This window comes from Curtobacterium sp. MCJR17_055, assembly GCF_003224335.1.
Lineage (GTDB): Bacteria > Actinomycetota > Actinomycetes > Actinomycetales > Microbacteriaceae > Curtobacterium.
In genome coordinates this window covers 227,990-283,401 of record NZ_QKLF01000002.1, presented here as the reverse complement: position 1 = coordinate 283,401, position 55,412 = coordinate 227,990, and the positions used below count along the sequence as shown (strand labels likewise).

Genomic DNA, 55,412 nt, shown 5'->3' with positions numbered 1-55,412 from the left:
TGGCGGTAGTCCATCGCCGGGTACGACTCGGCCCAGAACTGTGCGGCCTCACGCGTCTTCAGGGCGGCCTCGGCCGTCAGACCCACCGCGGCACCACGGCCGACGAACGTCACCTGCTCGGCGTCGAGCAGGTCGTCGATCGGCAGGGTGAGCGCGGTCTCGGCCTGGTCGGCGAGGCGCTCGACGTCGTCGCCGAGGGAGGCGCGGAGCAGCGCGAGCGCCGTGGTCGCGAAGCGGGTCTGCACCACGGAGCGCTCGTCGGCGAACGGCAGCGCGACGACGGCGTCCGCGTCCGCCGCAGCGGGGCTGTCCGGTACGGCCGTGATCAGCACGGTGCGCTGCTCCGGCAGGGCACGCAGCAGGTCGATGATCTCGGTGGTCGTACCCGAGCGCGAGATGGTGACGACGCGGTCGTACTGCCGGTCGACGGGGTACTCGGAGCCGGCGAACGCGTCGGTCTGGCCGAGGCCCGCTGATTCGCGGGCGACGGCGTAGCTCATCGCGATGAACCAGCTCGTGCCGCAGCCGATGACGGCGACGCGCTCACCCGGCTGGGGCAGGACGTCGATGAACGAGGGCAGCAGGGCCGCGGCGGAGCGCCAGGAGTCCGGCTGCGATGCCAGCTCGGCGCCCACGAAGGTGTCGGACATGGTGTCCTTCCGGTCGGACCGATCCGTGTGATCGGATACCGGCCAGCATGACGATCGATCGTGCTCGATGCAAGTGCAAAACGTCATTCCCGATCACGCGACGGGTGGAGACGCGCCCGTAGGATGACGCCATGACCCCGCAGCAGAGGCTCAACGCCCTCCTCGAGCTGGTGAGTGACCGTGGCAACGTCTCGATCACCGAGATCGGGGACGAGCTCGGGATCTCCGCCGCCACCGCCCGCCGCGACCTCGCCACGCTCGCCGACCAGCGCCTCGTCACCCGGACCCACGGGGGCGCCGCTGCCCTCGGCGCCGGGTACGAGCTCCCGCTGCAGTACAAGATCGCCCGCCAGGCCGAGGCGAAGACGGCGATCGCCCGGGCGACCGCGGCCCTCGTGGCCCCCGGCGACACGGTCGGGCTGAACGGCGGGACCACGACGACCGAGGTGGCGCGGGAACTGGGCAAGAGCGAGCGCTTCATCCGCGCCGACGGCGAGTACGGCATCACGATCGTCACCAACGCCCTGAACATCGGGTACGAGCTGTCGGTCCGCGCCAACGTCAAGATCGTCGTGACCGGTGGGGTCGCTCGTCGGCAGTCCTACGAGCTGATCGGGCCGCTGGTCCGGGACACGCTCGACGAGTTCGCGCTGGACGTGGTCGTGCTCGGCGTGGACGGGCTGACGGGGCAGTACGGCGCCACGACCATGCACGAGGGGGAGGCCGAGGTCAGCCGGCACTTCGCCTCGGTGGGTCGTCGGGTGATCGTGGTCGCCGACTCAACGAAGATCGAGCGGTCCACCTTCGCCCGCATCTGCCCGCTCGACCGCATCGACGTCCTGGTCACGGACCGTGGCGTCCCGGCGTCGTTCGCCACGGACCTGGCCGCCGCCGGCACGGAGCTCGTCGTCGCGGACTGACCCGCTGACCCGTCCCGCACCTCCGGACGGAGGGCGGGAACGTTACCGGCGTGTAAAACCCCCGCATCGCGCTTCCGTGAGCGATCCGTGAGCACATATTGTGCATTCATGATCGAGTTGGCATCATGGCCGTCACAATCACGCAAGGGAGCGAGATGAGCACCACGAGCACCCGCACACTCCGAGTCGGCGTGGTCGGCATCGGCCAGCGGTCGTACATCGCGGACCACGTGGCCGCCGCTGGGCTCGACGCCGACGGGGTCGACGCCCGGATCGTGGCCGCCGCCGACGTCACCGAAGCCGGCCGGCAGCGCGCTGCCGAGGCATGGCCGGACGCCACCGTCGTCGACGGACACCGCGCACTGATCGGGACCGACGGTGCCCCGAACGCCGTCGACGCCGCCATCGTCACCACCCCGGACTGGACCCACACCGAGATCGCGATCGACCTGCTCCGGGCCGGCATCGCCGTCTACCTCGAGAAGCCCCTCGCCATCACGGTCGAGGACGCCGACGCCGTCCTCGACACCGCCGCCGAGACCGGCACCCCGCTCTACGTCGGCCACAACTTCCGGCACGCGGCCGTGGTGCGCCTGATGCTCGACGTGATCGCACGCGGTGAGATCGGCGAGGTCAAGGCCGTCTGGGTCCGCCACTTCGTCGGCAACGGCGGCGACTACTACTTCAAGGACTGGCACGCCGACCGCAGCCGGGTGAACTCGCTCCTGCTGCAGAAGGCCAGCCACGACCTCGACGTCGTGCACGCGCTCGCCGGCGCCTACACCAGCCGGGTCGTCGGCATGGGGTCACTCTCCGTCTACGGGGACGTCACCGACCGCCGGGACCGCAGCGGCGAACTCATGACCGACTGGTTCTCGTTCGACAACTGGCCGCCCGCCGAGCAGACCGGCCTGAACCCCGTCGTCGACGTCGAGGACGTGTCGATGGTCATGATGACGCTCGACAACGGCGTCCAGGCCAGCTACGAGCAGTGCCACTTCACGCCCGACTACTGGCGGAACTACACGGTCATCGGCACACACGGGCGCCTCGAGAACATCGGCGACACCGGCGGCGGCGTGGTCAAGGTGTGGAACCACCGCCGGAACTGGGACGTGGCCGGGGACGTCGAGTACCCGATCGACGGCGTCGAGGACGGCCACGCCGACGCCGACCTGCTCACCGTCACCGAGTTCCTCCGTTCCCTGGCGTTCGGCGAGCCGACCACCCTGTCCCCGATCGCGGCGCGCGCCGCCGTCGCCGCCGGGGCACTCGCCACCCGCTCGCTCCGCAACGGCTCCGTCCCCATCGACGTGCCGCCCCTCCCCGACGCAACCCTCCGACACTTCGCGACCGCTCCCGACCGCGACGACGTCCCCGAAAGGACCACCCGATGACCGCTCCAACCGCCCGTCCGGGCCGCGGCCGCCGCCGCGCACTGCTCGGTCTCGCTGCCGCCGTCAGCGCCGTCGCGCTCCTCGCCGGATGCAGCAGCCAGTCCTCCGCCGGGTCCTCGGACTCCGGCTCCGGTGAGGTCGCGAAGGACACGAAGGCGAACCTGACGTACGCCGTCTGGGACCAGAACCAGGTGAAGGCCATCAAGGCGAACATCAAGGGGTTCAACGAGGAGTACCCCGACATCACGGTGAACGTCGACGTCACGCCGTACGCCAGCTACTTCACGAAGCTGCAGACGCAGGGCTCGAGCAACACGCTCCCCGACCTCTTCTGGATGAACGGCCCGAACTTCCAGCTGTACGCAGCGAACGGCAAGCTCGCCCCGATCACCGGCGAGGTCGAGTCCGGCGCGATCGACCCGGAGAACTACTCGCCAGCGCTCAACAAGCTCTACACGTACGACGGCACCCAGTACGGCGTCCCGAAGGACTTCGACACCATCGGCGTCTGGATGAACAAGGCCCTGTTCGAGAAGGCCGGCGTGGCCATGCCGTCGAAGGACTGGACCTGGGACGACTTCCAGGAGACCGGTGCCGAGCTCTCCGAGAAGCTGAAGTCGGACGGGGCGTACGGCGCCGCCGCGGGCATGGACGGCCAGACCACCTACTACGACACGATCTTCCAGGCCGGTGGCTCGGTCATCGACGGCGACGAGTCGGGGTACGACTCGAAGGCCACGCAGGAGGGCATCGGTTTCTGGACCGACCTGATCGCGTCCGGGGCCTCGCCCTCGATCAAGCAGCTGACCGACACCACGGCCGACCAGTGGTTCACCTCCGGCAAGGTCGCGATGTACCAGGGCGGCAGCTGGTTCCGCTCCGCGCTCATCGGATCCGACCTCGAGAAGGACGTCGTCGCCTACCCGCTGCCCAAGGGCAAGGAGCAGGCGACCGTCATCCACGGCGTCTCGAACGTCGTCGCGGAGGGCTCGAAGGAGAAGGCCGCCGCGCAGGCACTCCAGGCCTACCTGGCCAGCAAGCCCGCCCAGCAGCAGCAGGGCGACATGGGCGCCGTCATCCCCGCCTACACCGGCACGCAGGACGCCTTCACGAAGACCATGCCCGATGCCGACCTGCAGGTCTTCCTCGACGCGGTCGACTACGCCAAGCCGCTGCCGGTGTCGAAGAACACCGCCGCGTGGAACACCCTCGAGACGAACCTGCTGCCGAGTGCGTTCGACGGTTCCGAGCCCGTCGACCAGGTGACGAAGGAACTCGCCCAGCAGATGGACGCGGCACTCGCCGAGGAGTGACGACGAGCCGGTCGGTCGGGCCCCACGCCCGACCGGCCGGCACCCACACGTCCGCACCACCCGCAGCACCCAGCACCACCCGGACCACCCGATCCGACCGCCCTGGCCGAGGAGCGACCTGATGACGATCCACACCCAGCGACCCGATGCCGCGCAGGCGTCCCCGCCGCCCGAGACCCGCCCCGCCGACCCGTCGCGGCCGACGCGGGCCCCACGCAGCGACGGATTCTGGCCGTGGCTCTTCGTCCTGCCGCTGCTCATCGGCGTCGGCACCTTCTTCATCTGGCCGATCATCCAGACGTTCTACTACTCGTTCACGAGCTGGGGCGTGTTCGGCGGAGCGAGCTTCACCGGACTCGCGAACTACACGCGACTGCTGGCGGACCCGCAGCTCTACCAGTCGCTGGGCAACACGATCGTCTACACCGTGATCGTCCTGCTCGGCATCCCGATCGCGGTCTGGCTCGCGAGCCTGCTGAACACCCCCGGCCTGCGCTTCGCACAGTTCTACCGCGTGCTGTTCTTCCTGCCCTACGTCGCGATGCCGGCGGCGATCGCACTGGTCTGGCGCATCATGTTCAACGGCGACTTCGGCATCGTGAACTCGTTCCTCGGCCTGTTCGGCATCGACGGCCCGTACTGGATCTCGACCCCGGGCTTCGCGCTCGTCGCCGTCTCGCTGGTCGGGCTGTGGTCGTCGCTCGGGTTCTCGATGATCATCCTGGGAGCCGGGCTCAAGGACATCCCGCCCGAGCTGTACGAAGCGGCCGAGCTCGACGGCGCCAGCCGGTGGCGGCAGTTCCGCTCGGTCACGGTGCCGCTCCTCAGCCCGAGCATCTTCTTCGTGCTCATCGTCACGACCATCTCGAGCTTCCAGCTGTTCGACCTGCTCTACGCGATCCTCGGCCCGCTGAACCCGGTGGTCCCGGAGACGATGTCCCTCGTCTTCTACTTCTACAACTCCGGGTTCGTCGACGGCGACAAGGGCTTCGCGGCGGCGATCGCGATGGTCATCTTCCTGCTCATCGGCATCATCACGGTCGTCCAGTTCCGTGTCCAGAAGAAGTGGGTGCAGTCATGACCGGCATCATCGAAGCGCACGGCAGCAAGCTCTCGGCGGCCGCCTCGGCCGCCAGCCGGAGCCGGGTCCGTGGCCAGGCACGTCCCGGTCGCCGCGGCGGCAGCCACTGGTGGATCCACGTGGTGCTCGGGGTGGGTGGGTTCGTGATGGCGTTCCCGTTCCTCTGGCAGATCATCATGTCGCTGTCGACCAACGCGCAGGTGACCTCCCCGACGCCGGTGTTCTGGCCGGGTCAGCTGCAGTGGGACAACTTCGCGCAGGTGTTCGAGCGGCTGCCGTTCCTCAGCCAGCTCGGGACGTCGATCTGGGTGACGCTCATCCGGACCGTGGCGCAGATCGTCCTGTGCACGCTCGCCGGCTACGCCTTCGCGCGCATGCGGTTCCGGGGCCGTGGGCTGATCCTCGGGATCGTGCTGTCGATCCTGCTGGTGCCGTCGCAGGTCTACCTCATCTCGCAGTACCAGATCGTGCAGGGACTCGGCTGGCTCGACACCCTCGCCGGCATCGTCGCGCCGGGGCTGTTCAGCGCGTTCGGCACGTTCCTGATGCGGACCGCGTTCCTCAACATGCCCGCCGAGCTCGAGGAGGCTGCCCGGATGGACGGTGCGAACCCGTTCCAGACGTTCTGGCGCATCATGCTCCCCCTGGCGCGACCGTCCATGAGCGTGCTCGCGATCACCACCGTGCTCTGGTCGTGGAACGAACTGCTCTGGCCCCTCGTGGTGTCGACCCGTGCCGAGGCCATGCCCCTGGCCGCCGGGCTCGCGACGCTGTCGAGTGACCGGACCGTGAACTACCCGGTGCTGATGGCAGCGAGCCTGATGGCGATGGCGCCCGTGCTCATCATGTTCATCGTGCTGCAGCGCCGGGTGATCGACGGGCTCGCCTCCTCCGGTCTCAAGTGAGTCCGGCCGACGACGGACGGGAGGCCCGCCCCGACCCCGTCGCGCTCCTCACCGCCGCCGTCGGCTCGCCGGGGGAACCAGCGGGGCTGGCTCCGGCGCTCGAGGACGCCGTGGCCCACCTCGGCCCGGCGCGCCGGGAGGCCGCCCTCCTCGGAGCCCTCCGTGCGGTGCTGCCGGTCACCGAGCGGTGGCTCGTCACCCACGGCTGCAGCCCGGAGGACGCCGCGGCGAGCGTCGCCGACGTCGACCGCAAGGTCGGCCGCTACGGGCTCGACGGCACGGGTCTCGACTGGCTCGTCCAGGTGGCGACCGGCCGCGTGGTGGCCGTGGGGCGCCTCCAGTTCGAGCGGACCGCCCGGCTGCCGGACGGGACGCCGGCGTGGGGGGTGCACGTGCCGGAGACGGGACCGCTCGACCCGGACGGGTGCGACCGGTCGTTCGCGGCCGCGCCCACCGTGCTCCGGCGGCTCGACCCGGCGTCCACGGTCGACACGTTCGTCTGCTCGTCGTGGCTGCTCGACCCCGACGTCGCTGCCGTCCTCGGCCCGTCGTCGAACACCGCGCGCTTCGCAGCCCGGTTCGCGCTGCTGCCGGGACCGGCCGATCCGCACGGGGCGGGTGACGTCTCCGTGGCGAAGTTCGTCTTCGGCACCGACCTGGCGTCCGCGCGTCGGGCGGTGCCCTCGGGTCGGCTCCAGCGTGCGGTCCAGGAGCGGTGGGCCGCTGGCGGGCACTGGTCCGAGCGCGCCGGGACCGCTCCGGTCGGCGTACCGTCGCCCGCATGAGCGCACCCGACCGAGACCACCTGGACGACGGCGTCGACATGACCTTCGAGGAGCGTCGGCACGACACGTTCCGCCGGATGTCCGGGTCCGACGAGCACGACGAGGCACCCCGCGTGGAGGTCGAGGAGACCGAGTCCGGCGACGTCCGCATCGACGTCGCCGACAGCGCTGCGGTCCGCCCGGGCGACTGAGCGCACCGCCCGGTGCGGGGCGGACGGTGGTGCACGGCAGAATCGACCCGTGCACCTCGTCCTCGCCGCCGTCGACGGCCGCGTCACCGCGACGCCGCTGACGGACGCGGGGCAGCCGGACGGCGAGCCGACACGGGTGGCCGAGTCGGACCTCCCGGCCTTCGTCGCCGTGACCGACGCACCGGGCGTCCGTTGGGTCTGGTCCGACACCGCGCGTTGGTACCCCGCCGTGCTCGCCGCCGGCGGGCGGGTCGCCCGCTGTGTCGACCTGCGCCTGGGACACCGGGTCCTCCGGACCGCCCTGGCGAGCCGCGGGTCCGCCCTCGCGCAGGCGCCGGAGAGCGGCTGGGACGCACCGGCCGTCGTGGAGGCCCGGCCAGCGCCGGCCACGCAGGCGTCGCTCTTCGACGACGACCTGTTCGCGCTCGCCCCGGCCGACGACGACCTCGACCCGGTCGCGGAGTTGCGGGCGCAGCTCGACGCCGTGGCCGGTTCGACCGAGCCGGGCGCGCTCCGACTGCTGCTGGCGGCCGAGTCCGCCGGTGCGCTCGTCGCGGCCGAGGTCAAGCACGCCGGCCTGCCCTGGCGGACGGACGTGCACGAGCGCCTGCTCGCCGACGCCCTCGGACCACGGGTCCCGTACGGCGTCCGTCCCCGGAAGCTCGAGGACCTGGCCGAGGTCCTGCGCGAGCGGCTCGACGACCCCGGCCTCAACCCGGACTCACCCGCGGACGTCCTGCGGTCCCTGCGGCGGGCCGGGCTCGTCGTGGAGAGCACCCGGAAGTGGGAGCTGCAGCACCTGGAGCACCCGGCGATCGAACCGCTGCTCGAGTACAAGCGGCTGTACCGGCTGCTCACCGCGAACGGCTGGACCTGGCTCGACGAGTGGGTGCGGGACGGCCGGTTCCACCCCGAGTACGTCGTCGGCGGGGTCGTCACCGGACGGTGGGCCGCGAACGGCGGCGGCGCCCTGCAGCTGCCGAAGCAGGTTCGGGCCGCCGTGGTCGCCGACCCCGGGTGGAAGCTCGTCGTCGCGGACGCAGCGCAGCTCGAACCGCGGGTCCTCGCGGCGATGTCCGGCGACACCGCCATGGCGGCCGCCGGCGACGGGCAGGACCTGTACGACGGGGTCGTGGCGTCCGGTGCCGTGCAGACCCGGCAGCAGGCCAAGATGGCGATGCTCGGGGCGATGTACGGCGCCACCCAGGGCGAGGGCGGCCGGTTCGTCCCGCGGCTCGCCCGGGCTTTCCCGCGCGCGCTCGACCTGGTCGAGCAGGCGGCCCGGGCCGGGGAACGCGGCGAGCCCGTGACGACGCGGCTCGGCAGGACCTCCCCGGTCCCCGACCCGTCCTGGTTCGAGGCGAGGAACCGCGCCTACTCGGTGGAGGGGTCGCCGGGCATGCAGCGGGCCGTCGAGTCGCGAGCCCGGAGCTGGGGCAGGTTCACCCGGAACTTCGTGGTGCAGGGGACGGCGGCGGAGTGGGCGCTCTCCTGGATGGGCGGCCTCCGCACCCGGCTCGCCACCAGGACGTCCGGGCCCGTCACCGCCGGCGCACACATCGTGTTCTTCGTGCACGACGAGCTCGTCGTGCACGCTCCCGCCGCGGACGCCGAGTGGGTGGCCGAGCAGGTCCGCGCCGCCGCAGTCGACGCCGGGCGGATCATGTTCGGCGGGTTCCCGGTCACCTTCCCGCTGTCGGTGGCGGTCGTCGACGCCTACTCCGAGGCGAAGTAGCCGCACCGTCGGCCGGGCCTGCACAGCCACGGGAGTCCAGGCTGGTCGGATGGAACAGCACGACACCCCCTCCGGTCGGACCCCCGTGATCGGCGGCGCCGACCGCGAGCGCGCCGACCGGACCGTCGGCGACGTCGACCTCACCCGCTGGCGGACCCGCGCCGGCCGGTCGGTCGCGGACGGGTGGGCCGCCCTCGGTCGACGGTACGGCGCCCTCCCGTTGCTCGTGTTGACGCTGCTCGTCGGGATCGGCATCGCGACGACCGCGACCTGGGCCGCGTCCGAGGTCTACGACGCCGTGCGCGAGGCCGACGACGTCGCCGTGCTCGACCGCCCCGTGCTCGACTGGATGCTGACGCTCCGCTCGCCCGTGCTCGACCAGGGCGTCACGTGGTGGACCGACATCGCCGGGACCATCGGGATGCCGATCGTCGCCGTGCTCTTCCTGATCGGGTTCACGGTCCAGCGCCGCGCGTGGACGCCGCTCGTCCTGCTCGTCGCCGCCAGCGCCGGGTCGCTCGCGATGACCATCGCCGGCAAGGACCTGATCGGTCGCAGCCGTCCGCCCCTGTCCGACGCCGTCCCGCCGTACGAGCACTCGCCGTCGTTCCCGTCCGGGCACACCCTCAACTCCACCGTCATCGTCGGCACCATCGTGTACCTGCTGCTCCTCCGCCAGAGCCGCGTCGTGACCCGGGTCTGGACGATCGTCGCGGGCACGCTGTTCGTCCTGTCGGTCGGCGTCTCGCGGGTGTTCCTCGGGCACCACTGGACGACGGACGTCCTGGCGGCGTGGGCGCTCGGCCTCGCCTGGCTCGCGGTGGTGATCACCGCGCACCGGCTGTACCTGACGGCGCTGCACCGGGGCGCGGAGCCCACCCCGTCCTGACCCGGCTGCGCGTGCTCGCCAGCTGAGCCCGGTAGGTTCCCCTGCATGGAAGAACGGCTGATCGGTGGCAGGTACCGGGTGACCGGGACCCTCGGACACGGCGGGATGGCGTCGGTGTACCGCGCCGTCGACGAGCAGCTCGGACGCGAGGTCGCGGTCAAGCTCTTCCGGATCGGACCGGTCGACCACGGCGAGCGGGCTCGCGCGGAGGCCGAGATCCACGTGCTCGCCGGGCTCCGCAGCCCGAACCTCGTGACGCTGTTCGACGCGGCTCTCGACACCGCCGACGGCGACTCGTTCCTCGTCATGGAGCTCGTCCCGGGCAGTGACCTCGCCACGCGGTTGCGCGAGGGACCGCTCGACACCGTCACGACCGCCCGCGTCGGGGCGCAGGTCGCGGAGGGCCTCGCCGCCGTGCACGCGCAGGGCATCGTGCACCGGGACGTCAAGCCCGCGAACGTCCTGCTCGAGCAGGACGGCGAGCACGTCAAGCTCGCCGACTTCGGCATCGCGCTCCTCCGCGACGCCGCCCGGGTCACGGGCACCGGCACCGTGATCGGCACGGCCGCCTACCTGGCCCCGGAGCAGGTCCTCGGTCAGCCGGTGACCGGCGAGGCCGACGTGTACGCGCTCGGGCTCATGCTCCTCGAGGCCCTGACCGGCAAGCAGGCCTTCCCCGGCAGCGCCGTCGAGGCAGCCACCGCCCGACTCGCGCGGGCTCCCGAGATCGACCAACACCTGCCGACGGCGTGGCGGACGCTCCTGCACGTCATGACCGCGCAGCACCCGGAGGACCGTCCGTCCGCCGCGGAAGCGGCGGCGCGGCTCCGGGCACTCGGCCGCGACGACGTCGCGCCCGCCACCCAGCTCCTGCCGGGAGGCCCGGGGGCGCTCACGAAGGCGGCTGCCGCTGGCGGGGCGGTCGGGGCGGCCGCCGCGGCCGGAGCGGGAGCCGCGTCGGCGGACGCCGCGACCCGTGCGATGCCGGTGAGCGGAGCCTCCGATGCGGACACGGCGACCCGCCGCTTGCCGACGCAGTCCGCACGCAGCGCTGACGACGACGTCGCGACCACGGTGCTCGGGACGCCGGCCGGTGCCGGTGCCGGTGCCGCCGGCGGTGCGGGTGGACGGACGGGTACCGCTGCCGTCCCGGCCGGCCCGTCGGGGAGTGCGCCCGAGGAGCGCGAGCGGAAGCGCTGGGTGCTGCCGGTGATCGTCCTCGCCGTGCTCCTGGTCGCCGGGGTGCTGGTCGCAGCGCTCGCCCTCGGCCGGGACGACGGGACGCCGGCTCCCACCCAGTCCAGCGAGCCCGCCGAACAGCAGCCCACCGAGGACCAGTCGAGCGAGCCGGCCGAGCAGCAGCCGAGCGAGCCCGCGGAGCAGCAGCCGAGCGAGCCCGCGGAGCAGCAGCCGAGCGAGCCGGCCGAGCAGCAGCCGAGCGAGCCCGCGGAGGAACAGCCGAGCGAGCCAGCCGAGGAACTGCCCTCGTCGGTCCCGGTCCCGGAGCCCAGCGTCGAGACGAGTCTGCCGGTCGAGGAGCCCCTGGACACGGGCGTCGACACGACCTCGCAGGAGGTCCCCGCGAACCCGGGCAAGGGCACCGGGAACGGTGGACCGGGTGGTGGCCCCGGCGGCGGGCCCGGCAAGTCCGGCGACGCTCCCGGCCGGGGCTGACGCCCGACGGACAGTCCGGACGCGCTGTCCACCTGCGAGGAGCACACTCGACCCATGTCGATGAGTGCACCGTTCGATCCCATGCAGCAGGGCAGCGACGTCCCCGTGGACGGTTCCGACCAGGACGAACTCGAGGTCGAGGAAGCCCGCGGGGCCTCCGGCGGGCCCGAGTCCTCCGGGTCCGAGCCGTCGGGAGCCGACGTGTCCGGAGCCGAGGCGACCGGGAACCCCGGTGACTCCCCGGTCCGACACGACGACGAGGACGAGGCCGGCGGCGGGCCCGTCTTCCGCACGCCCGAACCCGGCGACCGCCTGCACCCCGAGGACCTCGGCTCCTAGCCAGCCGACGTTGCGGCGACTCCCGGGGACGCCGGGCATGCTCGTCGGATGTCGATGAGCAGCGCGTTCGACCCGTCGAAGGGTCGCGCCATCCCCGAAGACCAGGTCAGCGGCGACGGGCTCGAGCTCGACGAGGACCCGGCTGCGTTCGGGTTCCGGATCGAGGTCGTGTCCGGGGGGACGACCGACCCGACCGCGGCGCCGACGCTGCGGGACCACGACGAGGACCCCGACCCGACGCGCTGAGGCGACAGGTCGGGGCCCGGTGGGACGTGGCCCGGAGGTCGGGCGTCAGGCGTCAGGCGTCAGGCGTCAGGGGACGGTGTGGCCTGCCGCCGTCAGGACGCGGTACCACTCCTCGCGGCTGAGCTCGACGTCCGAGCCGGCGGCGGAGTCGCGGACGCGCTGCGGGTTCGTCGTCCCGAGCACCACCTGGAAGTGCGCGGGGTGCCGGGTGATCCACGCCACCGCGATCCCGGTCGGGGTGACGCCGTGCGCCGAGGCGATCTCCTCGAGCACGTCGTTGAGCTCGGCGTGGTGCTCGCGGTCGCCCAGGAAGACGCCGTCGAAGAAGCCCTTCTGGAACGGCGACCAGGCCTGCAGCGTGACGTCGTTCAGGCGGGCGTGGTTGAGGATGTCGTTGTCCCGGTCGATCGACTGGTCGAGGCCGGCCATGTTCGCGACGAGGCCCTGGGTGATGACGTTCGCGTGCGTGATGCTCAGCTGCACCTGGTTGAACGCGAGCGGCTGCCGCACGGACTTCTTCAGCAACTCGGTCTGTCCGGGGGTGTGGTTCGAGACGCCGAAGTGGTGCACCTTGCCGGCGGCGTGCAACTCGTCGAACGCCTTCGCGACCTCGTCGGGCTCGACCAGCGCGTCCGGGCGGTGCAGGAGCAGCACGTCGATGAAGTCGGTGCGCAGGGCGGTCAGCGACTCCTCGACCGAGGACATGATGTGCTCGTACGAGAAGTCGAAGTACGCGCCGTTCGCGGTCGGCCGGATGCCGACCTTGGTCTGCAGCTGGATCTCGCTGCGCTCGGCCGCGGACAGCGTGACCGCGCCACCGAAGCGCTCCTCGCAGCCGTGCCAGCCGCCGTACACGGCCGCGTGGTCGAACATCGTCACGCCCGCGTCGCGCGACGCGGCGTACAGCGACCGGATGTCCTGGTCGCTCATGTCGTTGATCCGCATCAGTCCGACGACGACGTCGGAAGCGGTGAGGTCCGTCTGTGGCAACTCCAGTGTCTTCACCGGACCGATCCTGCCAGCCGCCACCCGTGCGTGCGAGGCCCTGGCCGTACCCGCTTCGGCTACGCGAGCAGGACGGCGACCACCGCGGAGCGGTCGACACCCCAGCCGGCGGTGAGCGTCGCTCCGGCCGGGATCGGTCCTCCGAGCACCCGGAGGACCGCGACGGCGCCGTGCCCGGTCGTGATCGTGGTGGTCGTCCCCTCGGTGTGCACCGTGACCTCGGTCACCGTGGGGGACTCCGCGTCGGCACCGCTGCCCGACGCCCGTCCCTCCTTCTCGACGGTGCCGTCTCCGGAGGCCCGCTGCAGGTCCGCCTCGTGGCCGCCGGTCGCGATCGCACGGCGCAGCACGTCCGCGTACACGGGGTCGCCCACGGCGTCGTACACCCAGCGGTGCCCGAGGACGGAGTGCTCCATCTCGGTGACCAGGAAGGGGCCGGCGCCGGCGAGCGGAGCACCGCGGTAGGTCAGCGGCACGTGCAGCAGGGGCCCGTCCCCGGCGCGGACGAGGTAGGTCTCCACCCCGACCTCACCGTCGGGGTCGTCGAACCGGAACCGGCCGACCTGCTCGACCGCGGTACGGGTGCCGACCCCGCTCCAGGGCTGTCCGGGCAGCCAGGCGCTGATCGCGTCGAGTTTGCCGGGGGTGAGGGTCGCTTCGTGGATGACGGCCATGCCGGCAACCTACCGCCCTCCCCGTACCCTGGACCGGTGCGCGACGACCTCCTCCCCGTGCTCGCGTGTCCCGTGTGCACCGAGCCGCTCGCGCGCACCGGGAGCGGACAGGCCGGGTGCGCGGACGGACACCGGTACGACGAGGCGAAGCAGGGACACCTGACGCTCCTGCCCGCCAAGCGCCGGGCGCTGACCGCGGACACCCCGGAGATGGTGGACGCGCGTCTGCGGTTCCTCGGGCGCGGGCACTACGCGCCCGTGGAACGTGCGCTCGCCGCCGTCACCGTCAGCGCGACCGCTCCCGGCATCGTCCTCGACGTCGGCTCCGGCCCGGGCACCTACCTCGCGCACGTGCTCGACGCCGCGCGACCGGCGGAGGAGGACGGACCGGCAGGACCGGACGTGAGGCTCGGGGTCGCCCTGGACCTGTCGGCCGTCGCGATCCGACGTGCGGCGCGCGTCCACACGCGCGCCGGGGCCGTCGTCGGGGACGTGACCGAGCGCCTCCCGGTCGTCGACGACGCCGCGGCCGTCGTGCTGGACGTCTTCGCACCGCGGAACCAGCGGGAGTACGCCCGGGTGCTGCACCCCGCCGGGGTGTTGGCCGTCGTGACGCCACGGGCCGGGCACCTCGCGGAACTCGCCGAGGCGACGATCAGCGTCGACCCCGAGAAGGAGCGGCGCCTGCACGGGTCCCTCACGCCGGCGTTCGCGCTCCGGTCGAGCGAGGACCTGACGTGGACGATGGACCTGTCCGCCGAGGACGTGCACGACGTGGTGCACATGGGGCCGAGTCACCACCACGTCGCGGCCGACACGGTCTTCGCGCCGACGACCGTGACCGCCGCCGTGACCGTGAGCACCTGGGTGCCGGTCGGTTGACCGGGCCGGGCGCGCTCGTGGCACGCCCGGTCCAGGCGGGTCAGGACTGCTGCTGCGGCATGTCGAACGCCCACACGACCCCGAACTCGTCGCGGAGCTGCCCGGCCAGGGGCGACCACGCCGACGGGCCCAGCGGCTGCCGGACCTCGGCGCCCACGGCGAGCCCGTCCCACGCGGCGCGGAGCTCGGCCTCGTCCGTGGCGATCAGGTACACGTATGAGGCGTTCTGGCCCTGGTCGTAGGGCTGTCCCGGCCAGACGTCGAACGCCATGACCCGGGCGCCCCCGGGGAGCTCGACCTGACCGAAGACGACCCGGTCGGCCCACGCCGGGTCCTCCGATGCCCCCGTCTGCCCGTACGTGGCGACCGAGGCCTCGGTCCCGAAGGCGGCCGCGTAGAACGCCAGGGCCTCCTGGGCCCGGCCGTCGAAGTTGAGGTGCGGGGTGGTGGTGAACGTCATGTCGACTCCTCGTGCTGGTGGCGACCGCTCCGGCCGCGCTGCTGACGAGCCTCCCCGGTGATGCGGTCAGATCGTGTCCGCATCCTCCGGCAGACTCGCACCATGTCCGGACCGTCGTCTCGCATGCTCACCCTGCTGTCGCTGCTGCAGGTCCGGCGCGACTGGGCCGGTGACGTGCTGGCCGAGCGGCTCGACGTCAGCCCGAGGACCGTGCGCCGCGACGTCGACCGCCTGCGGGAGCTCGGCTACCGGATCACGTCGCTCCGTGGCCCGACCGGTGGCTACCGGTTGGCGGCGGGCTCGGAGTTGCCACCGCTCCTGTTCGACGACGACCAGGCGGTCGCCGTCGCCCTGGCACTCGCCGTCGCACCGGCGTCCGGCGCGGACATCGCCGACGCCGCAGCGCGGGCCCTCGCGACCGTGCGCCAGGTGATGCCGTCGCGGCTCCGCCACCGGATCGACGCGGTCGAGGTCGCGACCGCGCCGGAGAGCACCGTCGTGGACCCCGCGGTCCTGGTCGCCGTGAGCGAGGCCGTCCGCTCCGCCCACGTCCTCCGCTTCGCGTACACGTCCGCCTGGCGCGGCGTCGGTACGGACGACGGGCCGACGCGCCGCGTCGAGCCGCACGCCGTCGTCGCGCGGTCGGGTCGCTGGTACCTCCTCGCCTGGTCGCCCGATGCGGACGACTGGCGCACGTACCGCATCGACCGGATGCAGCCCCGGGCGCCGAGCGGTCTGGCGTTCACACCCCGGCCGGTGCCGGGCGGTGACCCGGCGGCGTTCGTCGCGGCCCGGTTCCGCGGGGCCGAGGGGACCGCTGATCCCCTCGGACGTGGCTGGCCGTGCACCGGCACCGCAGTCCTCCACGTCCCGGCGAGCCGAGTCGCACCGTACGTCGACGACGACGCCGTGCTCGAGGACCTCGACGACGGCACCTGTCGGCTGACGACGGGGTCGTGGTCGTGGCCGGCGCTCGCGGCCCGGTTCGCCGGGTTCACCGTGCCGTTCACGGTGGTCGGTCCGGAGCAGCTCCGAACGGCGACGACGACGCTCGCCGATCAGTTGCGCGCCTCTGTTAGTGGCGCGCATGCGTCGCACACGCATCCGTCAGGGAACCGTTAGGACGGACCGGGAGGCCCCACACCGGGCACAGCATCGGTACCGCACCACCACCGGTGCGGTCCACGGCACCTGCCGCGGGCACCTCGATCTCCAGGAGTCCCACGTGTTCGACGTCTTCGTCGTCGCCGGTGTCCTCGCCGTGTTCGGCGTCGTGACACTGATCGCCAGGGGGGTGGAGCGGCTGTGATCGGCATCACCATCGCCGCTGCCGTCCTCGGCATCGCCGCTGTCGTGTACCTCGTCTGGGCGCTCGTGCGCCCCGAGCGGTTCTGATGGGCACCGCGCAGACCTGGGCGGGCATCGCCCAGGTCGCCGTCCTCGTCCTGCTGCTCGTCCTCGTGCACCGTCCCGTCGGCGACTGGATGGCCCGCGTCTTCACGAGCCCCCGGCACGGCCGTGTCGAGCGACTCGTGTACCGCGTGATCGGCGTCGACCCCGACGCCGAGCAGTCCTGGCCCGCCTACCTCCGCGGCGTGCTGCTCTTCAGCGTCGTCGGGCTGTTGCTCGTCTACCTGCTCCAGCGCATCCAGGTGGTGTTGCCGGGCGACCTCGGCCTGCCCGCCGTGGGACCCGCACTCGCGTTCAACACGGCGGCCTCGTTCGTCGCGAACACGAACTGGCAGTCGTACTCGCCCGAGGTCACCGTCGGGTACTCCGTGCAGATGGCCGGGCTCGCGGTGCAGAACTTCCTGTCCGCCGCCGTCGGCCTGTCCGTCGCCGTCGCCCTCGTCCGCGGATTCGCCCGCCGCCGTCAGGGCACGATCGGCAACGTCTGGGTCGACGTCGTCCGTGGCACCGGCCGGCTGCTCCTGCCGCTGGCCTTCGTCTCCGCCCTCGTGCTCGTCGCGGGCGGTGTCATCCAGTCCTGGGGCCCCGGCACGGACGTCGCGACGCTCACCGGCGGGACGCAGCACGTCCCGGACGGGTTCGTCGCCTCGCAGGAGGCGATCAAGATGCTCGGCACGAACGGTGGCGGCTACTTCAACGCGAACTCGGCGCACCCGTTCGAGAACCCGCAGGCGTGGACCAACCTGTTCGAGGTGTTCCTCATGCTCGTCATCCCGTTCTCGCTTCCGCGCGCCTTCGGGAGGATGGTCGGCGACACCCGTCAGGGCACCGCGATCGTCACCGTGATGGGTGCGATCTTCCTGGTGTCGCTCTCGGCGATGTCGATCGCGGAGCTCGCCGGTGGCGGTGCCGCGACGCACGCCGCGGGTGCCGCGATGGAGGGCAAGGAGGTCCGCTTCGGCATCCTCGGCTCGACGCTCTTCGGGACGGCGACGACCTCGACGTCCACGGGCGCCGTGAACGCCATGCACGACAGCTTCACCCCGCTCGGCGGCATGATGGCGCTCGTCAACATGATGCTCGGCGAGGTCACCCCCGGCGGCGTCGGCTCGGGCTTGTACGGCATGCTCGTGCTCGCCGTGATCACGGTGTTCATCGGCGGGCTGCTCGTCGGCCGCACGCCGGAGTACCTCGGCAAGAAGATCCGCGCCAAGGAGATGACCTTCGCGGCGCTGTACATCCTGGTCACCCCGACCGTGGTGCTGCTCGGCACGGCGCTGTCGCTCGTCATCCCGGGCGTCCGGGAGCAGGTGCTCGGCACGAGCCTCTTCAACCCGGGCAACCACGGCCTGTCCGAACTGCTCTACGCGTTCACCAGCGCCGGCAACAACAACGGCTCGGCCTTCGGCGGTCTCACCGCGAACACGACGTGGATGAACTCCGCGCTCGGTGTCGCGATGCTGCTCGGCCGGTTCGTGCCGATGGTGTTCGTCCTGGCGCTCGCCGGGTCGCTCGCCGCGCAGGACAAGGTCCCCGCGACCGTCGGCACCCTGCCGACGCACCGGCCGCTGTTCATCGCGCTCCTCGGTGGCGTCGCCGTCATCGTCACCGCACTCACCTACTTCCCGGTGCTCGCACTGGGGCCGCTCGCAGAAGGACTGTCCTGATGACCACCCTGACTCCCGAGACGGAGCAGCACACGACCCCCGAACCGGGCCGACGCTCGTCCGCGTTCGGGCCCCGCCAACTGGCGGCGGGCCTCCCGGGCGCCTTCCGCAAGCTGGACCCCCGGCTCATGTGGAAGAACCCGGTCATGTTCCTCGTCGAGGTGGGCGCGGGCCTGACGACGGTCACCGCCGTCGTCGAGCCGTTCAGCCGGACGGGAGGCGCGGCCGACTCCGGCGCGCCCGTCCCGTCCTCCTTCACCCTCGTCATCGCCGTCTGGCTGTGGCTGACCGTCCTGTTCGCCAACCTGGCGGAGTCCGTCGCCGAGGGCCGGGGCAAGGCCCAGGCCGACACCCTGCGGAAGACCCGCTCGACGACCACCGCCCGGCGCATCGTCGGGTACTCCCCGGCCGACCCGGCCGCACTGTCGGCGTCCACCGAGGACGTGGCGTCGGTCGACCTGGCGAAGGGCGACCTCGTCGTCGTGGTCGCCGGGGAGGTCATCCCGGGCGACGGCGACGTCGTCGACGGCATCGCCTCGGTCGACGAGTCCGCCGTGACGGGCGAGTCCGCTCCGGTCATCCGCGAGTCCGGTGGCGACCGCAGCGCCGTCACGGGCGGCACCCGCGTGCTGTCCGACCGGATCGTGGTGCGCATCACGTCCACCCCGGGCGAGACCTTCATCGACCGGATGATCCGGCTCGTCGAGGGTGCCGCCCGCCAGAAGACGCCGAACGAGATCGCGCTCAACATCCTGCTCGCGTCGCTGTCGATCGTGTTCATCGTCGTCTGCCTCACGCTGCAGCCGATCGCCGGGCTCGTCGGCTCGACGGTCAGCATCACGGTGCTCATCGCCCTGCTCGTCTGCCTCATCCCGACCACCATCGGTGCGCTGCTCTCCGCGATCGGCATCGCCGGCATGGACCGGCTCGTGCAGCGCAACGTCCTCGCGATGTCGGGCCGCGCGGTCGAGGCAGCCGGTGACATCACCACGCTGCTCCTCGACAAGACCGGCACGATCACGTACGGCAACCGTCGGGCCTCCCGGTTCGTGCCGGTGCCCGGGGTGACCGAGGCCGACCTCACCGCCGCGGCCGCGCTGTCCAGCGCTGCCGACGGGACGCCCGAGGGCCGCTCGATCGTGGACCTGGCGCTGACCGCCGGGGCCGTGCAGGGCCTCCCGGCCGGTGCCGTCGAGGTGCCGTTCACCGCACAGACGCGCATGTCGGGCGTCGACCTGCCGGACGGCACCGAGGTCCGCAAGGGCGCCGCGGCAGCGGTGCTCGCGTGGGCGGACACGAGCGACCCCGCCGTCACGGCGTCGGTCGACGCCACCGTCGCCGAGGTCTCCGACCAGGGTGGGACGCCGCTCGTCGTCGCCCGGAAGGACCCGTCGGGCCGGGTCGCGCTGCTCGGTGTCGTGCACCTCAAGGACGTCGTCAAGGACGGCCTCGCCGAGCGCTTCACCGAACTGCGCAGCATGGGCATCCGCACCGTGATGATCACGGGCGACAACCCGCGCACCGCGAAGGCGATCGCCGCCGAGGCCGGCGTCGACGACTTCCTCGCCGAGGCCACGCCGGAGGACAAGCTCGCGCTCATCAAGCGGGAGCAGGAGGGCGGCAACCTCGTCGCGATGACCGGTGACGGCACGAACGACGCCCCGGCGCTGGCCCAGGCGGACGTCGGCGTCGCGATGAACACCGGGACGACCGCGGCGAAGGAGGCCGGCAACATGGTCGACCTCGACTCGGACCCGACCAAGCTCATCGACGTCGTCCGGATCGGCAAGCAGCTCCTCATCACCCGCGGTGCCCTCACCACGTTCTCCATCGCCAACGACATCGCGAAGTACTTCGCCATCATCCCGGCGATGTTCCAGGCGACGTTCCCGGGCCTCGGCGTCCTCAACGTCATGGGGCTGCACAGCCCCGCGTCGGCGATCCTGTCGGCGATCGTCTTCAACGCGCTCGTCATCGTCGCGCTCATCCCGCTGTCCCTGCGTGGCGTGAAGTACCGCGCAGCGTCGGCGTCGTCGATCCTCGGCCGCAACCTGCTCGTCTACGGGCTCGGCGGCGTGGTCGTCCCCTTCATCGGCATCAAGCTGATCGACCTCGTGGTCGGTCTCATCCCGGGGTTCTCGTCATGACTTCCACTCGTTCGTTCTCCCGCTCCGCCGGCGTGGCCGTCCGCCTCACCGTGCTCGCCACCGTCGTCCTCGGCGTCGCCTACCCGCTCGCGGTGTGGGGCGTCGGCCAGGCCGCCTTCTCAGACCAGGCGAACGGCTCGATGGTCACCGACTCGTCCGGCACGGTCGTCGGTTCCTCCCTCATCGGCCAGTCCTTCGCCGGCAAGGACGCGGACCGCTGGTTCCAGTCCCGTCCTTCCGCCGCGGGGGAGGAGGGGTACGACGCCGGTGCGTCGTCCGGGTCCAACCTGGGCCCGTCCAACCCCGACCTGACGAAGGCCGTCGAGGAGCGCCGAGCCGCGATCGCGGAGGCCGACGGCGTGCCCGCATCGCAGGTGCCCGCGGACGCCGTGACCGCGTCGGGCTCCGGCCTCGACCCGGACATCAGCCCGGCGTACGCGGACCAGCAGGTGTCCCGTGTCGCCGCCGCCCGCGGGCTGTCCGAGGCCCGGGTGCGTGTCCTGGTCGCCGAGCACACCGACGGCCGCCAGCTCGGCGTGCTCGGCGCCCCCGCGGTGAACGTGCTCGAGCTGAACCTGGCCCTGGCGCGCCAGCGCTGACCCCGGTGTGGACCGGACTCGTACAACCGGGACCCGTCCGAACCGCGTGTGACTGCGGTTCGAGCTGGACGACGACGTGCAGATCCGGTCCGCGCCGGGCACCGAGCAGGAGAGGATGAGCACGTGAAGCGAGGCAAGCTGCGGGTGCTGCTCGGCGCGGCCCCCGGCGTCGGCAAGACCTACACGATGCTCGAAGAGGGGCGTCGGATGGCCGACCACGGGCGGGACGTGGTCGTCGCCGTCGTCGAGACCCACGGCCGCGCCGCCACCGCCGCGCTCGTCGACGGGCTCGAGGTCGTCCCGCGCCGGACGGTCGAGCACCGCGGGGTCGCGCTCGACGACATGGACCTCGACGCCGTGCTCGCCCGTCGCCCCGAGGTCGCCCTCGTCGACGAGCTCGCCCACACGAACGCCCCGGGCAGCCCGCACGAGAAGCGCTGGCAGGACGTCGAGGCGCTCCGGGCCGCGGGCATCGACGTCATCTCGACGGTGAACGTGCAGCACATGCAGTCCCTCGGCGACGTTGTCCGCGAGATCACCGGCACCGTCCAGCGCGAGACCGTTCCCGACGCCGTCGTCCGCGCCGCCGACCAGATCGAGGTCGTCGACCTCTCCCCGCAGGCCCTGCGCGACCGCCTGTCCGACGGGCTCGTGTACCCGGCCGCCCGCGTCGACGCGGCACTGTCGAACTACTTCCGGCTGGGCAACCTCACCGCCCTCCGCGAGATCGCGCTGCTCTGGCTCGCCGACGAGGTCGACGACGCCCTCAAGCGGTACCGCGCCGAACACGGCATCGCGAACCGGTGGGAGACGCGGGAGCGCGTCCTCGTCGCCCTGACGGGAGGCCCGGAGGGCGAGACCCTGCTCGGTCGCGGCGCCCGCATCGCGGCCCGGTCCGCCGGCGGCGAGCTCGCGGCCGTGCACGTCACGACGAACGACGGCCTCCGCGAGCGGCACCCCGGCGCGCTCGGCACGCAGCGCGCCCTGCTCGAACAGCTCGGCGGCACCTACCACCAGGTCGTCGGCGACGACGTGCCGACGACCCTCGTCCGGTTCGCCCGCTCGATCGACGCGACGCAGATCGTGATGGGCATCAGCCGTCGCAGCCGACTCGCCGCCGCAGTCACCGGCCCGGGCATCGGCAGCACGGTCATCCGCGAGTCCGGCGACATCGACGTGCACGTCGTGACGCACGAGCGCGCCGGCGGCGGGTTCGCGCTGCCGAAGCTCGGCGGGAGCCTGTCCCGCAGCCGGGTGGTCGCCGCGTTCGTGCTCGCGCTGGTCGCCGGGCCGCTGTTGACCTGGCTGCTCAGCCTGACCGACGACCCCGACTCCATCACGGTCGACGTCCTGGCCTACCAGCTGCTCGTGCTCGTGGTGGCGCTCATCGGCGGCATGCTCCCTGCGGTGTTCGCCGCCGTGCTCTCCGGGTTGAGTCTCGACTTCTTCTTCGTGCAACCCCTGCACCAGGTCACCGTGCAACAGCCGTGGCACCTGGTCGCCCTCGTCATGTACGTCGTCAGCGCCGTGCTCGTCAGCTTCGTGGTCGACCGCTCCGCCCGACGCTCCCGCACCGCCCGCCGCGCGGCCGCCGAGTCCGGGCTCCTCGTCGGGATCGCCGGCAGCGTCCTCCGCGGCGACGACGCCCTCCAGGCCCTCGTCGACCGGACCCGCGAGGCGTTCGGCTTCGCCGGGGTCCGGGTCCGCCAGGGCGACGAGGTGCCGGCGACGTCGGGGACGTTCGGGGACGCACCGGACGCGACCACGAGCCTCCCGTCCGGCGCCGTCCTGGAGTTCGCCGGTGCGCCCGACGACCCCACCCAGCGCCGGCTGCTGCGGGTCGTCGAGCAGCAGCTCGACGCCGCCCTCGAGCACCGCGCGCTGACCCGCACCGCCGTCGACGCCGAGCGCATCACCGCGGTCGACCGGGTGCGGAGCGCGATCCTGGCGGCCGTCAGCCACGACGTGCGGCGGCCGATCGCCGCCGCGTCCGCCGCCGTGCAGTCCCTCCGGGCGCGGGACGTGCGGTTGCGCGAAGCCGACCGGGAGGCCCTGCTCGCCACCGCCGACGAGAGCCTCCGTCAACTGGCGGTGCTGTTGGGCGACCTGCTCGACGTCAGCCGTGTGCAGGCCGGGGTACTGGCCGCGTCCCCGGTCCCGACCTCGCTCGACACGGTCGTCGCCCCCGCGCTCGACGAACTCGAGCTCGGGCCGGAGGACGTCGACCTCGACCTGCCCGCCGAGCTCCCGCCGGTGCTCGCCGACCCCGTGCTGCTGCAGCGCGTCGTCGTGAACCTGCTCGCCAACGCCGTCCGCTACTCACCCGACGGCGAGCGCGTCCGGATCGCGGCGAGCGCCTTCGCCGGCGGGGTCGAACTCCGGGTCGCCGACCGCGGCCCGGGCATCCCCGAGGACCGGCGCGAGGACGTGTTCCAGCCGTTCCAGCGCCTCGGCGACACCGACAACGAGACCGGACTCGGACTCGGGCTGGCGCTCGCGCGCGGGTTCACCGAGGGCATGGGCGGCACGATCGAGGTCGACGACACCCCGGGCGGCGGGCTCACCGTCGTGGTGCGGCTGCCGATCGCCGGACACCTGGGAGTGGTGGGACGATGAAGGTGTTGATCGCGGACGACGACGTGCAGCTCGTGCGGGCGCTCGCCGTGACGCTCGGGGCCCGCGGGTACGAGGTCGTCACGGCCCGGGACGGTCGGGCGGCCATCGACGCCGTCATCACCGAGCGGCCGGACATCGTCATGCTCGACCTCGGCATGCCGCGGCTCGACGGCATCGGGGTGCTCGAGGGCATCCGCGGGTGGTCGCAGGTGCCCGTGCTCGTGCTGTCCGGGCGGACGGACTCGGGCGACAAGGTCGACGCGCTCGACGCCGGTGCCGACGACTACGTGACGAAGCCGTTCGAGATGGACGAGCTCCTCGCCAGGCTCCGGGCGCTCGGTCGGCGGCGTGCTCCCGCGGGCGGGGAGGCTGCCCCGACGATCCGGGTCGGCGACCTCGTGGTGGACCTCGTCGCGAAGCAGGTCACCGCGCCCGACGGTCCGGCGATCCGCCTCACCCCGACCGAGTGGCGGTTGCTCGAGGTCCTCGTGACGAACCCCGACCGACTGCTGACGCGGGAGATGCTCCTCACCGAGGTGTGGGGTCCGACGCACGGCACCGACTCCGGGTACCTGCGGCTGTACATGGCGCAGCTGCGGCGGAAGCTCGAGCCGGAGCCGTCCCACCCGCGGTACCTGGTGACGGAGTCGGGGATGGGCTACCGGTTCGCGCCGGCGGGCTGACCCCCGGTCTCGTCCTCCAACTCACCAGCCCAGGCGAGCGCGCGCTGCCGGAGCGCGGCGACCTCGGGCGGAGCGACCCCGTACTCGGCGAACCGGTCGTCCGCGACGCGCGTCACGAGGCGGAGTTGCCGTGCGAAGACGACGGGGTTGTACCCGGCGTCCCGCTCAGCGACGAGACGCAGGAGATCGGCGTCCGTCCACCGCCCGGAGGCCCGGATCGCGTCGACGTCGATGAAGTCGCGCACCTCGAGGCGGCCGTAGAGCGCGTCGAGCTTGGAGGCGACGGCGTCGTCCGCGGCCAGCACCGGTCCGATCGGGAGATCCGCCGGAGCCTGGCCGCGCCAGTCGTACCCGAAGTCCATCTCCAAACGGTCACCCTCCGCGGACGTCACCAGGAGCTGCGCGAACAGCTCGTCGTGCCGTCGGACGTCGACCCGGTAGCCGTGTCCGGAGAGGACGCCGACCGCGTCCTCGACTGCCGTACGGAACAACTCGCGGTCGTACCGATCAGTGAACAGGTCGATGTCGCGGGTCGACCGGTCGACCGGTCGACGAGACCGTGTTCGCGGATCGCGCCGGAGCCGGCGAGCACGAAGCCCTGTCCGCCGACCGTCCTCAGGACGAGCGCGGTGGCCTCCCGCTGGGCAGCGCGGAGGTCGGTCATGCCGTCAACTCCGGGAACCGCGCCTCCCACGCTGCGCGGACGCGGTTCGGCAGCAGGAGATCCGGCCATGTCCGGACGAGCAGCTCCCGATCGAGCAGGGCAGCCTGGGCTCTGGTGTCGCCTTCGCGGAGGACCGCTTGGTACGCCTTGGCGACGTCCGAGGTGGATGCCAGGTCGACCAGCGGTTCCGGGCCCCAGTAGACCTCCAGCGGGAGCACGAGCGGACCGGTTGCCGGACCGTGGAGGTCGTCGAGGGAGGCGACGACGTCGATCGGCTTGACGTCCTGGAACAGCACACGCGGGTTCATCGCGCCTCCCTCGGTCCGATCGTGCCAGAGCCGTCGGCAGGACGCCACCGCGCCGTCGGTAGGACGCCGCCGCCCGGATGTTCCCGCCTCAGCCGGCGTGCACGTGCGCCGCGAGCTCCGCCCGGGTCCGCGCCCCGAGCTTCCGGAGCAGGTTCGCCACGTGGTACTTCGCCGTGTTGACGGAGATGCCGAGGCCGTCCGCGATCTCACGGTTGCCGACCCCCGTCGCGACGAGCCGCAGGACCTCGGCCTCGCGGGGCGTCAGGTCGGCTTCGTCCGGGCTCGGCACCGATCCGGGGGCGGGGTCGAGTGGGATCGTGATGTCGAGCACGGACCCCCAGCCCGGCGTCGAGTCGACGTGCATCCGTCCGTCGAGGACCCCGACGCGCTCGGCGATCGGCCGCATCGCGTCGTCCTGCACGTCGTGCGTCCCGGCACCGTCGTCCCGTAACTGCATGAGCAGGTTGCGCCCGTCGCAGTCCCACTGGATGCGGACCCGGTTCGCGTTGCCCTCGTCGACGAGGGTGAGCACCGCGTTCCGGACGATCGCCCGGGCAGCGTGCGCGACGTCGCCGGGGAGCGCGCGGCCGGTCGCGGGCGGTTCGACGAACTGCACGTCGAGGTCACCGAACCGGACGAGCGGGCGGAGGTCGGCGCGCAGGCGCGAGAACGCCCCCGTCACCGGCTCGAGCAGGACCTCCCGCTGGCGATCGCTCGACGTCCGCAGGTCGACGAGGGCTGCGGACGCGACCTCGACCGCCTCCGCACGGGCCGCGGCGTCGCCGACGCGGGGGGAGCGCAGGACCGCGAGCACCGACTCGAGGGTGAGCGAGTGCCGGTCGGTCAGGTCCGCGACGACGCGGGCGTGCTCCGCGGCCTCCGCGCGGCTGGCGTGGGCGACGGCACCACCGGCGGGTGCGGGGAGCGCCGGCCGGGAGGCCCGACCCGGCCCCGCGACGGGCGTCACCTGGTCGTCGGGGGCGGTGCGCGCCTCCCGGCCGGTCTCCGGGTCCGTCTCGTCGTCCACGAGCCCGAACCTACCCGCCCTGCTCTGCGCGACGACCCGACCCACCCGTTCGGACGGGACGCCCGCCGTGTCGGGTAGCGGCGCACCACGCCCGTCAGGCGCAGGCTCGAGACATGTCCGATCAGACCCTCACCGCTGCGCTCGACCTCGTCAGCCACGAACTCGACGACCTCGTCGACGCGGTCGGGGAGAGCGACCCGGAGCCCGCTGCGCGCGCCCTCGACCTGCTCGACGGCGCCGAGCGTGTCTTCGTGCACGGTGCCGGACGGTCCGGGCTCGCGCTGCGCATGACCGCGATGCGCCTCATGCACCTCGGGCTCGACGTCCACGTCGTCGGCGAGGTGACGACCCCAGCGATCGAGTCGGGCGACGTCCTGCTCACCGCGAGCGGCTCGGGCACCACCGGCAGCATCGTGCAGGCCGCGCGGACCGCGGTGGACGTCGGCGCGCAGGTCGTCGCCGTGTCGACCACGGCCTCGTCGCCGCTCGCCGAGTTGGCCGAGGTCACCCTCGTCCTGCCGGCCGCGACGAAGACCGACCGCTCCGGCACCGCATCGGCGCAGTACGCGGGCAGCCTGTTCGAGCAGGGCGTCGTCCTGCTCGGCGACGCGCTGTTCCACGCGCTCTGGCAGCGCAGCGGACACTCCGCCGACGACCTCTGGCCGCGGCACGCCAACCTCGAATGACCCCCACGGAAGAAGGAAGCACCAGCATGCAGCTGCAGTTCGCCATCGACACCCTGTCCACCGAGACCGCGCTCGAGCTCGCCGCCCAGGCAGCCCCGCACGTCGACATCCTCGAGCTCGGCACCCCGCTCGTGAAGAGCGCCGGCGTCGCCGCGATCACCGCGATGAAGGAGGCGCACCCGGACAAGATCGTGTTCGCCGACCTCAAGACGATGGACGCCGGCGAGCTCGAGGCCGACATGGCGTTCCAGGCCGGGGCCGACCTCGTCACCGTGCTCGGCGTCGCCGGGGACAGCACGATCGTCGGTGCCGTCGCCGCGGCGGAGAAGCACGGCAAGGGCATCGTCGTCGACCTGATCGGTGTGCCTGACAAGGCCGCTCGTGCCCGCGAGGTGACCGCGCTCGGCGTCGAGTTCGTCGAGGTGCACGCCGGCCTCGACGAGCAGGCCGAGGAGGGCTTCACCTTCGACACGCTCCTCGACGAGGGCAAGGCCTCGGGTGTGCCGTTCTCGATCGCCGGTGGCGTGAAGGCGTCGTCCGTCGCGTCCGTCAAGGCCGCCGGCGCTCGCGTGGCCGTGGCCGGCAGCGCGATCTACAGCGCCTCGGACGTCGGCGCTGCCGCCGCCGAGATCCGCGCCGCGATCGACGCCGCGTAGTCCCCTCGCAACACGCCATGTGGGCGACACCGCACACCGGGATCCCGGTGCGCGGTGTCGCCCACGTCGCATTCCCCGAGACGCCGCTCCGCCTCGGAGACGCCGCTGGGCCGGCGAGACGGCGCGGTACCCGGCGGCGTCTCGAGGAGAACAGGGCGTCACGGGGACACGGGGGCGTCTCGAGCTGACCGGGGCAGGCCGCTACGTGCGGAGCGCGTCCGACCGCGCCGCGCGGTGCTCCTCGTCGGTGATGACCCCGCGCCGGTGCAGGTCGTCGAGTTCCGCCAACCGCTGCTCGAGGGTCGTCATCGGAGCGAGCGCCCGGGACCGCATCGCGGAGTGCGCCAGGTCCTCCTCGATCGTGAACGGGTTCTGGCCGCGCTTCGCCATCCGGGTGCTGCGGTACGCGGTGATGCCGATCGACACGAGGATGCCGATCACGACCAGCACCCCGACCACGGTGATGAGCGTCGAGGCCGTGGAGAAGGTCCGCGAGAAGTCGTCGACCGGCGAGGAGCCGTCACCGGTGGAGAACGCCGGGTCGAAGCCGGACGCGATGCTGGTCATGGAGAGCCCCCTCGTCGTGCCGAGAGTAGCGCCCGACAGGGACGACGAGCCGCACCCCGTCCGAGGGACCCCGGCGCGGCCCGGCTTCAGCGCCGGTTCAGGCCGCGCCGCCATGCTCGGACGATGCGCGTGCTGGTGGTCGACGACGAGGTGCGGCTCGCCGACGGCATCCGGAAGGGCCTGCAGGCCGAGGGGTTCGCCGTCGACGTCGCCCACGACGGGGTCGACGGGCTCTGGTACGCCCGCGAGAACCCGTACGACGCCATCGTCCTCGACCTCATGATGCCGGGCATGAGCGGCTGGAAGGTCTGCGAGACCCTCCGCGCCGAGCAGGACTGGACCCCGGTGCTCATGCTGACCGCGAAGGACGGCGAGTGGGACCAGGTCGACGCCCTCGACGCCGGCGCCGACGACTACGTGACGAAGCCGTTCTCGTTCCCGGTGCTCGTCGCACGCCTCCGTGCGCTCGTCCGGCGCGGATCCCGGGAACGTCCCACGGTCCTCCAGGCCGGCGACCTGCGGCTCGACCCGGCGGAGCGTCGTGTCTGGCGCGGCGAGACGTTGCTCGACCTGACGAGCCGGGAGTTCACCGTCCTCGAGTACCTCATGCGGCACCCCGGGCAGGTGCTGTCGAAGCGGGACGTCATCGCGAACGTCTGGGACGACGACTTCACGGGCGACCCGAACATCGTCGAGGTCTACGTCGGGCACCTCCGCCGCACGGTCGACCGGCCCTTCGGCCGGTCGGCGATCGAGACCGTCCGCGGGGCCGGGTACCGTCTCGCCGCCGACGGTGGCTGAGCGGTCGCGTCCCTCCCGTCGCCCTCGTTCCATCCGCGCGCGTGCGACGGGAGGCGCGGCCCTCGTCGTCCTCGTCGCCCTCGTCATCGGGGCGGTCGCGTTCGTCGGGGTCCTGCGGACCTCGCTGTCCGACGGCGTCCGGTCGTCGGCGGAGCAGACGCTCGACGGCCTCGCCACCCGGGTGGAGGCGGACGGAGCCGGTGCGGTGACGGCGGAGGACGACGACGTGCTCGCGCAGCTGCAGGGCGACGACGGCCGCGTGCTGGCGCGGGCGGAGGACAGCCCCGGCCGGCCGCTCGGCACCGCCGAGGAGTCCCGGTACCGGCACGACGGTGAACGGTGGCTGGTCGTCGCCGACGACGTCGACCTGCCGGACGGCACGGGCGGCGTCCTCGTCGTCGGCGCCCCGCTCGAGGACGCCGACGCCGCCGTGCAGACGGTGACCGTGCTGCTGGTCGTCGCCGTCCCGGTCGTCGTGGCGCTCATGTCGCTCGTGACCTGGATCGTCGTCGGCCGTGCGCTCCGTCCGGTCGACCGCATGCGCCGCGAGGTCGACGACGTCGAGGGGACGAACCTGCACGCCCGGGTCGACGAACCGGGCTCCGGGGACGAGGTCGACCGGCTCGCCGTGACCATGAACCGCATGCTCGGCCGGCTCGAGGCGTCCCAGCAGGCGCAGCGGCGGTTCGTCTCCGACGCCTCGCACGAACTCCGCTCCCCGCTCGCGACGATCCGCCAGCACGCCGAGGTCGCACGGGCGCACCCCCACGTCACCGACACCGCTGACCTGGCCGACGTCGTGCTCGACGAGGGAGCCCGTCTGCAGGAGCTCGTCGAGTCGCTGCTCCTGCTCACCCGCCTGGACGAACGCGGACGTGACCGGGACCGTGCCGTCGACCTCGACGACCTCGTGTTCGCGGAGGCGTCACGGCCGCGGGCGACCGTGCACGTCGACGTGTCCGGGGTCGCACCGGCCCGGGTCCGCGGCGACGACCGGCTGCTCGGACGGGTCGTGCGGAACCTCGTGGACAACGCCGTCCGGCACGCGGACCGGGCGGTGACCGTCGCGCTCGGGAGCGTCGCGGGCGATGCGGTGCTCACCGTGGACGACGACGGGCGCGGGATCCCCGAGGGCGACCGGACGCGCGTGTTCGAGCGGTTCGTGCGGCTCGACGAGGGCCGGGCGCGGGACGCCGGGGGCTCCGGGCTGGGACTCGCGATCGTCGACGCCGTGGTCCGCGGGCACGGCGGGTCCGTCGCGGTGTCGGCCGCTCCCGAGGGGGGAGCGCGGTTCACCGTGCGGCTGCCACTCCTGCGGGACTGAGTCGCGCCCGGTGCCCGGTCGCCAGATGGTGCGGCCGCCCCAGGCCGCTTCAGGTCTGCTTCAGTGCTCGCTCGGCAGGCTGACGCCATGCAGACCACGAAGAAGACCACCGCCCGCCGCATCGCCCTCGTCACCGCCCTCCCGCTCGTCGGAGCGCTGGCGCTCGCCGGGTGCGCCACCGACGACGACGACCGCGACGACGTCGCAGCCCCGGCGGCCTCCGCCCCGTCCGTCTCCGCCACCGAGGGCGCGACCGGCGACGACGACACGACCACCGACGCCGCCGCCGCGCCGGGGGAGGACGCCCTCGTCGCCGCGGCGGCCACGGCGCGCGAGGCCGTCGGCTCCGGGACCGTGACCTCGGTCGAGCAGGAGGCCGGCGGGACCTCGTGGGAGGTCATCATCGTCACCTCCGACGGTGCCGAGCAGGAGGTCCACGTCGACGCCGACGGTGAGCGCACCACCGCCGGTCCGACCGAGGAGACCGCCGATGCGGACGACGTCGCGGAGAACGAGCGGTTCGTCGGCGCCGCGGACCTGTCGGTCGCGCAGGCGGCGTCGACCCTGACGAAGACCGTCCGCGGCACGGTCACCGAGCTCGGCCTCGACGACCACGCCGGCACGGTGGTCTGGGAGGGCGACGTCCTCGACGGCTCCGGCACGACGCACAGCATCCGCATCGACGCCGGCAGCGGGAAGGTCGTCACGAACACCGTCGACACCGACGACTGACGCCCCGGGCACCCGGCGGTTCCCGCGCTGATCCGGCCCGGCAGCGGCAGCACGGGTGCCCTCGGTACGGTCGGGCCATGAGCACCGCTCCCCGCTCCGACCGCCGAGGTCCGACCCGGAGGCGACGGCTCCTCCGGATCGTCTCGTGGGTCCTCGCCGTCCTGCTCGTGCTCGTGCTGGTGTTCCTCGTCTGGGCGCACATCGTCCTGCAGGGCACCCGGTCGGCCGCCCTCACGGTCTGGCGGGACGACCGCGTCTCCGTGCGGGACGCGGGCGACGCCGTCGTGATGACCCCGACGGGCATCGCGGACGGCGTCGGGATCGTCTTCGTGCCCGGTGCGAAGGTCGACCCCTACGCCTACATGGCGACGTTCCGGCAGGTGGTCGCGGACGGCACGACGGTCGTCATCACGAAGCCGACGCTCAACCTCGCGTTCTTCGACCGGCGCCCGCTCGCCCGGTTCGAGGCACATGCGCCCGACGTCCGGACGTGGGCGGTCGGCGGGCACTCACTCGGGGGCGTGCGGGCGTGCCAGCTCGCGGAGGACCGGGACGTCGCCGGGCTCCTCCTGCTCGGCAGCTACTGCGCGGACGACCGCTCGGACAGCGACCTCGACGTGCTCAGCGTCTCCGGCTCGCGGGACGGCCTGTCGACGCCCGAGGACGTCGCTGCCGTCCGCGACCTGCTCCCGGCCAGCGCGACGATGACCGAGGTCGCCGGCGCGGACCACGCCGCCTTCGGGGCCTACGGCGCCCAGCCCGGCGACCTCCCCGCGACGGTCTCCCGCCGCGAGTCCGGCCGTGCGATCACCGCCGCCGTCGAGAGCTGGGTCCGCGACCTCCGCTGACCGGCGGGTGCGCGACGTGACCACTGGACGGACCGCGGGGGCACGGCCGACGCGGGGCGGGCCTCCCGGCGGTCGGCCGGGAGGCCCGTCCCGGCTCCGTCAGCGGGCGTCCGTGCCCGAGGCGGTCCGGTCGCGGCCGCGGGTCGCGCGGGCGATGAAGTACAGCACCACGCCGACGGCCAGCAGGATCGCCGCGTACAGCCAGACCTGCCCGCTCTGCTGCGTGAGCAGCAGGATGCAGGACGCGACGCCGAGCACGGGGACGAAGGTCCACACCCGGAAGTGCTCGTGCTCCACCTTGTCCTTGCGGAGCACGAGGACCGCGACGTTCGTGCTGATGAAGACGAAGAGCAGCAGGAGCACGACGGTCTCGGCGAGCGTGCCGACGTCCCCGACGAGGGTGAGCGCCATCGCGACCACGGTGGTGGCGATGATCGCGGTCCACGGCGTCTTCCGCTTCGGGAGCACCTTGCCGAGCAGGCTGGGCAGCAGACGCTGTTCGGCCATGCCGTAGGTGACGCGGCTCGCCATGATCATGGTGAGCAGGGCACCGTTCGCGACCGCCACCAGGGCGATGAGGCTGAAGACCACGTCCGGGATGCCGACGCCGGTCGCGGCGACGACCGCCAGGAGCGGGCCGCTCGAGTCGGACAGCTCCGACGCGGGCAACGCGATCGAGCTGGCGAGCGCGACGAGCACGTAGACGACGCCGGCGGTGGCGAGGGAGCCGAACAGCGCACGGGGGTAGACCTTGGCCGGCTCGCGGACCTCCTCGGCGACGTTGGCGGAGGTCTCGAAGCCGACGAACGAGTAGTAGGCGACGATCGCGGCGCTGAGGGTCGCGAGTGCCGGGTTCGCCTCCGCCGGGAAGGCCCCGACGCGGGAGACGTCACCGCCGCCACCGCCCATCATCAGGGCGACCGACACGATGACGATGACCAGGCCGGAGAGCTCGATGATCGTCATCACGACGTTGCTGCGGAGTGAGTCCGAGATGCCGCGGGCGTTCAGGCAGGCGACGAGGGCGAGGAACACGATCGCGGCGGGGACGGGCGGGACGTCGATGAACGTGCCGAGGTAGTCGCCGGCGAACGCGAGGGAGAGGCCGGCCGCGCTCGTCACACCGGCGGCGAGCATCGAGAACCCGACCAGGAACGACACCAGCGGCACCTTGTAGGCACGCTCGGCGAACACCGCGGCGCCACCGGCCTTCGGGTACTTCGTGACGAGCTCGGCGTACGAGCCCGCGGTGAGCAGGGCCAGGAGCAGTGCGAGCACGAGCGGGGCCCACAGCGCACCGCCGACGTCCTTCGAGAGCGTCCCCATGAGGGCGTAGATGCCCGCGCCGAGGACGTCGCCGAGGATGAACAGGAACAGCAGGGGACCGGTGATCGCCTGCTTCAGCTTCGAGCCGGTCCCGTCCTGCGGCCGTGCGGTGGTGTCGGATGTCATGAGCGCGAGCGTCTCTGCCCGGTGCTGGACGCGTCCCCAGGTCCGCGTCGTGCGGACTGGACGTACCCCTCAGCGTGGACCCACCGCTGGAGGACAGCGCCGCGTGCCGGTCCTAGAGTGGGACGCGCAGCACTCGTGTTCGACACCGCTCCCTGGAAGGTCTGCCCCATGACGTCGTCGGATCGGCGAACCCCTGCTCGCCTCGCGGACCAGCGGGCGCTCCTCTTCGACCTGGACGGTGTGCTCACGCCGACGGCCGAGGTGCACATGCGTGCCTGGAGCCGCCTCTTCACGCCGTACCTCGCCGCACACGGGGTCGCGCCGTACACGGAGCAGGACTACTTCGCGTTCATCGACGGCAAGCCGCGGTACGACGGGGTCCGCTCGCTCCTGCACGACCGCGGGATCGACCTGCCCGAGGGCACCCCGGCGGACGACCCCACCCTGGACACCGTCTGCGGGCTCGGCAACCGGAAGAACGCCGAGTTCACCGCGGAGCTCGAGGAGCACGGCGTGGCCGCGTACCCGGGGTCGGTGCGCTTCCTCACCGCAGCGATCGCCGCGGGATACGAGGTCGCCGTGGTGTCGAGTTCCGCGAACGCGAAGCACGTGCTCCGCACCGCGGGCATCATCGACCGCTTCGACGTGATCGTCGACGGCGCCGTCGCGCGCGCGGACGGGCTCGCCGGCAAGCCCGCCCCCGACACGTACCTCGACGCGGCGACCCGCTTCGGGCTGACCGCGGCGGAGTGCGTCGTGGTCGAGGACGCGACGAGCGGTGTCGAAGCCGGCCGGAACGGTGCCTTCGGCCTGGTGGTCGGGGTGGACCGCGGTGCCGGGGTCGACGCCCTCCGCGAGCACGGCGCCGACGTCGTCGTGTCCGACCTCGCCGACCTGCTGCCCGACCTGCGCGGTGCGGGCACCGACGCGCCCGCTGCCGACCTGCCTCCCGTCGACCCCCGGAAGACCGCATGAACCCCATCACCGAAGACCCCCTCGACCGCGTCCGGTACCCGGTCGACGAGTGGGCCCTGATCGAGACCGAGTACGCCGACGAGCAGGGCGTCGACGAAACGAACTTCGCGGTCGGCAACGGGTACCTCGGCCTCCGCGGCAACTTCGACGAGGGCCGCGGCGGCGTCCAGTACGGCACGTACATCAACGGGTTCCACGAGACGTGGCCGATCCGGCACGCAGAGACCGCCTTCGGGTTCGCGAAGACCGGGCAGACGATCATCAACGTCCCCGACGCCAAGGTCATCCGCCTGTACGTCGACGACGAGCCGCTCGTCCTGTCCGAGGCGGACATCCTCCGCCACAGCCGCCGGCTCGACTTCCGCGGCGGCTACCTGCTGCGCGAGACCGAGTGGTCGACGCCGTCCGGCAAGCGGGTCCTCATCCGCTCCCGGCGCCTCGTGTCCTTCGTCGAGCGGCACCTCGCCGTCATCGACTACGAGGTCACGATGCTCGACCACGACGCGTCGGTGCTGCTGTCGAGCCAGGTACTCAACCGTCAGGACGTCGCCGACGAGTACCACGCCGGCATGAAGGCCGCCGCCGCCGCGTTCGACCCGCGCAAGGCCGAGTCGTTCACGGACCGGGTGCTCCAGCCGCGGCTGAAGCGGAACGCGGGCTCCCGCGCCCTGCTCGGCTACCAGGCGTCGAGCTCCGGCATGACGATCTGCGTCGGCGTCGAGCACCGGATCGAGACCGAGAACGCCTGGGACGAGACCTCGAGCATCGAGGACGACCTCGCCAAGCACGTCTACCGGGTGCAGGCGAAGGCCGGGCAGCCGATCCGTCTCGTCAAGAGCATCGTCTACCACACCTCCCGCGGCGTCCCGGCGCGTGAACTCGCGGACCGCTGCGACCGCACGCTCGACCGCGCGAAGTACGAGTCCGTCGAGCAGGTCTTCGGCGAGCAGCGGAAGTGGCTCGACGACTACTGGGCCCGCAGCGACGTCGAGGTCGCCGGCCAGCCGGAGATCCAGCAGGCCGTCCGCTGGAACCTGTTCCAGCTCGCGCAGGCGACGGCCCGCACCGACGGGCACGGCATCGCGGCGAAGGGCGTCACCGGCTCCGGCTACGGCGGCCACTACTTCTGGGACATGGAGATCTACGTCCTGCCGTTCCTGTCGTACACGGCGCCGATCGTCGCCCGGAACGCTCTCCGCTTCCGCTACAACATGCTCGACGCCGCCCGCTCCCGGGCCCGCGAGCTGAACCAGCGGGGCGCGCTGTTCCCATGGCGGACGATCAACGGCGAGGAGTCGAGCGCCTACTACGCGGCCGGCACCGCGCAGTACCACATCGACGCGGACATCGCACACGCCCTCATGCAGTACGTGCGGGCCTCCGGGGACACCGACTTCCTGAAGCGCGGTGCGATCGACATCCTCGTCGAGACCGCGCGGCTGTGGGAGGACCTCGGGTTCTGGCGCTCGAACGGCGACCAGAAGTTCCACATCGACGGCGTCACCGGCCCGGACGAGTACACGACGGTCGTCGACGACAACATGTACACGAACGTCATGGCGCGGGCGAACCTGTGGTCCGCGGTGAACGCCTGCCGGCAGCTCGCGGTCGACGACCCGGACGAGTACGCCCGCATGGTCCGTCGCACCGGCCTCGACGCCGAGGAGATCGTCAACTGGGAGCACGCCGCCGAGTCGATGGAGATCCCCTTCGACCCGCACCGCGGCATCCACCCGCAGGACGCCCAGTTCCTCGACAAGGAGCTGTGGGACCTCGAGCGCACGCCCGAGTCGAAGCGCCCGCTGCTCCTGCACTACCACCCGCTGGTGATCTACCGGTTCCAGGTACTCAAGCAGGCCGACGTCGTGCTCGCGCTGTTCCTGCAGGGCCACGAGTTCACGCCCGCCGAGAAGCGCCGTGACTTCGACTACTACGACGCGCTCACGACGGGCGACTCGACCCTGTCCGCCGTCGTGCAGTCGATCATGGCCGCCGAGGTCGGCTACCACGAGCTCGCCGACCAGTACTTCCAGACCGCGCTCTACGTCGACCTCGCCGACCTGCACGGCAACACCACCGACGGCGTGCACATCGCGTCCACCGGCGGCATCTGGGGCGCGCTCGTCAACGGCTTCGGCGGCATGCGGGACCACGGTGGACGGCTCACGTTCAACCCGCGGCTGCCGGCGGACTGGGAGCGCCTGACGTTCCGGATCACCGTGAACGGGTCACGGGTCCGTGTCGACCTGACACAGGAGGCGCTCACGTTCACGGTCGAGACCGGTGGCGGGTTCGACGCGTGGGTGCACAACGCCCCGATCGAGGTCCGTCCGGACGAGCCGACCGTCGTGCCGCTGCCGCACCAGGGGCCGCGGATGAGCGGACACGCGCCGACGACCAGCGACATCCAGGGCACGCTCCGTGCCGACGGATCGGTGATCACCGCCTCCATCCCGACGATCTCGCTGGAGCGCGACGAGGAGGACGACGTCAGCTCCTGACCGGTCGGGAGGCCTGTCCTCCGCCCGTCCCGCTGCCCGCTTCCGCCTGGACCACCGTCCAGCCCGGGGCGGGCAGCGTGGTCTCCCGTGCCCCTCCGGGCCGATGACGTCCCACCCCGGGCACGACCGTCGCGAGAGGAGCACATCATGGGCAAGCGGTTCGAGGGCAAGGTCGCGATCGTCACGGGCGCGGGGTCCGGCATCGGAGAGGCCACGGCGCGGGCGTTCGTCGCCGAGGGCGCCGGCGTCGTCCTGGTGGACAGCGTCGAGGAGAAGGTCCGCGACGTCGCCGACTCCCTGCCGACCGAGCAGGCGCTCTGGCTGCAGGCGGACGTCGCCGACCCGGACGCATGGCCGACCGTCGTGGACGCGGCGATCGACCGCTGGGGTCGCGTCGACGTGCTCGTCAACAACGCCGGCACGTTCACGTCGGGCGACATCACCGAGATCGCGCCCGAGGAGTGGCGCCGGGTCGTCGAGACGGACCTGTCGAGCGTGTTCTACGGCACGCGGGCGGCCCTCCCGGCCCTGCGGGACACGAAGGGGTCCGTCGTGAACACCTCGTCGGTGTCCGGGTTGGCGGCCGACTGGCGGATGAGCCCGTACAACGCGGCGAAGGGCGGCGTGACGAACTTCACGAAGGCCGCAGCGCTCGACAACGGCCAGCACGGCGTGCGGGTGAACGCGGTGGCGCCGGGACTCATCTGGACCGACCTGACGACGTCCCAGGCGGAGGACGAGGAGCTCAAGGCCGCGTTCGCCGAGCGGATCGCCCTCGGTCGCGGGGGCCGGTCGGAGGAGGTCGCGGCCGCGGTGCTGTTCCTGGCGAGCGACGACGCGTCGTTCATCACCGGCGCGGTCCTGCCCGTGGACGGCGGCACGACGGCGAGCAACGGGCAGCCGCCGCAAGCCTGACCTTGCGTCAGAGGAGCTTGCGGAGCGTGTTCGTGTTCCGGGTCGTCGTGGTGTGCTTGAAGCGGGCGGCCCCGGCGCGCTTCGCGAAGGGCGTCGAGGTGCTCGACCCCTTCGGGCACGACCAGTAGACGACGCCGTCACCGCGCGCGACCTGCTCGACGCCGTCGGCCGTGACGCCGTCGAGCAGGTCGTCGAGCGCGGCGTCCTCGGATCCGAAGACGACGTAGTCGTGCCGGTCCGCCGCAGACGGGAACGGGAAGCCCGCGACGATCCCGGACACGGCGGCGTGCGGGACGAGGACGATCCAGGCGTCGTACCCGAAGCGATCGCGGAGTGCCTGCTCCACCGTCGTCCGGAGTGCGTCCGCGTCGGGGGCGTCGTCCGCGGTGAAGAGGACGTTCCCCGACGCGAGGACCGTCCGGACGTCGGTGTGCCCGAGGCCGCGGACGAGCTCGGCCAGCTCGGCGCTGCGGATGGTGATCCCGTTCACGTTCACCCCGCGCAGGAGCGCCACCCACCTCGTCATGTGGTGACGGTAGCGCGGGCCGGACGGGGCGTCCACGATCACGTCCACGTCCGGGCGACGCTCCACCCGTCGGCGTCCGGGACGATGTCGACCACCAGGGTCTCGCCGTCCTCGGCCGTCGCCTGGAAGCGCCACCCGGCGGTGCGCTCGGGTGCGTGGGTGATCGCGGTGGGCAGGTCGGTCGGCGTCGTGGTCAGCCGGGTCGGGACGTCGGAGACGCGCCAGCGCCGGCCCAGCCACACCAGTCGGGCGGGTGCGCCGCCGGTCCACCACACGGTGGCAGCGGTGTCGACGATCATCATCAGGAGCCTCCTCGTTCGAACGTGTGTTCGAATGCTAGGTCGGCCCTCCGACAGCTGCAAGCGCCCCGGCGTGCCGCGTTCGTCCTCCGAGCACGCCCAGGACGACGCGAGGAGCGGTCGTGTAGACGAGCAGCATGACGAACGACGACGGGCAGGGTCCCGACTCCGCACACCAGGTCCCCGAGGGGGTGTCCGAGGCGACCGTCGAGGCGCTCGGCAGCCTCTCCGCGGCGATCGAGGTCATCGAACACGCGCGCGGACTCCTCTACGGCTTCCACCGACTGACCGGCACCGCCGACCTGAACATCGGCGAGGCGGTCGAGCAGCTGCGGAAGGCCGGGCACACCGAGCTCGCCGAGCGGATCGACACCGAACTCGTCGGGCGGAACGTCATCGCCGGGCGGTGGACGTTCCAGATCATGGAGGACTACGACGACGGCTACTACGCCACCGCGAAGGAGCTCGAGCGGACCGCGCGTGAGCAGCTCGTCGGCGGCAGGCGCCACCTGTTCGAGGCGAGCATGAAGGAGGACCGGCGGACGCCGGGCCTGCCCCACCACGAGGCCACGCCGGCCGACCTGCCGGACTGATCCGCGCCTCCCGGCCGAGCGGCGTCAGCGGACATCGGCGCAGCGCGGACCGACAGCGCACAACAGGAACCAGCCCACACCACGGACGTCCGTGGTGTGGGCCGGTTCCTGTCGTGCCGGCCGATCGGCGCCGGTGCGGCGATCGGCGCCGCGGCCGGACCTCAGCCGACGCCGAGGAGCGACTCCAGCGGACCGCGTGCGAAGTAGAGCAGGAAGCCGGCGGCGACCACGTACAGCAGCCACGAGACCTGGCGGCCCTTGCCGGACAGCGCCTTGATGAGGACCCAGCTGATGAAGCCGGCACCGATGCCGTTCGCGATCGAGTAGGTCAGCGGCATGACGACGATCGTGAGGAACGCCGGCAGCGCCGACCCGAAGTCCGTCCAGTCGATGTCCGCGACCTGGGCGACCATGAGTGCACCGACGACGACGAGCCCGGCGGCGGCGACCTCGAGCGGGACGACCTGGGTCAGCGGCGTGAGGAACATCGACGCCAGGAACAGCAGGCCGGTGACGACCGACGCCATGCCGGTGCGGGCGCCCTCACCGATGCCGGACGCGGAGTCGATGAACACCGTGTTCGACGACACCGAGGCGCCACCGCCGGCGATCGCGCCGGCGCCCTCGACGACGAGTGCGGCACGGAGGCGCGGGAACGTCCCGTCCTGCTCCGCGACCCCCGCGGCCTTCGCCAGGCCGGTCATCGTTCCCATGGCGTCGAAGAAGTTCGTGAAGACGAGCGTGAAGACGAGCATCGACGCTGCGAGCGGGCCGATCCGGGCGAAGGCGCCGAAGTCGAACTGGCCGACGAGGGACAGGTCGGGCAGGGCGAACAGTGCGCTCGGCAGCCCCGGGGCGTTGAGGTTCCAGCCGGTCTTCGACTCGACGGACGTCGGCACCTGGAACACGGCCTGCAGGATGATCGCGATGACGGTCGTCGCGACGATGCCGATGAGCAGCGCGCCCTTGACGCGGCGGGCCATCAGCGTGCCGATGATGACCAGACCGATGAGGAACACAATGGTCGGCAGTGCCCCGACGGACCCGTCCTCGCCGAGCTGCAGCGGCGGCGACGCGAGCCCCGACGAGCGCACGAACCCGGAGTCGACGAGCCCGATGAACGCGATGAACAGGCCGATGCCGACGGTGATCGCGGCCTTGAGCTGTGCGGGCACGGCCGTGAAGATCAGCGTCCGGATCCCGGTCAGGGCCAGGAGCACGATGATGACGCCGTTGATGACGACGAGGCCCATCGCCTCGGCCCACGTCACCTGCTGCACGACGCTGACGGCCAGGAACGAGTTGATCCCGAGACCGGCCGCGATGCCGAACGGCAGGTTCGCGATGACGCCCATCGCGATGGTCATCAGGCCCGCGACGAGGCCGGTGGCCGCGGCCACCTGAGCGTTCTCGAGCCATCCGCCGCTCACGTCCTTGGCGGCCTGGTCGGCGCTGAAGCCGCCCAGGATGAGCGGGTTGAGGATGACGATGTAGGCCATCGTCACGAAGGACACGACGCCACCACGGACCTCGCGCGGGATGGTCGATCCGCGCTTCGTGATGGAGAAGAAGCGGTCGAGACCGGATGCGACGCTGTTCCGGGGCGGGCTGGATGTCTGCGGGGCGCTCACCGGTGGAGTTTAGAGGACGGCCGCACCGATGGGCACGTCGCGACGGGATGGTAGTCCTGCCGGGAGGCCCGTTCCTGGAGAACGGGGTACGTCACCGCGTTCTCCGGTCAGGACCGCACCGCGTGACCGGTGTTGGATGAGCGGGTGACGCAGCGCATGGACCGTGCCCGTGTCGAGGCCGCCGTGCGCGAGTTGCTGGCGGGCATCGGCGAGGACCCCGACCGACCAGGACTCGAACGCACCCCGCAGCGGGTCGCGGACGCCTACACGGAGTTCTTCCACGGGCTCGACCTCGACGCGACGCAGATCGCCCGGGACGGCACGGTGCCCGCCGATGACGGGGAGCGCGGCGACCTGGTGGTCGTGCGGGACATCCGGTTCCGGTCGGTGTGCGAACACCACCTGCTGCCGTTCCTCGGGACCGCGCACCTGGCGTACGCGCCGGGGGAGCGGCTCATCGGCCTCGGGACGCTCGCGCGGGTGGTGGAGGCCCTGGCCTCGCGTCCGCAGCTGCAGGAGCGCCTCGGCGAGCAGGTCGTCGCCGCCGTGCAGGACGGCCTCGAGGCGCGCGGCGTCCTCGTCGTCCTCGACGCCCAGCACCAGTGCGTGACGACCCGGGGCGAGCGGCAGACGGGCTCCACGACCGTGACGGTCGCGGCGAGCGGGATCCTGTCCGAGGCCGCCGGCCGTGCGGAGGCGATCGCGCTCATCGGTGCGGGGACCGGGAACGGGACGGCCGCTGCGGCCGACGCCGGCCACGGGACGGACGCCTGATGCGCCTCGGACCCGCGTCGGGCCTCCCGTCCGGACCCTCCGGCTGGGTCGTCCCCGAGCTGCGCGCCCCGGTCCGCACCATCGGCCGCCGCACGATCGACTTCGACTCCCGCATCGCCGTCATGGCGATCGTGAACCGCACCCCGGACTCCTTCCACGACCAGGGCCGCACCTTCGCGCTCGACCGTGCCGTCGCGGCCGCCGTCACCGCGGCCGAGCAGGGCGCCGACTGGGTCGACATCGGCGGCGTGAAGTTCGCGCCCGGACCCGAACTGTCCGCGGCGGACGAGATCGACCGCGTCGTGCCCGTCGTCGAGCAGGTCGCGCAGCAGTCCGACGTCACGATCAGCGTCGACACCTTCCGGCCGGAGGTCGCCGCCGCCGCCATCGCCGCCGGTGCCAGCGTCGTGAACGACACCACCGGGCTGGCGGACCCGCGGATGGCCGAGGTCGTCGCGGACTCGGACGCCACCGTCGTCATCACCCACTCGCTCGCCGCACCCCGGCAGGAGTACCCGAAGCCGCAGTACGCCGACGTCGCCGGTGAGGTCGCGGCGTTCCTCCGACTCCGGGTCGACCGGGCGCTCGCCGCGGGCATCCCCGAGGAGCGGATCGTCATCGACCCCGGGCACGACCTCAACAAGACCACCGTGCACACCCTCGAGCTGACCCGGCGCCTGCCGGAGGTGGTCGCGCTCGGCTACCCCGTCCTCGCGGCGGTGTCGAACAAGGACTTCGTCGGGGAGACCCTCGGCAGACCGCGCGGTGAGCGGCTGCCCGGGTCCCTCGCCGCCGCGACCATGAGCGCGCTGCTCGGCGCGCGGATCGTCCGGATGCACGACGTCCCCGAGGCCGTCGACGCGATGCGCATGGTCGAGGCCGTCCTCGGCTGGCGGGAACCCCTGGAAGCGAGGCACAACACGTGACCCACCTGCCCGGCTCCGTCGACGACCTGTCCGACGACGACCTGCTCGCCGTCTACACGGACGGCGCCGGGGGCGCCGCGGACGGCGGCTGGCTGCGCGTCAACTTCGTCAGCTCGCTCGACGGCTCCGCCACGGCGGCGGGGAGGTCCGGCTCCCTCGGCGGCCCCGACGACCTCCGGGTGTTCGACCTGCTGCGGCGAGCGGCCGACGTCGTCCTGGTCGCCGCGGGCACCGTGCGCGACGAGGGCTACGGGCCGATGGTCCTGCACGACCCGGACGTGGCCTGGCGCCGGGCGCGCGGGACGGCAGACCACCCGGTGTTCGCGATCGTCACGGGGTCGCTCGGCCTCGACCCGGCGTCCCGCGTGTTCACCGAGGCGCCCGTCCGGCCGATCGTGCTCACGACCTCCGCAGCCGACCCCGAGCGCCGCCGGGCCCTCGAGGCCGTGGCCGACGTCGTGTCCTGCGGCGAGGACTCGGTCGACCCGGTGCTCGTCCGCGCTGCCCTCGTCGACCGCGGCCTCGCACGCATCCATTGCGAGGGCGGTCCGTCGTTCCTCGGGTCCCTCGTCGCGGCGGACCTGGTCGACGAGTTGTGCCTGTCGATCGACCCGTCGCTCGAGGGCGGGGCCGGCGGACGCATCGTCCACGGCTCGTCCCCGGAGCTGCGGCGGATGCGGTTGGCGCACGTGCTGCGCGGGGCGGGCGACGTGCTGCTCACGAGGTACGTCCGGGCGCGCTGACGGCAGCACGACCGCCACGGCCTCCCGGGGTCGGCCGGCGGTAGGGTCGGCACGTGATCGACGTCGTGGTGTCCGGGGTCCTGTTCGACATGGACGGGACGCTCGTCGACTCGACCGCGATCGTCGAGGGTGCCTGGGGACGGTTCGGCGCCGACCACGACCTGGACCCGCAGACGATCCTCGCCTTCTCGCACGGCCGTCAGACGATCGACACGATCCGGCGGTTCCTGCCCGACCTGTCCCCGGACGAGCAGCGCCGGGTCGCGCTCGAACTCGTGAACGACGAGGTCGAGAACACCGACGGCATCGTCGAGGTCCCCGGTGCCGGCGCCTTCGTCCGACGGCTGCAGGACGCCGGTGTGCCGGTGGCGCTCGTCACCAGCGCTCCGCGGGACCTCGCCGTGAACCGGATGCGGGCCGCGGACGTGCCCGTCCCGGACGCGTTCGTCTCCGCCGCGGACGTCGAGCACGGCAAGCCGCACCCGGACGGCTACCTCCGCGGGGCCGCCCTGCTCGGGCTCGCCGCCACGGACTGCCTCGCCTTCGAGGACGCGCCCGCCGGCCTGGAGGCTGCGGTCGCCTCCGGCGCGACGACGGTCGCCGTCGGGGTGCTCGCCGCCGACGTGGCCCCCGACCTCCCGCGCATCACGGGGTACGACGGGATCTCGGTCACGCCGGAGGGCGACGGATTCCGGATCCGCGGCTGACGATCAGCGCGCCCTCCTGCCGGTCTGCTTCTGGGGGAAGGACGGGCCCGGCCCGTACTTCACGGCTGGGCCACGCCGCTGCTCGCTCACCCGGGTCAGCACATCCCGATCGACGAGGTCGCGGAGGATGTCCCTCGCCGCGTAGACGTCGACGTCGAACATCCGTTGCACCGTGGCGTTGTTGACCGTCTCGTACTCGCGCACGTGGTCGGTGACCTTCTTCGCGCGGTCCGTGTCGGGCCGCGCTTGGTACGTGATCGCCGGACCGAGTGCAGCGATCGACGCTCCACGGAACCGGTACGTCGGATGACGCGCGTTCTTGGTGCCGGCAGTCGGCTCCAGGAACCCCGCCTCGTCGTTCGCGATCCGGGTGAGCAGGCTCTGAGCGGCATCGACCTGTCGCTGGACGACCTGCGCGAGTTTGGCCGCCGTGACGGTCCTGTTCGTCGTGAGGTAGGAGACGAGGAGCAGGACGTCTGTGTCGTTCTGGTCCTGCTCCGGAAGGTCCGCGACGAACTTCGTGATCCGTGTGTTCGGGGGTCCGCCGAGGAGCTGCACGATCGTCTCCGGCTCGTCTCCCGTGCGCACGCTCACCAAGGGGACGGAACGCCCACTCCGGATCATCTCGCGGAACATCCGGTCCACACCCTGTCCCCACTTCTCGGCCAGCCCCAGCGACCGGAGTGCGTCCGCCAGAGCCGGGAAGCGCGCTTTCGGAGGGTGCGTGAGGATGTTCTCCGGCGAGATCCCGGGTACGAGGGGGCCGGGCGACATGACGGTGAGCGCCTGGGGCGAGTGCTCCACCTGGATCGGCCGACGGTCGCGATGGTCTCCGTGCATCAGCGCATTCGTCACGGCTTCACGAACGGCCGCGAGCGGGTAGTCCTCGATCTGCACCTGCTGACCAGATCGCAGGTTGACCGGAGTCGTCCCGATCCGTGCTTCCAGGAGTGCGATCAGTTCGGCGTACGCGACCAGGAGCGGCCCGTTCCATCGACGTCCGAGGTCTGTCTCTCCTCCGGCCGAGATCCGGTGTTGGTACGACAGCACCTCGCGCCCGTCGTCGGGACCGCAGAGGAGCATCGCCCCTGCTCTGTTCAGGTCCCCTCTCTCGTGCAGCAGTCCCAAGGCTCCGACGAGATCCTGGAGAGGCGCATCCGAGATCGTCAGGAGCGACTCGTTCGCCGCTCGGCGGACGTAGAACCGGAGCGCATCGACGGCGTCGCGGTCGACGTCGGAGAGGGGGCGCCCAGCACTCGCCGCGCTCCAGTCGCCGCCGCGACGGTCGTCATCGAGGCGACTCACTTGGGCAGTGCTCATCGGCTCGCACTGGTGTCCGACCCGCTTGGACGGCATCTTCAGCCGGGATGAGTAGACCTCCAGACCTTCGCGGACTTCGATGACCAGGAGTTGTACGCCCGCGAACTGGAGCGGTCGGACGCTCACGTCGAGCGAGGGCTTCGTCACGTCGTATATGCGTCGTCGGAGGTACTGAGGATCGAGTGCGGTGCCGAGGAACGCGTCTCGGCCGGTTCCCCTGTCGGCCACGCCGAGGACGATAGTGCCGCCGTTTGCGTTGGCGAAGCACGCAGCAGCGTCAGCCATGTCGTTCGCCGTGTCCTGCTGCGACTTCTGCTCTCGCTTGAAGTCAACGGACTCGGACTCGAGGTCGTTCGCCTCGGCCCGTCCGGCGAGGATCTGCTCGAGGAGGCCGTCGAGATCGTCCATGAGTTTGCTTCCCATTTGGGGTCGGTGAGAATTTCTGCCTTCCCCCAAACTACCCGCAAAGGCGGCGGACTTCCACGAGTCACCACTGCACGGCTCCGTTGCTCCGGTCCGCTCCGCGCACCCCTCGCTGGGCGTCGGTTGCGCACTGCGAGCGCGTCCAGCGCGGGGCGACGACCGTGGTGTGCGCGGTCCCGGAGACCCCGGTCCGCGGAAGGAGTGACCATGGCAGCCCTCGACGGCAAGAAGATCCTCGTCATCGCGACGAACTACGGCGTGGAGCAGGACGAGATCGTCGTCCCCACCGACCAGCTCCGTGAGCGTGGAGCCACCGTGACCGTGGCCGCGAAGGAGTCCGGCTCGATCGAGACCCTCGTCGGCGACAAGGACCCGGGCAAGAGCGTCGACACCGACACCACCTACGACGGCGTCTCCGCCGGCGACTACGATGCGCTCGTCGTCCCGGGCGGCACCATCAACGCCGACACCATCCGCCAGGACAGCACCGCGGTCGGGCTCGTGAAGGCCTTCGTCGACGCGGGCAAGCCGGTCGCGGCGATCTGCCACGGCCCGTGGACCCTGGTCGAGGCCGGAGTCCTGCCGGGTCGCACGATCACGTCGTTCCCGTCGCTGCAGACCGACGTGCGCAACGCCGGCGGCGAGTGGGTCGATCAGGAGGTCCAGGTCGACACGACGAACGGCACCGTGATCACCTCGCGCACGCCGGACGACCTGCCGGCCTTCGTCGACGCGATCGAGTCAGCGCTCGTCTGACCCCTCCCGGGGCGCGACGTGGGCGGTCTCCGGCAGCGGTGTTCCGCTGCTCGGTGCCGTCCACGTTGCATGTCGCGGCCGCCTCGTCGCGGTCAGGGGTCCGGGACGGGGTGGGCCGTGCGGAGCACCGCCGTGCCGAGGGAGAGCACGCCGTCGGACTCCGGGTCACACCGCACCCCGCCGTGTCCCCGCATCGCGCGGAACGCCCCCGGTGCCACCTGCGTGTCCATCCACGCGCACGGGTTCGCCGGCCGGTACCCGCGGAAGCGCACGGGCCCGTCGCCGGTGTCGAGCGAGAACGGCTCGCCGTGCAGGGCCTCGACGTCGACGCCCCGCAGGAACACGTTCCGCCGGGTCGCCGACGGGTCGATCGACGTGCCGAGCTCGCGGCCGACCTGCTCGAGTCCCTCGACGCCGATCACCGTCACGGTCGCGTGCACGTGCGCCCGGGCCGCGAAGTAGCGGTCGCCGACGATGCCCAGTCCGGCCCGCAGGTCGATCCGTTCCCGGAGTTCCCGTTCCCCCGGCTGCGGAGGAGCGGAACCGTCGGCCGGACGTCCCTCGTAGCGGTGCCGCCGGGAGGCGAGGAGCATCACGACCTCGACCTCGCGGGCATGCGGCAGCGCGTCGGACGCGACCGTGTCGGAACCGGGACCCATGCGCACGACGGTAGTCGTGCCTCCCGGCCGGCCGTCGCCCCGTCACCCCGGCCCCCGCCCGCTGCGATGTCCGATCTCCGCCAGTCCGCTGTCGTCGGCCCGTGTCAGGCTGACCGCATGACGACGACCGGAGCCGGAGCGCTGCACGACGAGCGGTACCGCATCGCGGCCTCGCGGGACGCCCGGTTCGACGGGCAGTTCGTCACCGCCGTGCACTCCACCGGCATCTACTGCCGACCCAGCTGTCCGGCCAGGACCCCGCGGTCGACCGGCGTGACCTTCTACCGGACGAGCGCCGCCGCGCACCTCGCCGGGTTCCGCGCCTGCCGCCGGTGCCTGCCGGAGGCGACCCCGGGCAGCCCCGAGTGGGACCTGCGCGAGGACGTCGCGGGTCGCGCGATGCGCCTCGTGGTCGACGGCGTCGTGGACCGGGAGGGCGTGCCCGGCCTCGCCCGCCGGGTCGGGTACTCCGAGCGGCAACTGAACCGCATCATGACCGAGGAGCTCGGCGCCGGCCCGAAGGCCTTGAGCCGCGCACACCGGGCGCAGACCGCCCGGACGCTGCTCACCGGGTCCGACCTGCCCGTCGCGGACGTCGCGTTCGCCGCCGGGTTCACGAGCATCCGCCAGTTCAACGACACCGTGCGCGAGGTCTTCGCGCTCACGCCGACCGAGCTCCGTGCCCACCGGCGCTCGGCGCCCGGGTCCGACGGGGCACTGCGGGTGCACCTGCCGGCCCGGCCGCCCTTCGACGTGCAGGGCCTGCTCGAGTGGCATGCACTGCACGCGCTCCCCGGCATGGAGCAGGTCGGGACCGGGGCGGACGGTCGGGTCACGTCCTACGGTCGGGTGCTGGACCTGCCGGGAGGCCCGGCCTGGTTCCGCGCGTCCGCCGCGGCCGAGGACGGGGTCGGGTCGCGGTCCGGCCGTCGTCGTGGGACGGCACCGCGAGGCAGGGGTCGCGTCGGCCTCGACCTGCTCGTGCGCCTGACCGACCTGTCCGACCTGCCGACGCTCGTCGCCCGGGTGCGGGCGCTCTTCGACCTGGACGCGGACCCGGTGGCGGTGGACGACGCGCTCGCCGCGGTGCCCGCACTCGCACCGGTGGTCGACCGCGTCCCCGGCATGCGGTTGCCCGGGGCGGTGGACCCGCACGAGGTCGTGTTCCGCACCCTCATCGGGCAGCAGGTGTCCGTCGCGGCGGCGCGGACCGCACAGACCCGGCTCGTCGCCGCGCTCGGGACGCCGGTGCCGGAGGCGCTCGTGCCGGAGGCGCTCGTGCCGGGTGCGGCCGTCGCGCGGACGTTCCCGCGCGCCGCAGTGGTCGCCGAGCGTGGTCGTGAGGTCCTCCGTGGCCCCGCTGCCCGCGTCGACACGATCATGCGCGTCGCGGCGGCGCTCGCCGACGGGTCGCTCGTGGTCGACGGCGGCCAGTCCCTCGACGACCTGCGATCGGGGTTGCTCGCCGTGAAGGGGATCGGGCCGTGGACCGCCGACTACGTCGCACTGCGGGTGCGGCACCACCCCGATCTGTTCCTCCACAGTGACCTCGCCGTCCGGAACGGTGCACAGGAACTCGGGCTGCCCGGGACGGCGCGTGAGCTCTCCCTATGGTCGGAACGGGTGGCCCCCTGGCGGAGCTACCTGACGATGCACTGCTGGCGGCCGATCGTCGATCGCGCGATGGACCGGACCGCTGCGACCTCCACGACCTCCGGGAAGGACCCCCGATGACCGACGCTGTCTGCACCACCCTGACCACCCCCGACGGACCCTTCACCGTGCTCGAGGACGACCGCGGTCGGGTCCTCGCCTCGGGGTGGACCGCCGACGTCGTGCGGGTCCTCGCCCGGATCGCCGAGCGACACCGGCCTCAGCGGGTCCTCGAGGGACGGGTCGCCGCGGCCGATGCCGTCGACGCCTACTACGCGGGGGAGACCGACCACGCCATGCAGGTGCCCGTCCACCAGGTCGGGACCGACCTGTTCACGGAGGGGTGGCGGCGGCTGCGGGACATCCCGGCCGGGTCGACCCTGACGTACACCGCGTTCGCGAGCGCGATGGGTCGACCGGATGCCGTCCGGGCAGCGGCGAGCGTCTGCGCCCGGAACGCCCCGGCGCTGTTCGTCCCGTGTCACCGGGTCCTGCGCTCGGACGGCTCCCTCGGCGGCTTCGCCTGGGGACTCGACGTCAAGCGCGCCCTGCTCGAACGTGAGTCCGTGGGCGTCGACGCGCTGGTCTGACCCGCGTCTGACGGCACCGGTGTCCACAGGAGCCGTGCTGTCGTCCACAGGAAACGTGCCGCCGTCCACAGGGATCACAGAGCGCTCCCCCAGGACGCGGGTGGTGACTCTCGGGGCTCCGCCTGTCAGACTCGCGACGACGGCGTGGCCCACGACCAGCGGGGGCCGAGATCAGCGTCGCCCGAGCTGTGGGTGGCACCGACCAGTGCCATCCGCCCGGGGACGGACCACACGACGTCGGGGACGAACGAGGACGCCATGACGACCAGCACCGGACGATCGGTGACGTCTGCGGACGGCACGCAGATCGCGGTCTCGTCGAGCGGTTCGGGACCCGTGCTCGTCCTCGTCGGCGGCGCCTTCGACCACCGGGGCACCCCGTACGTGGACGCCGTCGTCGCGGCGTTCTCCGACCGCTACCGGGTCGTCACGTACGACCGGCGCGGTCGGGGGCAGAGCGGCGACACCCGGCCGTGGTCCGTCGAGCGCGAGGTCGACGACCTCGCAGCGGTCGTGGCCGACGCCGACGGACCGGTCGACCTGCTCGGCATCTGCGTGGGGGCCGCCGTGGTCCTGCACGCCGTCGCCGCTGGGGTCCCGGTGGGTCGGGTCGTCCTCTACGAGCCGCCCTACCGCGCGAGTGCCGACGCCCGGGCGGACGACGTCCTGTTCGCCGACCGCCTGGACGAGATGATCGCCGGCGGACGACGGGCTGCCGCGGTGCGTGCGTACCTGACCCGCGTCCTCGGGGTGCCGATGCTCCAGGTGTCCGCCGTGCCCCTCAAGCCGAAGCTCTGGAAGGCGCTGCTCGCCGACGCCGGCGTCCTCGGTCGCGACGTCCGGGTCCTCGGCGGGCTCGTCGTGCCCGAGCGGGTGCTCGCCGCGATCGGCGTCCCCGTGCTCGTCGCGGCCGGCACCGCGGGCGCGGTGTGGGCCCGGGGGGCTGCCCGCGCGGTGGTCGAGAGCGTTCCCGGGTCCACGTCCGTGGTCCTCGAGGGGCAGGGGCACGTGCCGGACCCCGTCGTCCTGAAGGAAGCCGTGGACGCGTTCCTCCTCGGCGAACGCAGCCCGAGCAACACTGACCAGCCCGAGCAACACTGACCAGCCCGAGCACCACTGACCAGCCGGAGTCGCACCGGACGGTCGGAGCCGCACGGTCTGCGCTGCACGGCGCGGTCCTGCGCCAGGATGGACGGGTGAACGCACCCCGCCTCGGACTCCTGCTCGACGTCGACGGCCCGATCGCCAGCCCGCTCTCGCGGACGATCGCGATCCCGAGCATCATCGAGGACCTCGTCGCGCTCGCCGCGGAGGGCATCCCGGTCGTGTTCAACACCGGCCGGAGCGACGCCTTCATCCGTGAGCAGGTCGTCGGACCGCTCCTCGCCGGAGGTCTCGCGGCCGGCGGTCGCGTGCACGCGATCTGCGAGAAGGGCGCCGTCTGGTGCTCGATCGGACCGCAGTTCCCGGACGGCATGGGTGAGCTCACCGTCGCCGAGGACCTGGCCCTGCCGCGCGACTTCGCCGACGAGATGCGCGACCTGGTCCGGGACGAGTACGCCGACTTGGTGTTCTTCGACGAGACGAAGCGCGCGATGGTCTCGATCGAGCAGCTCGTCGAGGTCGACAACGCCGCCTACCTCGCCCGGCAGCCGGCGTTCGACGCGCAGGCGATGGCAGCGCTCGAGCGGCGGGGACTCGGCGCCCGTCGACTCGACGACGTGCGACCGGACGAGCACGGTGCGGTGGACTGGCGCGTCGACCCCACGATCATCTCGACGGACATCGAGTCCGACCGGAGCGGCAAGGACCTGGGCGCCGAGCGTGCGCTCGAGCTCCTGGCCGAGGACGGGGCCCTGCCACTCGAGTGGCGGACGGTCGGCGACTCCCGGAGTGACTACGCGATGGCGGACTGGCTGCACGCGAACGGACACCGGGTCGCCCACGTCGACGTCCGGCCGGCCGACGGGGTCCCGGAGACGCCGTACCCCGTGCTGACCGCGCCGGAGGGCGTCATCCACGACGAGGCCGGTGCGCGCTTCCTGCGGGAGTGGCGGACCGCCTGACCGGCGCCACCATTTGCGGACGCTCGTGGTACACCACTACCCTTCCGGGGTCCGCCTGCTCCGATGACGGGAACGTCCCATGGCCCTCCGCACCAAGTCCATCGAAGCGTCGCTCGCCGACGCCGACGAGAAGGGGCGCTCGCTCAAGCGCTCGCTGGGGACGTTCGACATCGCCGCGATGGGGATCGCCGTCGCGGTCGGTGCCGGCATCTTCTCGGTCGGCGCGAACGCCGCCGCCAACTTCGCCGGACCCGGCGTCATCATCTCGTTCATCCTCGCCGCGGTCACGTGTGGCCTGGCGATCATGTGTTACGCCGAGTTCGCCTCGACGATCCCGGTCGCCGGGTCCGCGTACACGTTCACCTACGCCACGATGGGCGAGCTGCTCGCCTGGATCGTCGGGTGGGACCTCATCCTCGAGACGCTGACGGCCAGTGCCGTGATCGCGAAGTACTGGGGCATCTACCTCAGCACCGCGTTCGACGTCTTCGGCATCACGCTGCCGAGCACGATCGCCCTCGGCCCGATCGGCTTCACGTGGGGGCCGGTGCTCATCGTCGGCGTCTTCACGGCGCTGCTGGCGTTCGGCACCCGCCTGTCGAGCCGGGTGTCCGCGGTGATCACGATCATCAAGGTCGCGATCGTCCTGTTCGTCATCGTGGTCGGCGCCTTCTTCGTCAAGGCCGCCAACTTCACGCCGTTCATCCCCACGGCGGAGCCCGCGAAGGGCGCCGAGGGGAGTGTCTGGACCCAGTCGCTCGTGTCCTTCGCCACCGGGTCCGAGCCCGCGCAGTACGGCGTCTTCGGCCTGCTCGCCGCCGCCTCCCTGGTGTTCTTCGCGTTCATCGGTTTCGACGTCGTCGCGACGAGTGCCGAGGAGACGGAGAACCCGCAGAAGACCCTGCCGCGCGGCATCTTCATCGGGCTCGGCATCGTGACCCTGCTGTACGTCGGCGTCAGCATCGTCATCACCGGCATGGTGTCGTACAAGCAGCTCGCGCAGGAGGACGCGCCCTCCCTGGCGTCGGCGTTCGACCTCGTCGGGCTGCCCTGGGCGGCGGGCATCATCGCGATCGGGTCGCTCGTCGGCCTGACCACCGTCGTCATGGTGCTGCTGCTCGGCCTGTCCCGCATCGTCTTCTCGATGAGCCGTGACGGCCTGCTGCCGCGCTGGTTCTCGGTGACGAACCCGAAGACGCAGACCCCGGTCCGGGTGCAGGTCGTCGCGGGCATCATCGTCGCGTTCCTCGCCGGGTTCACGCCGGTCGAGAACCTCGAGGGCATGATCAACATCGGCACGCTCTCGGCCTTCGTGCTCGTGTCGGTCGGCATCATCGTGCTGCGGAGGTCGCGTCCGGACGCACCGCGCGCCTTCCGGGTGCCGTGGTCCCCGGTCATCCCGATCCTGTCCGCCGTGCTGTGCTTCTGGCTGATGCTCAACCTCGAGGTCGAGACCTGGCTGCGCTTCGTCGTCTGGCTCGTCATCGGCTTCGCGATCTACTTCGGCTACAGCCGTCGGCACAGCCGGGTCGGTCGCGGCGAGCACTGACCGCCGCCCGGTGCCCGCGCTCGGTCGTCGCTGTCCCAGCGCCGACCGGACCCAGCGCCGACCGGACCCGCACAACGAGAGCCGGATCGAACCACGGTGTTCCGTGGTTCGATCCGGCTCTCGTTGCGTCAGACCGGCCCGAACCGCGGGCGTCGAACCGCGGGCGCCGAACCGCGGGCGTCGAACCGCGGGCGCCGAACCGCGGGCGTCGAACCGCGGCGCCGCGGCGGCCCTTGCCACGGCGGCGTCAGGCGCCGAGCAGCAGGGCCACGCCGAACGCGAGCATGACGACCGCGACGAGGGCGTCGAACACGCGCCACGTCACCGGCTTCGCGAACAGCGGTCGCAGCAGCCGTCCGCCGAACCCGAGCGCACCGAACCAGAGGCAGCTCGCCGCCACCGCGCCGACGGTCCACCACCACCGGTCGTCGACGCCCTGTCGGTTCGCGACCGACCCGAGGAACACGAGCGTGTCCAGGTACACGTGCGGGTTCGCCCACGTGAAGACGAGCATCGTCAGGACCGCGGCCCGCATGGTCGGCCCACCCGGACGGCCCGCGCCGAGCCGGGCGGGCGGCGTGCCGTCGTCTGCGGCACGGTCCTCGAGCCGGATCGCCTCGTCCGAGGGGCGCAGCGCCCGCCGGGCCGCGAGCACCCCGTAGGTGAGCAGGAACGCCGCCCCGACGAACCGAATGACGAGCAGCGCCACGGGCACCCGTTCGACCACCACGCCGACACCGAGCACCCCGGCGACGATGAGGGCGGCGTCGGACAGCGTGCACACGGCCACCGCGACCGCCACCACACCCGGACGCGCGCTGACCGCGAGCCGCAGCAGGTAGGTGTTCTGGACCCCGATCGCGACGATGAGGGCCAGGCCGGTGCCGAGGCCGGAGAGAGCGGGGAGGAGTGCGGTCACAGGGGAACCGTACGGTGCTGGGCTGGATCAGCACAGCTCATGATCGTGGTGCGCCGTAAGCTGCGCTCATGGTGCAGTTCCAGCGCGACCACCTCGAGACACTGCTTGCCGCCGTCGACACGGGCACCTTCGACGCGGCCGCGCGGACCCTGTCGATCACGCCGTCGGCGGTCTCCCAGCGGGTCAAGGCGATGGAGCAACTCGTCGGGCGGGTGCTGCTGCAGCGGACCACCCCGATCACGCCCACGGCCGACGGTGAGGTCGTGCTCCGGCACGCGCGGCAGGTGCGGTTGCTCGACGAGGAGACCTCGCGTGCACTCGCCATGCCGGGCGCCGACGGGGCGGGACACACCCCTTCGATCCCCCTCGCCGTGAATGCGGACTCGCTCGCCACGTGGTTCCTCGACGCCCTCGCCCTGGTGCGGCACGACACCGAGGTGGTCTTCGACCTGCACCGTGAGGACCAGGACCGGACGGCCGAACTGCTGCGCTCCGGCACGGTCATGGCGGCGGTCACGGCGGAGGCGGCACCGGTCCAGGGCTGCTCCTCCGTCCCGCTCGGCGTCGATCGCTACCGGGCGGTCGCCGCGCCGTCCTTCGTCCGTCGGTACCTGGACGGCGCCGACACCGAGCGGCGCATGACGGCCAGACTCGACCGGGTACCGCTCGTCGACTACGACCGTGACGACGACCTGCAGCAGGGATTCCTCCGGCGGGTCCTCGGGCACGCGCCGCGCGGTCCACGGCACTACGTCCCGAACTCCGCCGACTTCGCGCGCGCGGTGCAGCTCGGGTTCGGATGGGGGCTCCTGCCTGAGGCGCAGTGCCTCGACGCGCTTCGTTCAGGTGCGCTCGTCGAGCTCACCCCGGGGCGGCGGGCCGATGTCGCGCTGTGGTGGCAGCGGTGGACGACGGCGTCACCACTGCTCGAACGCGTCACGGACGCCGTGCGGTCGGTCGCTGCGGAACGGCTCCATCGGCCGGCTTGACCTGCGGTGCGGGACCGGTGACGCGCCCAAGCGGACCGATGTCCGCGGAACGCACGAGCAGCGCCGCGCCGCGCCCGTGCCCCCTGACCTGGGGGTCTGTTCACACGATCGTCACATGGCGGTCGCGGGTCGTGTCGTACGATCGCACCACTGACGGCGCGGGCCGTCAGCAGCTCGACCCGAACCCACCGAACACGGTCCCGCCTCCCGAGGGCGGACCCTCCGGTGCACGCCGCACCCACGGCGAGCACCGTGCCCCGGACGAGGAACCCTGGCCTCCGTCCGTGCCGGACCACCGCGTCCGGATCCTGTCGCCGACGTCGCCGACACCCGTCGTCCGTCGTGCCCCGCGAGCACACGGATCGACATCTCCGACACCCGACAGGAGAACGCGCATGTCCGCACCCACGGACGTCCGGCGACCCCGGACGACCTCTGCACCCCTGACCGATCCCGACGACCGCACCGTGATCGAGGTCCCCGCCGACGGGCAGCCCCGTCGCCGGACCGGTCGCCGGTCCTCCGGCGGCGTCGTCGCCGGAGGCGCCCGAGGCCCCGAAGGCGC

The 55,412-nt window shown here is 72.3% G+C and carries 57 protein-coding genes and 1 pseudogene (2 of these 58 running past the window's edge); 43 read left to right on the top strand and 15 right to left on the bottom strand.

The genetic code is table 11. The features are described from left to right. Positions 1–650, bottom strand: partial view of an SIS domain-containing protein gene (locus tag DEJ16_RS05405; RefSeq protein ID WP_110824338.1) — the 5' portion only. It extends 229 nt beyond the left edge of the window; the window shows 650 of its 879 coding nt (coding positions 1–650); its start codon is at positions 648–650; its stop codon lies beyond the left edge, outside the window. 131 nt (positions 651–781) lie between these two features. Between DEJ16_RS05405 and DEJ16_RS05400 the strand changes: the two genes are divergently transcribed. The 12 genes from DEJ16_RS05400 (at position 782) to DEJ16_RS05345 (ending at position 12,125) form a co-directional block, all read left to right on the top strand. Next, positions 782–1,570, top strand: coding sequence for a DeoR/GlpR family DNA-binding transcription regulator (locus DEJ16_RS05400; protein ID WP_110824337.1), 789 nt, complete (start codon positions 782–784; stop codon positions 1,568–1,570). Positions 1,571–1,725: 155 nt separating this feature from the next. Then, positions 1,726–2,967: a Gfo/Idh/MocA family protein gene (locus DEJ16_RS05395; protein WP_110824336.1), complete on the top strand. Its 1,242-nt coding sequence runs from the start codon at positions 1,726–1,728 to the stop codon at positions 2,965–2,967. Further along, positions 2,964–4,280 (top strand): sugar ABC transporter substrate-binding protein, encoded by a 1,317-nt coding sequence (locus tag DEJ16_RS05390; RefSeq protein WP_110824335.1) that lies wholly within the window; start codon positions 2,964–2,966, stop codon positions 4,278–4,280. Before DEJ16_RS05395 ends, DEJ16_RS05390 begins: the two co-directional genes overlap by 4 nt. Positions 4,281–4,401: 121 nt before the next feature. After that, positions 4,402–5,361, top strand: a complete 960-nt coding sequence (locus tag DEJ16_RS05385) for a carbohydrate ABC transporter permease (protein ID WP_110824334.1) — start codon at positions 4,402–4,404, stop codon at positions 5,359–5,361. Further along, positions 5,358–6,266: a carbohydrate ABC transporter permease gene (locus tag DEJ16_RS05380; RefSeq protein ID WP_181419465.1), complete on the top strand. Its 909-nt coding sequence runs from the start codon at positions 5,358–5,360 to the stop codon at positions 6,264–6,266. Before DEJ16_RS05385 ends, DEJ16_RS05380 begins: the two co-directional genes overlap by 4 nt. After that, positions 6,263–7,051, top strand: a complete 789-nt coding sequence (locus DEJ16_RS05375) for a hypothetical protein (RefSeq protein ID WP_110824333.1) — start codon at positions 6,263–6,265, stop codon at positions 7,049–7,051. Before DEJ16_RS05380 ends, DEJ16_RS05375 begins: the two co-directional genes overlap by 4 nt. Continuing rightward, entirely contained in the window at positions 7,048–7,242 is a 195-nt protein-coding gene (locus DEJ16_RS05370; protein ID WP_110824332.1) for a multidrug transporter, read from the top strand. Before DEJ16_RS05375 ends, DEJ16_RS05370 begins: the two co-directional genes overlap by 4 nt. 49 nt (positions 7,243–7,291) lie before the next feature. Then, positions 7,292–8,977: a bifunctional 3'-5' exonuclease/DNA polymerase gene (locus DEJ16_RS05365; RefSeq protein WP_110824331.1), complete on the top strand. Its 1,686-nt coding sequence runs from the start codon at positions 7,292–7,294 to the stop codon at positions 8,975–8,977. 49 nt (positions 8,978–9,026) lie between these two features. Continuing rightward, positions 9,027–9,866, top strand: a complete 840-nt coding sequence (locus tag DEJ16_RS05360) for a phosphatase PAP2 family protein (protein ID WP_110824330.1) — start codon at positions 9,027–9,029, stop codon at positions 9,864–9,866. A gap of 45 nt (positions 9,867–9,911) precedes the next feature. Then, positions 9,912–11,540 (top strand): serine/threonine-protein kinase, encoded by a 1,629-nt coding sequence (locus tag DEJ16_RS05355; protein ID WP_110824329.1) that lies wholly within the window; start codon positions 9,912–9,914, stop codon positions 11,538–11,540. Between the two features lie 54 nt (positions 11,541–11,594). Then, positions 11,595–11,879: a hypothetical protein gene (locus tag DEJ16_RS05350; RefSeq protein ID WP_110824328.1), complete on the top strand. Its 285-nt coding sequence runs from the start codon at positions 11,595–11,597 to the stop codon at positions 11,877–11,879. Between the two features lie 48 nt (positions 11,880–11,927). After that, complete coding sequence (locus tag DEJ16_RS05345; protein ID WP_110824327.1) at positions 11,928–12,125, top strand: hypothetical protein; 198 nt, start codon at positions 11,928–11,930, stop codon at positions 12,123–12,125. Between the two features lie 66 nt (positions 12,126–12,191). On the opposite strand, the gene DEJ16_RS05340 is transcribed toward DEJ16_RS05345, so the two are convergent. Together DEJ16_RS05340 and DEJ16_RS05335 are read right to left on the bottom strand one after the other, a co-directional pair. Further along, positions 12,192–13,130 carry an aldo/keto reductase family oxidoreductase gene (locus DEJ16_RS05340; RefSeq protein WP_110824326.1) on the bottom strand — a complete coding sequence of 313 codons (939 nt, stop codon included), beginning with the start codon at positions 13,128–13,130 and terminating at the stop codon, positions 12,192–12,194. Positions 13,131–13,189: 59 nt separating this feature from the next. Then, a complete protein-coding gene (locus tag DEJ16_RS05335; RefSeq protein ID WP_110824325.1) occupies positions 13,190–13,804 on the bottom strand; it encodes a hypothetical protein in 615 nt (204 codons plus the stop codon). Between the two features lie 36 nt (positions 13,805–13,840). On the opposite strand from DEJ16_RS05335, the gene DEJ16_RS05330 reads away from it, so the two are divergent. After that, positions 13,841–14,686 carry a putative RNA methyltransferase gene (locus DEJ16_RS05330; RefSeq protein ID WP_110824324.1) on the top strand — a complete coding sequence of 282 codons (846 nt, stop codon included), beginning with the start codon at positions 13,841–13,843 and terminating at the stop codon, positions 14,684–14,686. A gap of 40 nt (positions 14,687–14,726) precedes the next feature. Here the strand turns inward: DEJ16_RS05330 and DEJ16_RS05325 are convergent, their stop codons facing one another. Beyond that, positions 14,727–15,146, bottom strand: a complete 420-nt coding sequence (locus DEJ16_RS05325; RefSeq protein WP_110824323.1) for a VOC family protein — start codon at positions 15,144–15,146, stop codon at positions 14,727–14,729. 102 nt (positions 15,147–15,248) lie between these two features. Here DEJ16_RS05325 and DEJ16_RS05320 point away from each other — a divergent pair, with 102 nt between their 5' ends. From DEJ16_RS05320 to DEJ16_RS05290, 8 genes are all read left to right on the top strand, one after another. Continuing rightward, positions 15,249–16,268, top strand: a complete 1,020-nt coding sequence (locus tag DEJ16_RS05320; RefSeq protein WP_110824322.1) for a YafY family protein — start codon at positions 15,249–15,251, stop codon at positions 16,266–16,268. Beyond that, a complete protein-coding gene (locus tag DEJ16_RS15485) occupies positions 16,234–16,455 on the top strand; it encodes a hypothetical protein (RefSeq protein ID WP_146232820.1) in 222 nt (73 codons plus the stop codon). The genes DEJ16_RS05320 and DEJ16_RS15485 overlap by 35 nt, the downstream gene beginning before the upstream one ends. Then, positions 16,452–16,541 (top strand): potassium-transporting ATPase subunit F, encoded by a 90-nt coding sequence (locus DEJ16_RS05315; RefSeq protein ID WP_017887940.1) that lies wholly within the window; start codon positions 16,452–16,454, stop codon positions 16,539–16,541. Before DEJ16_RS15485 ends, DEJ16_RS05315 begins: the two co-directional genes overlap by 4 nt. Next, positions 16,541–18,223 carry a potassium-transporting ATPase subunit KdpA gene (gene kdpA / locus DEJ16_RS05310; protein ID WP_110824321.1) on the top strand — a complete coding sequence of 561 codons (1,683 nt, stop codon included), beginning with the start codon at positions 16,541–16,543 and terminating at the stop codon, positions 18,221–18,223. The genes DEJ16_RS05315 and kdpA overlap by 1 nt, the downstream gene beginning before the upstream one ends. Further along, positions 18,223–20,370 (top strand): potassium-transporting ATPase subunit KdpB, encoded by a 2,148-nt coding sequence (gene kdpB, locus DEJ16_RS05305; RefSeq protein ID WP_110824320.1) that lies wholly within the window; start codon positions 18,223–18,225, stop codon positions 20,368–20,370. Before kdpA ends, kdpB begins: the two co-directional genes overlap by 1 nt. Then, positions 20,367–20,969: a potassium-transporting ATPase subunit KdpC gene (gene kdpC, locus DEJ16_RS05300; protein ID WP_110824319.1), complete on the top strand. Its 603-nt coding sequence runs from the start codon at positions 20,367–20,369 to the stop codon at positions 20,967–20,969. Before kdpB ends, kdpC begins: the two co-directional genes overlap by 4 nt. Positions 20,970–21,092: 123 nt before the next feature. After that, positions 21,093–23,585: an ATP-binding protein gene (locus tag DEJ16_RS05295; protein WP_110824318.1), complete on the top strand. Its 2,493-nt coding sequence runs from the start codon at positions 21,093–21,095 to the stop codon at positions 23,583–23,585. Next, a complete protein-coding gene (locus DEJ16_RS05290; RefSeq protein WP_110824317.1) occupies positions 23,582–24,268 on the top strand; it encodes a response regulator in 687 nt (228 codons plus the stop codon). Before DEJ16_RS05295 ends, DEJ16_RS05290 begins: the two co-directional genes overlap by 4 nt. Here the strand turns inward: DEJ16_RS05290 and DEJ16_RS05285 are convergent. The 3 genes and pseudogenes from DEJ16_RS05285 to DEJ16_RS05275 all read right to left on the bottom strand — a co-directional run. Next, positions 24,244–24,804, bottom strand: a pseudogene (locus tag DEJ16_RS05285) (nucleotidyl transferase AbiEii/AbiGii toxin family protein); the annotation flags it as partial. The gene DEJ16_RS05290 and the pseudogene DEJ16_RS05285 overlap by 25 nt on opposite strands. Positions 24,805–24,928: 124 nt before the next feature. Beyond that, a complete protein-coding gene (locus DEJ16_RS05280; RefSeq protein WP_110824315.1) occupies positions 24,929–25,240 on the bottom strand; it encodes a transcriptional regulator in 312 nt (103 codons plus the stop codon). An 88-nt stretch (positions 25,241–25,328) separates the two neighbouring features. Then, positions 25,329–26,267: a LuxR C-terminal-related transcriptional regulator gene (locus DEJ16_RS05275; protein WP_258365833.1), complete on the bottom strand. Its 939-nt coding sequence runs from the start codon at positions 26,265–26,267 to the stop codon at positions 25,329–25,331. 113 nt (positions 26,268–26,380) lie between these two features. On the opposite strand from DEJ16_RS05275, the gene hxlB reads away from it, so the two are divergent. Further along, the gene (gene hxlB, locus DEJ16_RS05270) at positions 26,381–26,953 is read left to right on the top strand and encodes a 6-phospho-3-hexuloisomerase (RefSeq protein WP_110824314.1); all 573 of its coding nucleotides are present in this window, start codon (positions 26,381–26,383) and stop codon (positions 26,951–26,953) included. Between the two features lie 26 nt (positions 26,954–26,979). After that, positions 26,980–27,609: a 3-hexulose-6-phosphate synthase gene (gene hxlA / locus DEJ16_RS05265; RefSeq protein ID WP_110824313.1), complete on the top strand. Its 630-nt coding sequence runs from the start codon at positions 26,980–26,982 to the stop codon at positions 27,607–27,609. Positions 27,610–27,810: 201 nt separating this feature from the next. Here hxlA and DEJ16_RS05260 read toward each other — a convergent pair whose 3' ends face one another. Then, positions 27,811–28,176 (bottom strand): SHOCT domain-containing protein, encoded by a 366-nt coding sequence (locus tag DEJ16_RS05260; RefSeq protein ID WP_110824312.1) that lies wholly within the window; start codon positions 28,174–28,176, stop codon positions 27,811–27,813. Positions 28,177–28,299: 123 nt separating this feature from the next. Between DEJ16_RS05260 and DEJ16_RS05255 the strand changes: the two genes are divergently transcribed. From DEJ16_RS05255 to DEJ16_RS05240, 4 genes are all read left to right on the top strand, one after another. Next, complete coding sequence (locus DEJ16_RS05255; RefSeq protein WP_110824311.1) at positions 28,300–28,977, top strand: response regulator transcription factor; 678 nt, start codon at positions 28,300–28,302, stop codon at positions 28,975–28,977. Beyond that, positions 28,970–30,301 carry a HAMP domain-containing sensor histidine kinase gene (locus DEJ16_RS05250; protein WP_258365832.1) on the top strand — a complete coding sequence of 444 codons (1,332 nt, stop codon included), beginning with the start codon at positions 28,970–28,972 and terminating at the stop codon, positions 30,299–30,301. Before DEJ16_RS05255 ends, DEJ16_RS05250 begins: the two co-directional genes overlap by 8 nt. A gap of 87 nt (positions 30,302–30,388) precedes the next feature. Further along, entirely contained in the window at positions 30,389–31,033 is a 645-nt protein-coding gene (locus DEJ16_RS05245) for a PepSY domain-containing protein (protein WP_110899784.1), read from the top strand. Between the two features lie 77 nt (positions 31,034–31,110). Continuing rightward, a complete protein-coding gene (locus DEJ16_RS05240; RefSeq protein WP_110824309.1) occupies positions 31,111–31,881 on the top strand; it encodes an alpha/beta hydrolase in 771 nt (256 codons plus the stop codon). 99 nt (positions 31,882–31,980) lie between these two features. On the opposite strand, the gene DEJ16_RS05235 is transcribed toward DEJ16_RS05240, so the two are convergent. Further along, positions 31,981–33,333: an APC family permease gene (locus DEJ16_RS05235; protein WP_110824308.1), complete on the bottom strand. Its 1,353-nt coding sequence runs from the start codon at positions 33,331–33,333 to the stop codon at positions 31,981–31,983. A gap of 168 nt (positions 33,334–33,501) precedes the next feature. On the opposite strand from DEJ16_RS05235, the gene DEJ16_RS05230 reads away from it, so the two are divergent. The 3 genes from DEJ16_RS05230 to DEJ16_RS05220 all read left to right on the top strand — a co-directional run bounded on the left by DEJ16_RS05230 (position 33,502) and on the right by DEJ16_RS05220 (position 37,724). Then, positions 33,502–34,308, top strand: a complete 807-nt coding sequence (locus DEJ16_RS05230; RefSeq protein WP_110824451.1) for an HAD family phosphatase — start codon at positions 33,502–33,504, stop codon at positions 34,306–34,308. Next, entirely contained in the window at positions 34,305–36,809 is a 2,505-nt protein-coding gene (locus DEJ16_RS05225; RefSeq protein ID WP_110824307.1) for a glycoside hydrolase family 65 protein, read from the top strand. Before DEJ16_RS05230 ends, DEJ16_RS05225 begins: the two co-directional genes overlap by 4 nt. 147 nt (positions 36,810–36,956) lie before the next feature. Next, positions 36,957–37,724: an SDR family NAD(P)-dependent oxidoreductase gene (locus DEJ16_RS05220; protein WP_110824306.1), complete on the top strand. Its 768-nt coding sequence runs from the start codon at positions 36,957–36,959 to the stop codon at positions 37,722–37,724. 7 nt (positions 37,725–37,731) lie between these two features. On the opposite strand, the gene DEJ16_RS05215 is transcribed toward DEJ16_RS05220, so the two are convergent. Together DEJ16_RS05215 and DEJ16_RS05210 are read right to left on the bottom strand one after the other, a co-directional pair. After that, a complete protein-coding gene (locus tag DEJ16_RS05215) occupies positions 37,732–38,250 on the bottom strand; it encodes a DUF1697 domain-containing protein (RefSeq protein ID WP_110824450.1) in 519 nt (172 codons plus the stop codon). A 38-nt stretch (positions 38,251–38,288) separates the two neighbouring features. Next, positions 38,289–38,552 (bottom strand): hypothetical protein, encoded by a 264-nt coding sequence (locus tag DEJ16_RS05210; RefSeq protein ID WP_110824305.1) that lies wholly within the window; start codon positions 38,550–38,552, stop codon positions 38,289–38,291. Between the two features lie 134 nt (positions 38,553–38,686). Here DEJ16_RS05210 and DEJ16_RS05205 point away from each other — a divergent pair, with 134 nt between their 5' ends. Next, positions 38,687–39,142: a hypothetical protein gene (locus DEJ16_RS05205; protein ID WP_110824304.1), complete on the top strand. Its 456-nt coding sequence runs from the start codon at positions 38,687–38,689 to the stop codon at positions 39,140–39,142. 161 nt (positions 39,143–39,303) lie between these two features. Here DEJ16_RS05205 and DEJ16_RS05200 read toward each other — a convergent pair whose 3' ends face one another. Then, entirely contained in the window at positions 39,304–40,773 is a 1,470-nt protein-coding gene (locus tag DEJ16_RS05200) for an NCS2 family permease (RefSeq protein ID WP_110824303.1), read from the bottom strand. A gap of 156 nt (positions 40,774–40,929) precedes the next feature. Here DEJ16_RS05200 and folE point away from each other — a divergent pair, with 156 nt between their 5' ends. Genes folE through DEJ16_RS05180 form a run of 4 tightly spaced genes read left to right on the top strand, consistent with a single transcriptional unit; the run spans position 40,930 to position 43,923 of the window. Further along, positions 40,930–41,547, top strand: a complete 618-nt coding sequence (folE, locus tag DEJ16_RS05195; RefSeq protein ID WP_110824449.1) for a GTP cyclohydrolase I FolE — start codon at positions 40,930–40,932, stop codon at positions 41,545–41,547. After that, a complete protein-coding gene (gene folP / locus DEJ16_RS05190; protein WP_110824302.1) occupies positions 41,547–42,473 on the top strand; it encodes a dihydropteroate synthase in 927 nt (308 codons plus the stop codon). The genes folE and folP overlap by 1 nt, the downstream gene beginning before the upstream one ends. Next, entirely contained in the window at positions 42,470–43,216 is a 747-nt protein-coding gene (locus tag DEJ16_RS05185; RefSeq protein WP_110824301.1) for a pyrimidine reductase family protein, read from the top strand. Before folP ends, DEJ16_RS05185 begins: the two co-directional genes overlap by 4 nt. A 53-nt stretch (positions 43,217–43,269) precedes the next feature. Further along, positions 43,270–43,923 (top strand): HAD-IA family hydrolase, encoded by a 654-nt coding sequence (locus tag DEJ16_RS05180; RefSeq protein WP_110824300.1) that lies wholly within the window; start codon positions 43,270–43,272, stop codon positions 43,921–43,923. Between the two features lie 3 nt (positions 43,924–43,926). On the opposite strand, the gene DEJ16_RS05175 is transcribed toward DEJ16_RS05180, so the two are convergent. After that, positions 43,927–45,651 (bottom strand): RNA-binding domain-containing protein, encoded by a 1,725-nt coding sequence (locus tag DEJ16_RS05175; RefSeq protein WP_110824299.1) that lies wholly within the window; start codon positions 45,649–45,651, stop codon positions 43,927–43,929. Between the two features lie 222 nt (positions 45,652–45,873). On the opposite strand from DEJ16_RS05175, the gene DEJ16_RS05170 reads away from it, so the two are divergent. Next, complete coding sequence (locus DEJ16_RS05170) at positions 45,874–46,422, top strand: type 1 glutamine amidotransferase domain-containing protein (protein ID WP_110824298.1); 549 nt, start codon at positions 45,874–45,876, stop codon at positions 46,420–46,422. Positions 46,423–46,514: 92 nt separating this feature from the next. Here the strand turns inward: DEJ16_RS05170 and DEJ16_RS05165 are convergent, their stop codons facing one another. Beyond that, positions 46,515–47,081 carry a molybdenum cofactor biosysynthesis protein gene (locus DEJ16_RS05165; protein WP_110824297.1) on the bottom strand — a complete coding sequence of 189 codons (567 nt, stop codon included), beginning with the start codon at positions 47,079–47,081 and terminating at the stop codon, positions 46,515–46,517. Between the two features lie 117 nt (positions 47,082–47,198). Between DEJ16_RS05165 and DEJ16_RS05160 the strand changes: the two genes are divergently transcribed. From DEJ16_RS05160 to DEJ16_RS05140, 5 genes are all read left to right on the top strand, one after another. Next, positions 47,199–48,815 carry a DNA-3-methyladenine glycosylase 2 family protein gene (locus tag DEJ16_RS05160; RefSeq protein ID WP_110824296.1) on the top strand — a complete coding sequence of 539 codons (1,617 nt, stop codon included), beginning with the start codon at positions 47,199–47,201 and terminating at the stop codon, positions 48,813–48,815. Next, positions 48,812–49,324, top strand: coding sequence for a methylated-DNA--[protein]-cysteine S-methyltransferase (locus tag DEJ16_RS05155; RefSeq protein ID WP_110824295.1), 513 nt, complete (start codon positions 48,812–48,814; stop codon positions 49,322–49,324). The genes DEJ16_RS05160 and DEJ16_RS05155 overlap by 4 nt, the downstream gene beginning before the upstream one ends. 258 nt (positions 49,325–49,582) lie before the next feature. Then, complete coding sequence (locus DEJ16_RS05150) at positions 49,583–50,425, top strand: alpha/beta fold hydrolase (protein WP_110899785.1); 843 nt, start codon at positions 49,583–49,585, stop codon at positions 50,423–50,425. A 95-nt stretch (positions 50,426–50,520) separates the two neighbouring features. Continuing rightward, positions 50,521–51,390 (top strand): hypothetical protein, encoded by an 870-nt coding sequence (locus DEJ16_RS05145; RefSeq protein ID WP_110824293.1) that lies wholly within the window; start codon positions 50,521–50,523, stop codon positions 51,388–51,390. 79 nt (positions 51,391–51,469) lie between these two features. After that, complete coding sequence (locus tag DEJ16_RS05140) at positions 51,470–52,939, top strand: APC family permease (protein ID WP_110824292.1); 1,470 nt, start codon at positions 51,470–51,472, stop codon at positions 52,937–52,939. 247 nt (positions 52,940–53,186) lie between these two features. Here DEJ16_RS05140 and DEJ16_RS05135 read toward each other — a convergent pair whose 3' ends face one another. Further along, positions 53,187–53,858 carry a LysE/ArgO family amino acid transporter gene (locus tag DEJ16_RS05135; protein WP_110824291.1) on the bottom strand — a complete coding sequence of 224 codons (672 nt, stop codon included), beginning with the start codon at positions 53,856–53,858 and terminating at the stop codon, positions 53,187–53,189. A 68-nt stretch (positions 53,859–53,926) separates the two neighbouring features. Here DEJ16_RS05135 and DEJ16_RS05130 point away from each other — a divergent pair, with 68 nt between their 5' ends. Further along, entirely contained in the window at positions 53,927–54,847 is a 921-nt protein-coding gene (locus DEJ16_RS05130) for a LysR family transcriptional regulator ArgP (protein ID WP_220032658.1), read from the top strand. A 395-nt stretch (positions 54,848–55,242) separates the two neighbouring features. Continuing rightward, on the top strand, positions 55,243–55,412 hold the start of the coding sequence (locus tag DEJ16_RS05125; RefSeq protein ID WP_258365831.1) for a cellulose synthase catalytic subunit. It continues 1,798 nt past the right edge of the window; the window shows 170 of its 1,968 coding nt (coding positions 1–170); the start codon lies at positions 55,243–55,245; its stop codon lies off the right edge, out of view.

Coding starts and splice junctions, on each gene's coding strand:
- DEJ16_RS05400 (WP_110824337.1), top strand. CDS start 782: ATGACCCCGCAGCAGAGGCTCAACGCCCTCCTCGAGCTGGTGAGTGAC.
- DEJ16_RS05395 (WP_110824336.1), top strand. CDS start 1,726: ATGAGCACCACGAGCACCCGCACACTCCGAGTCGGCGTGGTCGGCATC.
- DEJ16_RS05390 (WP_110824335.1), top strand. CDS start 2,964: ATGACCGCTCCAACCGCCCGTCCGGGCCGCGGCCGCCGCCGCGCACTG.
- DEJ16_RS05385 (WP_110824334.1), top strand. CDS start 4,402: ATGACGATCCACACCCAGCGACCCGATGCCGCGCAGGCGTCCCCGCCG.
- DEJ16_RS05380 (WP_181419465.1), top strand. CDS start 5,358: ATGACCGGCATCATCGAAGCGCACGGCAGCAAGCTCTCGGCGGCCGCC.
- DEJ16_RS05370 (WP_110824332.1), top strand. CDS start 7,048: ATGAGCGCACCCGACCGAGACCACCTGGACGACGGCGTCGACATGACC.
- DEJ16_RS05360 (WP_110824330.1), top strand. CDS start 9,027: ATGGAACAGCACGACACCCCCTCCGGTCGGACCCCCGTGATCGGCGGC.
- DEJ16_RS05355 (WP_110824329.1), top strand. CDS start 9,912: ATGGAAGAACGGCTGATCGGTGGCAGGTACCGGGTGACCGGGACCCTC.
- DEJ16_RS05350 (WP_110824328.1), top strand. CDS start 11,595: ATGTCGATGAGTGCACCGTTCGATCCCATGCAGCAGGGCAGCGACGTC.
- DEJ16_RS05345 (WP_110824327.1), top strand. CDS start 11,928: ATGTCGATGAGCAGCGCGTTCGACCCGTCGAAGGGTCGCGCCATCCCC.
- DEJ16_RS05335 (WP_110824325.1), bottom strand. CDS start 13,804: ATGGCCGTCATCCACGAAGCGACCCTCACCCCCGGCAAACTCGACGCG.
- DEJ16_RS05325 (WP_110824323.1), bottom strand. CDS start 15,146: ATGACGTTCACCACCACCCCGCACCTCAACTTCGACGGCCGGGCCCAG.
- DEJ16_RS05320 (WP_110824322.1), top strand. CDS start 15,249: ATGTCCGGACCGTCGTCTCGCATGCTCACCCTGCTGTCGCTGCTGCAG.
- DEJ16_RS15485 (WP_146232820.1), top strand. CDS start 16,234: ATGCGTCGCACACGCATCCGTCAGGGAACCGTTAGGACGGACCGGGAG.
- kdpA (WP_110824321.1), top strand. CDS start 16,541: ATGGGCACCGCGCAGACCTGGGCGGGCATCGCCCAGGTCGCCGTCCTC.
- kdpB (WP_110824320.1), top strand. CDS start 18,223: ATGACCACCCTGACTCCCGAGACGGAGCAGCACACGACCCCCGAACCG.
- kdpC (WP_110824319.1), top strand. CDS start 20,367: ATGACTTCCACTCGTTCGTTCTCCCGCTCCGCCGGCGTGGCCGTCCGC.
- DEJ16_RS05290 (WP_110824317.1), top strand. CDS start 23,582: ATGAAGGTGTTGATCGCGGACGACGACGTGCAGCTCGTGCGGGCGCTC.
- DEJ16_RS05280 (WP_110824315.1), bottom strand. CDS start 25,240: ATGAACCCGCGTGTGCTGTTCCAGGACGTCAAGCCGATCGACGTCGTC.
- hxlB (WP_110824314.1), top strand. CDS start 26,381: ATGTCCGATCAGACCCTCACCGCTGCGCTCGACCTCGTCAGCCACGAA.
- hxlA (WP_110824313.1), top strand. CDS start 26,980: ATGCAGCTGCAGTTCGCCATCGACACCCTGTCCACCGAGACCGCGCTC.
- DEJ16_RS05260 (WP_110824312.1), bottom strand. CDS start 28,176: ATGACCAGCATCGCGTCCGGCTTCGACCCGGCGTTCTCCACCGGTGAC.
- DEJ16_RS05255 (WP_110824311.1), top strand. CDS start 28,300: ATGCGCGTGCTGGTGGTCGACGACGAGGTGCGGCTCGCCGACGGCATC.
- DEJ16_RS05245 (WP_110899784.1), top strand. CDS start 30,389: ATGCAGACCACGAAGAAGACCACCGCCCGCCGCATCGCCCTCGTCACC.
- DEJ16_RS05240 (WP_110824309.1), top strand. CDS start 31,111: ATGAGCACCGCTCCCCGCTCCGACCGCCGAGGTCCGACCCGGAGGCGA.
- DEJ16_RS05235 (WP_110824308.1), bottom strand. CDS start 33,333: ATGACATCCGACACCACCGCACGGCCGCAGGACGGGACCGGCTCGAAG.
- DEJ16_RS05230 (WP_110824451.1), top strand. CDS start 33,502: ATGACGTCGTCGGATCGGCGAACCCCTGCTCGCCTCGCGGACCAGCGG.
- DEJ16_RS05225 (WP_110824307.1), top strand. CDS start 34,305: ATGAACCCCATCACCGAAGACCCCCTCGACCGCGTCCGGTACCCGGTC.
- DEJ16_RS05220 (WP_110824306.1), top strand. CDS start 36,957: ATGGGCAAGCGGTTCGAGGGCAAGGTCGCGATCGTCACGGGCGCGGGG.
- DEJ16_RS05215 (WP_110824450.1), bottom strand. CDS start 38,250: ATGACGAGGTGGGTGGCGCTCCTGCGCGGGGTGAACGTGAACGGGATC.
- DEJ16_RS05210 (WP_110824305.1), bottom strand. CDS start 38,552: ATGATGATCGTCGACACCGCTGCCACCGTGTGGTGGACCGGCGGCGCA.
- DEJ16_RS05205 (WP_110824304.1), top strand. CDS start 38,687: ATGACGAACGACGACGGGCAGGGTCCCGACTCCGCACACCAGGTCCCC.
- folE (WP_110824449.1), top strand. CDS start 40,930: ATGGACCGTGCCCGTGTCGAGGCCGCCGTGCGCGAGTTGCTGGCGGGC.
- folP (WP_110824302.1), top strand. CDS start 41,547: ATGCGCCTCGGACCCGCGTCGGGCCTCCCGTCCGGACCCTCCGGCTGG.
- DEJ16_RS05175 (WP_110824299.1), bottom strand. CDS start 45,651: ATGGACGATCTCGACGGCCTCCTCGAGCAGATCCTCGCCGGACGGGCC.
- DEJ16_RS05170 (WP_110824298.1), top strand. CDS start 45,874: ATGGCAGCCCTCGACGGCAAGAAGATCCTCGTCATCGCGACGAACTAC.
- DEJ16_RS05165 (WP_110824297.1), bottom strand. CDS start 47,081: ATGGGTCCCGGTTCCGACACGGTCGCGTCCGACGCGCTGCCGCATGCC.
- DEJ16_RS05160 (WP_110824296.1), top strand. CDS start 47,199: ATGACGACGACCGGAGCCGGAGCGCTGCACGACGAGCGGTACCGCATC.
- DEJ16_RS05155 (WP_110824295.1), top strand. CDS start 48,812: ATGACCGACGCTGTCTGCACCACCCTGACCACCCCCGACGGACCCTTC.
- DEJ16_RS05150 (WP_110899785.1), top strand. CDS start 49,583: ATGACGACCAGCACCGGACGATCGGTGACGTCTGCGGACGGCACGCAG.
- DEJ16_RS05140 (WP_110824292.1), top strand. CDS start 51,470: ATGGCCCTCCGCACCAAGTCCATCGAAGCGTCGCTCGCCGACGCCGAC.
- DEJ16_RS05130 (WP_220032658.1), top strand. CDS start 53,927: ATGGTGCAGTTCCAGCGCGACCACCTCGAGACACTGCTTGCCGCCGTC.